The organism is Bradyrhizobium sp. SZCCHNR1051, assembly GCF_032489615.1.
In the GTDB taxonomy this organism is placed as follows: domain Bacteria; phylum Pseudomonadota; class Alphaproteobacteria; order Rhizobiales; family Xanthobacteraceae; genus Bradyrhizobium.
In genome coordinates, this window is record NZ_JAUEYJ010000003.1 from 230,263 (window position 1) to 286,838 (window position 56,576).

Here is a 56,576-nt window from a genome sequence, read left to right on the forward strand (position 1 = left end):
GCACACGATCGGCGGCCTTGGCGAGCGGAAGGACGAAGGCACCGGATGCCATCATGGCCTTGGCGGCAGCGAGGGCCAACAGGGTCAACTCAGCTCTCCCTTCATCTTGAACGTACGACGAACATGGCGGAGCGCCGTGCCCACCACGGCCGGCAGCAGGATGCCGATCGCGAAGGCCAGGCAGAGCATATAGGCCAATCCGCCGGCGAACAGGCGCGGCAGCAGGCCCGGCACGGAGGTCTGAATCATCAGGCCGAGCACGGCCATCAGTGCGGTCGGCAGCAGGGCCAAGCCGATCACGAGCAGGAGCTTTCGCGCATCGCCGAGCACGAACACCACGCCCGACAGCAGCACGAGGCTGCGGATCGCTTCGCCAACTCCGAGCAACTGCATGCCGGCCGCCGGCGACGGATCGAACAGCGGCATCAGCAGGTTGAAGCCCATGTTGGCGAGATAGGCCGAGACGATGATGACCGCAGCGACGCCGTTGCGCCCCGCGCTATTGAGCAGACGGATCAGGATCCAGCCGAGGGTCGCGGCCCAGACGCCGCAGGCGATGCCCTTGAGCGCATGCGAGGTCAGCAGCAGGGCCTCGTCGCCGAACGCGCCGCGGAAATAGATCAGGCGGACGATGTCGGTCGAGAAGACCAGCAGGAACGCCGAGGCCGGCAAGGTCAGCGCGAGCAGCGGCCGCAGCAGCGCCTCGGTCTGCGCACGCGGATCGCGTGGGGCATGCTGCGACAGCACCGCCATGCCGAGCGGCTGGCTGATCAGCAGCAGCGCGCTCTCGGTCAGCGAGCGCGCGTAGTCCAGCGAGGCGACGGCGCCCGTCGTCAGCCGCGACGCCGTGAAGCGCTCGATCCAGACATTGCCCTGCTCGGCCAGCGGCAACGCAAGCAGGACGCGCAGCCGGCGGAAGAATTCGACACCCTTGTCGATCACCATGCCGGCGGTCAGGCCGGAGACGCTCAGCGCGCCCTCGCGCCACAGCGTGAACAGACCCCAGGCGGCGAGGCCATTGAAAGCAACGGTGAAGGCGCAGGCGAGCATGTAGGCGTCGCCGGTCAGCACAAGCAGGCCGATTCCGCCGATCACTGCGACGTTGAGCAGGCTGGCGCGGACATTGGTCAGCCGCGTGCGCCCGAGCGCGATCTCGCCGGCCGCCAGCACGTTGAGGACCGCGGACGCCGGCATGCCGAACGCCATCATGCGCACGAAATGCAAAGTGAGCTCACGCCCCTCCGCCGAGAAGCCGCCGACGACGGCGTTCACCCAGAGCTCGCCCAGCAGCAGGATGATCGCGGTCACCGCGCTCGACACGATGGCAATGACGATCGTCAGCGCACCGAGGCTGCGCGCGGCATCCGGCCGCTGCAGCGCCTCGCGATGCATCGGGATCATGATCGCCGGCACGCTCTCGTTCTGCAGGAATGCGAGCGGGATGAGCACGGCCGCCATCGCGGCGCGAAAGCCGTCGGCGATGAGCGAGGCACCCAACACATGCGCCATCAGCACCTCGCGGCCGAAGCCGAGCATCTTGCTCGCCAGCGCACCGCTGATCAGCAGCGCACTGAAGCGCTTGAGCGAAGGGCCGGAGGCGCTCATGCGGCTTCCTCCGACACGGCCGGCGGCCCTTTCCATCGCGCAGAGACTTGTCCGTCCTCGAGCAGTTTCGGCCACGACAGCACCGGCGCGAGAATGGCGAACATCGGGCCGAGCGGATCGTAGTCCGCGACGAGATTGACCATACACCGCTCGGAGGACGGGGCAGGTGTGACGATCGTGCTCACACCGCCGCTCCCGCACCGACATTGCGGATCAGAAGCCCGATCGAGTCCAGCATGCGGGCAAGACTGTAATGGGTGCGCGCGCGGCGCGACGCGTAGTCGAGCTGTGGCGCGAGGATCTCGGGTTGAGCCAGCACCGCGTCCAAAGCCTCGGACAGCGCACGCGCATCACCAGGCGGCACGAGCAGGCCGGCCCGGCCATGGTCGAGGATGTCCGGCGCAGCGCCAGCGTCAGTGGCAATCACCGGCACGCCGGCGAGCATGGCTTCGACGAGGGTGCGGCCGAACGGCTCGGGATCGATCGACGGATGCACCATCGCGTCCACCGCCTGCATCAGCAGCGGCACGTCGCTGCGATGTCCAAGGAAGTGAACGCGATCACCGAGGCCCAGCTCCGCGACCAGCCGTCTCAGCTCAGCCGCGTAGTCCTGCTCGCCGAACAGGGCATCTCCGACGATGATGCCGTGAACACCCGGCAGTTTGGCCAGCGCTTCGATCAGGACGTGCTGGCCCTTCCACTGGGCGAGCCGGCTGAAGACGCCGACCAGAGGTGCGGACGGCAGGCCGAGTCGCTGCCGCAGCTCCTGCCGCGATGCGGGCACGGGTTCGACGGCGAGGCCATTGGGCACGATCTCGACGAGAGAGCGTCGACCTCCGGCCTCGATGAAGGCGGCTGCGGCGGCTTCGGAGGGGACGACGACCTTCGCCGCGAAGCGGTTGGCGAGAAAGATCTGCATGCGACGCTGCAGCGCGCCGAAATGAGCCGGGCTGATGATGTCGTGCAGATGCCAGATCAACAGCCGCCGTGCCGCGATGTTGGCGATGGCCGACAGGACAAAGGCCTTCTGCGAATTGGCATAGAAGACGTCATGCTTACGTGCGACATGCGCGAGCTCCGCGGTGATCGCCGCGAGTCTGCCGAACAGCGGCAGCGCCTCGAACCACGAACTGTCGCGTCTGAACTGCCCCAGGCCGCGGCCCCAGCGCGACGTGATGACCGACATGCCGCGCTCAGCCAGCACTTGGCCGAGCGGGCCCGGCTCGAACAGGAACACCGATGAATTCTTGCGGCCCTGGACGACATCGAGCAGGATCAACTCGGCGCCGCCGATCTGCCCGGTGTGATCGACGAACAGGACACGCTCGGTCGACATCACCCGGCTCCGGCGTAGGCTGCCACGGGCGCGGTCTGGACCACAGGCGTGCTGCGGTGCTCGACGTCGGTCATGGTGACGACGATGCCGACATCACGGGCTCCGAGTGCCCTGCTCCTGTTCACCGTCACGACCGCCGGCTCGATCAACGACCGGTCACTGCGCACACAGACGATCGCCCAGTCCGTACCGGCAAGGAAGTCGTTCCGTTGCGACGGCAATGGTGTGTCGACGATCACGGCATCATAGCCATCGAGACCAGCGAGGAGACGGTCGAGGCTGATCGCGTCGAGAATGTCGCCGACCGGACCGGTCGCCTCGCCAGCCGGCAGCACGTCGAGCGAGGGATGCGCGGTCGGCAGAATCATGTCCCGGAGCGGCGTCCCGCGCTCCAGCGCACCGAGCCATCCGGGGCTTGCCGGCAGGGCCATGATCTCGGCAAAGGCGGGATGCGAGACGTCGCACTCGACGACCAGCACGCGCCGGCCTGCGGCCGCGAGGTGCTCTGCCAGCGCACAGGCCGTGGTCGTCTTGCCATCTCCTGCATCGGGAGAGGTCACGACGATGCGCTGCGATCGCGCGGACCGCTTCAAGCCGAGTTCGTGGACGAGATCATGCAGCGCATGCTGAAAATCGGTGTCCTCGGAGGCGAGGCGCAAGACGCGCGGGATCGCCAGCGGTTGATGGCCTTGCAGGATCGCGCCGAGCGCCGACATCTCGCGCAGGCTCTTCAGGCGCGGCAAGCAGGCCAGGATCGAAACGTCGGCGACGCTCGGGAGATGAGAGCTTCGTTCGGGCGCGGCCGGTGGCGTCGCCGTCTCCGGTGCGGTCACACCCTCGGCCAATTCAGGGACGATGGCCGGAGCTTCGTCGACAGCGGGCGCCTCGACCTGCTGGGCCGGCGCTTCCGGAGTGACGGGCACGGGCGGGCTGATCAGGCGCGCGCCGAGCTTGTCGGCGAGCAGCGCAGCGCCGACGCCGAAGATCAACGCGAGCGTCATGCCGGCGGCGAGGAACGGGATCTTCTTCGGGAAAAACGGCTTGCTCGGCAGCTCGGCGAGGCTGACGAGCCGCGTGCTGCCGCGCAGGACGCGCCGCTCGGTTTCGAGCTCGCTCGCCTTCTTGTAGAGCTCGGCATATTGCTGGCGCTTGATCTCGGTGTCGCGCACCATGCTCTCGATGGAGGCCTCATCCAGCGTGGCCGAGCCGGCCTCGGCCTTGGCGGTCTCCATCTGCTTCTTGAGCGAATTGACCAGCGCGGTGTTGGCATCGAACGCCTTCTGCGCGCTGGCCGCGATCGACTGCATCTCCTCGACGAGACGCTGCTGGATGCTCGCCTGCTCGCGGGTCAGCGCCAGGATCGACGGGTGTTTCGGACCGAGCACGCCGGCGGCGCTCGCGAGCTGCGCGCTCACTGTCGTGAGCTGCTGCTTGAGGTCGGCGATGGTCCGACTCTGCAGCACCGAAGGCGCATCGGTCGGGCCGCGCTCCTGCTCCGACTTGATCTCCTGCAGCCGCGCCGCAGCCTCGGCCCGCGCGGCCTCCGCCTGCGACAATTGCTGGCCGATGCTCGTCAGCCGCTCCGAGGAGATCGGCGCGTTGGCGCCGCGCATCAGCCCCTTGGTGCGGCGGAACTTCTGGATCTTGTCATCGGCCTCGCGCAGCTGCTGATCGAGCTGCTTCAGCTCCTGCCACAGCCAGGAGCTCGCGACCTCGCGGCTGTTGGCGCCTTCGGTACGCTGATCCTCGAGAAACGTCTGCGTCAGTGCGTTGGCGAGCGTCTGCGCGACGTCGGGGAGACCCGACTGATAGGAGATGTTGATGACGCGCGAGCGGCCGGCGGAGGCGACGCTGAAACGGCTCTCGACGTGGTCGATGAACGCGCCGACATCCGTCTTGAGACGCTGGCACGCATCCGTCGAGCCGAGCAGGCGGCCGCGCTCGCATTCGCTGACGACCGCGTCGGCAACACCCGGCGACGAGATGATCTGCCGCAGCAGGCGCGGCGAGCGGATCACGAGCAGCTGGCTTTCCATGTCGGCGGGGTCGCCGACCTTCTGCGCCCACGCCGCCGAGGTGTTGGCGCCGGGCTCCTGCTCGGCGATGATCACCGAGGCGGTGGCGAGATAGCGCACCGGCAATACGACGAGGGCGATCACCGCAATCGCGAGGACGGCGCCGGCCACGATGGCGAACACGCCGCGACGGCGCCAGATCCGCCCCAACGCGTCGAGGCCGGACAAGGCTTCCGTAAGACCCGCCTGCCTCATGATCTGCACCCGCACCACATCCGAACGTTACGCAATCAGCCGTGTCGCGCGGCCCTGATGGCCGGCGCGGAAATGCTCGAGCTCCTCGTTGACCGCCGCGACGAACTGGCTGCGGAAGCGCTCGGCCGAGAAGAAGCCGGCGCGCTGGCGGCAATCGAGACGCGAGATCGACTTCTCCTTGGCCACGAACGATCGCACGCAGGCCGCGATCGCCGCGGGCTCGGGCGAGCCGAAGAACATGCCGGTCGGCCGCGGCCCCGTGGTGAGGATCGACTCGCGTGCACCGCCGCGGCCGAGCGCCAGCACCGGCGCGCCTTCGGACTGCGCCTCGACCGGGATGATGCCGAAATCCTCTTCCGCGGCGAACACGAAGGCGCGGGCGGTGGTCATCAGATCGCGCAATTGCTTGTCCGGCACGAAGCCGGCGAATTTAACGTTGGGTCCTGCGATCGACTTCAGACGCGCCGCCTCCGGGCCGTCGCCGGCCACGACCAGCTCGAGGTCCGGCATGGTATTGAAGGCGCGCACGATCGGCTCGATGCGCTTGTAGGGCACGAGCCGGCTGGCGGCGAGAAAGTGGTTGCCGACCGGCAGGATCGCATCGCGCTGCGCGATGGTCACCGGCGGATAGATCACCTTGGCGTCGCGGCCGTAGATCTTCTTGATGCGGCGGGCGACGAACTGCGAATTGGTGAAGATGGCGTCGGGGCCGTGCGCGGTGCGGGCGTCCCAGATCCGCATCTTGTGCAGCAACGTGCGGGCGATGAGGCCCTTGACGCCGGTGGCGTAGCCGCTCTCCTGAAGATACTGGTGCTGCAGGTCCCAGGCATAGCGCATCGGCGAATGCACATAGGCGACGTGGACCTGCTCCGGCCCGGTCAGCACGCCCTTCGCCACCGCGCAGCTCGAGGAGATCACGAGATCATAGCTCGACAAGTCGAGCTGCTCGATCGCGAGCGGCATCAGCGGCAGGTAGGAGCGGTGATACTTTCGCAAAAGCGGCATCTTCTGCAGGAAGGTGGTGTGCGACTTTTCGAATCCCAGCTTGGCGCGGTCCTCGGGACGCAGCAGGTCGAACAGCGTGAAGACGTCGGCGCCGGGATAGCAGCGCAAGATCTCCTGCAGGACCTTCTCGGCGCCGCCGAGAACGTAAAGCCAATCGTGGACGATCGCGACGCGCATCGCACTCTCCCAATTCCCGGGGTATTTAATAAAACCCTTAAGGGAGGTATCGACGCGCACAACCAATTCCTAAACTTCTAGTTAATCGCCCTTGTCCTCCGACCCGTCGAATAAGCCATGATCAGGTAGGGATCGGTTAAGGATTTGCCAGCCGCTCCGCGTCTCATGTCGCGACAGGATCGTGCCGGACGCGAACGCCTGATGCGCGGCGGTCCCGCTTCGGCACACTCCGACACCCTAGGCCGTCTTGCTTAACAGGCCCTTGCCGTAGCGGACGCTCACCCGGTCCAGCCTCGCCGCACACGATCGTGATCGCGCGTCCCGATCAGCCGGCGATGACGAGCTGCTCGATCGCATAACCATGGCGGATCACGCGGTTCAGCACGGGATCGACCAGCTCGAAGTCGAAACGGTCGGCGGGGCGGATGCCGCCCCTGGCGGCAAAGGTGCCGCCGAACATCGCGGTGCCCTCGGGCAGGTCGGCGTCACCATAGCGGCGCGCGATCAGGTCGAAAGCCGCCAGCATGCCGCTCAGCGCGCCCTCCTGATACAGCACGCGCTCGCCGCCGATGGTCGCGTAGGCGCGCAGCATCAGCTGGTCCCAATGCGCGGCGACGTCGTCGACCAGCCACAGCTCCGGCGCCACCGGCTTGTCGCACATCTGCTTGGAGACGGTGATGTTGTAGGTCTCGACCTTGCGGTCGGTATGGTCGGAGCCGACGCCGACGAACAGCCGCCCGCCGGACTTCACCAGCACGAACTCGACCTCGCCGGAGGACTCCCCGCCGCTGACCTCGATGCTGTCGGATGTGGTCAGCCGGCTGGCCGCGGCCTCGTAATAGATCGGCGTCGTCGCCGGCCGGGGAATGCCGAGCTCTTCCAATTCGGCGATGTGCTTGTCGCGCGCGACCGGATCGCGCCCGGTCCAGCCGGCGATGACAAGGCGGCTCAGCGTGATCTGCTGCCGCGTCGCCCCGCCGCCTGCGTGAACCAGGAATTCGATTGTCGTGCCGCTCATCGTCTCATCGCCTCTGTCCCGTCAGACCGCCGCTTAGCCGCCTCGCCGCGCGCTGGCAAGCGCCGCGCGTCACTCGTGCTCGGTCTTCTCCGCCTCGTGGTCCTCCTTCAGATGCCGCTTGCGAATCTGGTGGGTCGTGAACCAGATCAGCGCGATGGCGACCGGCACGAAGGCGGCGGTGGCGAGCGTCGGCTCGACCGGCAGGCCGCTGTCATGCGCGCCCTTGGCGAGATAGCCGAACAGGCTGACGACGTAATAGCCGATCGCGGCCACCGACAGGCCTTCGACCGTGCTCTGCAGGCGCAACTGCAGCTTGGTGCGCTCGTTCATCGAGCGCAGGAGATCGCGGTTCTGCTGCTCCAGCTCGACATTGACGCGGGTGCGCAACAGATCGGCGGCGCGCGCCAGCTTGAGCGATAGGTTCGACTGCCGCCCCTCCAGCGCGTTGCAGGTGCGCATCGCCGGCGCGGTGCGCCGCGCCAGGAACGACGACCAGCTCGAATACGGCGCGATCGGCTCGCCCTCGATCACCGCTAGGCGCGCCTGCACCAGGTCGTAATAGGCGCGGCTGGCGCCGAACCGGAACAGGCTGCCGGTGGCGCCGCGCTCCAGCAGCGCCTCGAGCTCGGTCAGCTCGCGCAGCAAATGGTTGTTGAGCTTGAACGATTGCGCGCCCTGCATCTCCGCGAGCACCTCGACCAGCCGCCGCTCGATGCGGTCGACGTCCGGCGCCAGCGCCAGCGCGGCCGGCAGGCCGAGCAGCGCCAGGGTGCGGTAGGTCTCGAGCTCCAGCACGCGCTGCACCAGCGCGCCAAGCCGCTCCGGCGTCGGGCCATCGGCGCAGACCAGGATGCGGGTGAAGCCGTCGTCGTCGAGGCGGAAGTCGGAGGCGACCGCGCCGGCGCTGCCCTTGATCGCAACGATGGCGAGGCTGCTCTTGTCGAAGATCTCCTCGGCGCGCGCCACCGGATCGGCGGCGTTCTCGACCTCGAGCTTGACCGCCACCAGCAGCTCGCCGGCCTGCGGCAGCGCCGCGATCAGCGCCTGCAGCTCGGGCGCGATGGCGCCGAAGCGGCGCGGGCCGGCGCCGGCCGGCGGGCTCCAGATCCAGGTGAGGGTGGCGAATTCCGAATGCTGCTCGAAGCGCAGCCTGACCGGGCCGAGATCGACCTGGTGATGCTTCACGCCCGGCTCCGGCGGCAGCGCACCATGCTGCGCGCAGAACGCGGTGAGGCTGGCGCGGTCGACCGCCGGACTGTCGCCCTTCGCCATGAAGGCGAAGCGGATCACCAGCACCGGCTGCGTCAGCGGCGTGAACGGCCGCGCATGCACCTCGTTCAGCACGCTCTCGCGCAGCGCGTGCGGCGTGAAGGCGGACTTGTCGAGCGACGTCATCGGGAGAGTCCGCGCGTGAGAGCGACACCTGACGCAGACGATTGCGCTGCGCCTGAATTGATCACCCCCATCATGCCGTGCATCCTCCTGACTTCCGTTGTCGCCCGCAGCCGACGCGCCGGCAGCATGTGACACCACTGTAGTGCAATTCAATGACGGCGCCACGGCTGCGGCGATGTCGTGCGTGTTGGCGGCTTTCTCAGCGCGCCCCCTCCGCCGCAATCACCGATGCGATGTTGCACGATGAAGAGCGAGCATTCATTCGATCGATCATGACCAGCGCACGGCTGGGCTACCCCCACCCCCGACCCCTCCCCGCAAGGGGGAGGGGGCGCATCGGCTTCGCGGTGAGAGGTCGAATCCGACGGCGGATGTCCGGGTGCGACCGGCGGTGGGCAGCGTGAGCAACACGCCCGTCGCCAGTCGCCGTCACCATCGCGCTTGAATGTAGTAACGTCTCTACATATGCTCTGCCGTCAGAGGGATAACGACCACTGCCAGGAGGCCGGCCATGACCACGCTGACCAGCCGCGAGTTCAACCAGGACACTGGCCGCGCTAAGAAAGAAGCGGCCAACGGGCCGGTGTTCATCACCGACCGCGGGCGGCCGGCGCATGTGCTGCTGACCATCGAAGACTATCTCCGCCTGGCCGGCGGCGGCATGAGCCTCGCCGACGCGCTGGCGCAGCCGGGAGCCGATTTCGATTTCGAGCCACCGCGCATCGCCGGGCCGATCGGCCGGCCCGCCGACCTCGACTGATGTTCCTGCTCGACACCAACGTCGTCTCCGAGCTCAGGCGCCGCGACAGGGCGGACCGCAACGTCGTCGCCTGGGCCGCAGCGCGGCCCGCCGCGAGCGTCTTCCTCTCGGCGATCTCGATCCTCGAGATCGAGTTGGGCGCGCAGCGCATCGCGCGCCGAGATGCGGCCCAAGGCGCTGCGCTGCGGACCTGGATCGACCAGCACATCCTGACGCATTTCGACGGCCGTATTCTCGCCGTCGACACCGCGGTGGCGCAGCACTGCGCGCGCCTGCACGTGCCCGACCCGCGGCCCGAGCGCGACGCGCTGATCGCCGCGACGGCGCTGGTCCACGGGCTGACCGTCGTCACCTGCAACACCGCCGATTTCGCCGCCACTGGCGTCCCGCTCCTCAACCCCTGGAGCGATGGCGCGCCCTGAGCCATGTCCGTTCCGCCGCGCATGCAGGCCACGCAGGCCAAGCACGTCCGCTCCGCAGAATCGTCACATCAGCCGCGACGGCGAGATGTATTATGGACCTCGACCATCACACCCTGCCTCTGTCTCATCCCACAGGACGTTTCATGACCCTCTCCTCCATCGTCGCGCGCGGTGTCGCGCTGGTTGGCAATGCGGCGCTGCAGTGGCGCAAGCTGCAGGGCGAGACGCCGCAGCCGGCGTGGGGGGCGCAGCCGCAGATCCCGGTGGCGAAGCCGCAGGGTCTGCTGCCGACCCTGAAGATGCCGACGGCGCGGGGCTGGCGCGACGGCGAGAAGCCGGTGGCGGCGGCGGGGCTGAAGGTGAATGCGTTTGCCACCGGGCTCGATCATCCGCGGTGGATCTATGTGATGCCGGACAAGTCGGTGCTGATCGCCGAGGCGACGCAGATTCCGAGCCCGGTGCGCAACATGTTCGGCTATGCGATGCAGGCCACGATGCGCCGCGCCGCAGCGCTCGGCGTCAGCGCCAACCGCATCACCCGGCTGGTCGATGCCGACGGCGACGGCACAGCCGAGCGCCGCAATGCTTTCATGGAGAATCTCAGCCAGCCGTTCGGCATGGCGCTGGTCGGCGACACCTTCTATGTCGGCAACACCGACGGCATCGTCGCCTTCCCCTATGCCGCGGGCGCGGAGCGCATCACGGCGCAGGGCAAGCGCCTCACCACGTTCAAGCCCGGCGGCCATTGGACGCGCAGTCTTTTGGTCAGCCCCGACGGCACCAAGCTCTATGCCGGTGTCGGCTCGCTCACCAACATCGCCGAACTGGGGTTCGAGGTCGAACAGGGCCGCGCCTGCATCTATGAGCTGGACATCGCGAGCGGCGCGAGCCGCATCTTCGCAGGTGGCCTGCGCAATACGGTCGGGCTGGCGTTCGAGCCACAGACGCGGGTGCTGTGGACCGTCGTCAACGAGCGCGACGGGCTCGGCGACGAGACGCCGCCGGACTATCTGACATCGGTGCGCGAGGGCGGCTTCTATGGCTGGCCCTATTGCTACTGGGGCAGGACGGTCGACGACCGCGTGCCGCAGGACGCAGGCCTGGTCGCGACCGCGCTGACGCCGGACTACGCGCTCGGCGGCCACACCGCCTCGCTCGGCCTGTGCTGGCTGCCGGCGGGCACCTTGCCCGGCTTCCCCGAGGGCATGGTGATCGGCCAGCACGGCTCGTGGAATCGCAGCAAGCTGTCCGGCTACAAGGTCGTGTTCATTCCGTTCGAGAACGGCAAGCCGTCGGGTCCGGCGCGCGACATTCTCTCCGGCTTCCTGGCGCCGGACGAGAGCTTCTCCTATGGCCGCCCGGTCGGCGTCGTCATCGGCCCGGACGGATCGTTGCTGGTGGCCGACGACGTCGGCAACTGCATCTGGCGCGTAACGGGGGCGTGAGCCTCGCAAGCGAAGGCCGAGGCCGCGATCGGCCTCGGCCTTGCGCATGTGCCGCCATGCTCAGTCGTGGCCGTAGTACTGGCGATTGCAGTAGCGGCGGCCCGCTTCGTGCTTGGCCGCGCGCTGGGCCGGGGTGGCGTTTGCCGGGATCAGGAAGTTGCCGCTCGCAAACAGCTGCAGGCAGTTGATGTAGTTCTTGTTGCCCAGCCATTCCCAGCCGGCAGACGCCGGCGATGTCGATGCGGATGCGAGCAGGCCCGCGCCGGCGACGATGGCGGCGGCGAAAAGACGAATGCTGGACGTCATGACCTTGTCCCTCGTTGCTTGAGGCTGCCCCTGCAGCCCATGCGAGGATCATGACGGTCAGGGCGCGCTGCTTCCGTGACGGTCCGCACAGAGAGATGATGCCGCATGGACGGGGCCGCGGCGCTCAGCCGCGGAACAAGCATCACGCCCGCGACGTTGTCCGGCACAGCGACAGGAGAGTTCCATGGCCGACAATGTCAATCCCGATCGGAAGCAGCCGGGCGAGCATCGCGAAGGCAAGTTCCACTACAATCCAGGCAACCAGGCCGGCAAGACGGTCGAGGTCGGCAAGCCCGAGAGCGAGCAGGTCAACAACAAGGACCGCATCCAGAACCGCGAGAAGCCGCAGTCGCGGTGAGGCGGCCCCCTGGACTTGATTTCTCGTCATGCCCGGGCTTGACCCGGGCATCCATCGCTACCGCGACAAAGCAGCTGGATGGCCGGGTCAAGCCCGGCCATGACGGCGGAGAGAGGACCGCCGACCCTATCCCTCAAGCAGAAACGCCAGCGCTGCATCACACGGCGCCTCGACCTTCAGCGACAACAGCTCATCTGCGCGGGTGCGGCCGAGATTGACGGCGGCGATGGGGATGGCGCGGTCGGCGGCAGCGCGGACGAAGCGGAAGCCGGAATAGACCATGAGCGAGGTGCCGACCACGAGCATGGCGTCGGCCTGATCGACATGCCCGCGCGCCGTGGCGACGACGTCGCGCGGCACGGTCTCGCCGAAGAACACGACGTCGGGCTTGAGGACGCCGCCGCAGGCGTGACAGGCCGGCACGGTGAACTCAGCGAAATCGACACCGTCGAGATCGGCGTCGCCATCGGGCGCATCGGCGGCATCATGCGCCAGCCAGCGCGGATTGGCGTCCGCCAGCTCGTCCTGAAACTGGGCCCGCAACAGCGTCGCGCCGCAGCCCATGCAGCGGACGCGGTCCAGCCGGCCGTGCAGGTCGATGACATTGCTGGTGCCCGCGGCCTGGTGCAGCCGGTCGACGTTCTGCGTCACCAGGAGCGAGCAGCGGCCCTGCGCCTCCAGCCGCGCCAGCGCATGGTGCGCGCCGTTCGGCTGGGCGCGGCCGAAGCGCCGCCAGCCGACCATGCTGCGCGCCCAGTAGCGCCGGCGCGTCTCCTCACTGCCCATGAAGGCCTGATAGGTCACCGGCGGCGTGCGCTTCCACTGCCCGTCATTGTCGCGATAATCGGGAATGCCGGAATTTGTGCTGCAGCCGGCGCCGGTGAGCACGACGATCCGGTGGTGGCTGTCGATGAAGGATTTTAGCGCGAGAGGATCGATCATGGCGCAGATGTAGGCGGCCAGGCCGGGCCGCGCCAGTCCGTCACCAGGCCAAGGTCCGTCAGGTCGTGCCGGGTGGCGGCACGGTCGCCAGCCAGTGCCGGGCGATGTCGGCGCGCGGCGCGATCCAGGCCACGCCGCTGCCGGTGACGTGGGACAGGATGCGGTCGAGCGCGCCGATCCGGCCGGGGCGGCCGATCATGCGCAAATGAAGCCCAATCGAGAGCATCTTCGGCGCCGTCTCGCCCTCGCGGGCGAGCCAGTCGAAGGCGTCGATGACGTAGTCGGCGAAGTCGGCGCCGCGGAAGCGCGAGCCGTTGTAGAATTGCATGTCGTTGCTGTCGAAGGCATAGGGCAGCACCAGATGCGGGCGGCCGGCGACATCGACGTAGTACGGCAGGTCGTCATTGTAGGCATCGCTGTCGTAGAGGAAGCCGCCCTGCTCGACCAGCAGCCGCCGCGTGTTCGCGGACGCCGCCGAGCGCGTATGCCAGCCGAGCGGATGCTGGCCGGTGACGCGCTGGATCGTCTCGACCGTGCGCGCGATCACCCGGCGCTCCTCCGTCTCGCCCATGCCGGCATGGCTCTGCCAGCGCCAGCCATGCGCCGACACCTCGTGGCCGCGCGCGACGGCATCGCGGGCGAGCTCCGGCGAGCGCTCGACGGCGCGGCCGCAGGCGCTGACGGTGACCTTGACGCCGTGGGCGTCGAACAGGTCCATGATACGCCACCACGCCGCGCGCGTGCCGTATTCGAAATGGCTGTCGATACAGGGATCGGGGCCGTCCAGCCGATGCACGACCTCGTAGATCGCCTCGTTGCTCGGATCGCCGTCGCACACCGAGAATTCCGAGCCCTCCTCGAAATTCACCACCAGCGACACCGCGACGCGGGCGCCATTCGGCCAGCGGGGATGCGGCGGACGGCCGGCATAGCCCCGGAGATCGCGACGAAAGGCAGGCTGAGCGCTCATCATGTCAATCCGCGGTTCCGGCCATGCGATGCAGGCCCACGACGCGATCGCTGATCAGCAGCAGCACCAAGGTGCCGGCGAGGATCAGGGTGGAGAGCGCGGCGAGCGTCGGATCAGGCGCTTCCTCGATATATTGCAGCATGCGGATCGGCAGCGTCTTGGAGCGCACATCGGTGAGGAAGATCGAGACCGGATAATTGTCGAACGAGGCCAGCAGGCTGAACAGGCCGGCGATCAGGAACGACGGCGCCAGCGCCGGCACCATCACGCGCAGGATGCTGCCGGCATAGGTGCAGCCGAGCGTGCGCGCGGCCTCGATCAGGGTGAAGTCGAAGCGCGACAGGCCGGCGATCATGGTGCGCGCGACATAAGGCAAGGTCACCACGAGATGCGCCACCAGCAGCGCGCTCCAGGTCGCGGTGAAGCCGATCATGCGGAAATATTGCAGCAGCGCGATGCCGAGCACCAGGCCGGGCATCATCAGCGGCGACACCAGCAGCGTCCCCAGCGCCGTCGCACCCGGCAGCCTGCCGCGGGCGATGGCGATCGCGGCGAGCGTGCCGGCGACCAGCGACAGCGCCGTCGACAGCAGTGCGATCTGCAGCGACAGCAACAACGACGGCCAGAAGCCGTCGAGCCGGCCGATGCGGCCGTACCAGCGCAGCGATGCCCCCGTCAGCGGCAGATCGAACACCGGGGTCGGCGAGAACGACGCGGCGGCGATGACGACGAGCGGCAGCAGCAGGAACAGCGCCAGGCCGATCGCGAGCAGCCAGCAGATGATGATGGCGATGCGCGTCATCATTTCGGCTCCTGCGACAGCCGTGCGCTGAGCGCGACGACGATGACGGCAATCGCGAGCAGCACGACACCGGCAGCGGCGCCGAAGCCGGGCTCGCGGGCCAGCAAATACGCCTTGGCGATCGTGGTCGCGAGCGTCGGGTACTTCTCGCCGATCAACAGCGTCGGCACCACATAGGCCGACACCGACAGCGAGAACACCAGCGCGACCCCGGCGACGATACCGGGCAAGGTCAGCGGCAGGATGACGCGAAAGAACACCACGAGCGGAGAAGCGCCGAGCGTCGCCGCCGCCTCGGCATAGCGGCCATCGAGCTGCGCCACCACGGCGTAGATCGGCAGCACCATGAATGGCAGGAAGATGTTGACTGCGCCCACGATCAGCGCCGTCTGGGTGAAGATCATGCGAATCGGATCCTCGATGATGTGGAGCGCGATCAGCGTTTCGTTGATGAGGCCGTCGCTGCGTAGCAGGATGGTCCAGGCAAAGGCCTTGACGATGACGGAAGCCGCCAGCGGCAGGAACAGCGTGGCGAGCAGGATCGAGCGCAGCGCGCCGCGGGCGCGGGCCAGTGCAAACGCGGCCGGGTAGGAGACGAGGAAGGCGATCAGCGTCGTCAGCAGGCCGAGCCGCAGCGAATTCCAGATGACGCCAAGATAATAGGGCGTGCCGAGCAGCCGGACGTAGTGCGCCGATGTGACGCCGCCTTTGCCATCGAGCACGCTGACGCCGAGCAGCAGCGCCAAGGGCAGCACGAACACCAGCGCGATGATCAGCGCCGATGGCGCGACGAAGCCGAACGCGGCGAGCCGCTCGCGATCCGGCGCGGGCTTGACGATGGGCGCTGATAACACGGCATCGGTCATGGTCAGGCCTCGGCGGCGAAGGCGAAGGTTTCGGTCACCGGCCATGCGAAGCGGACCTCGTCGTGCACGCGCGGCAGCTCGGCCTCGCGCCCCGACAGCTCGGCGAGCAGATTGGCGCCGGCACCGGCATCGACGTCGACCAGCGTCCGCGAGCCCTGGAACACGACCGAGCGCACCCGTCCGGCCGCCGAGTTGGCACCGTCTCCGGCGCCGAGACGCAATTGCTCCGGCCGCGTCGCGACGATCACCGAGGCGCCGGGCTGAAACGCGCCGCGCGCCGACAGACGGCCGACCGGCGTCACGACGTCCACCGTGCCGTCATGCGCGCCGACCACCTGGCCCGCGATGCGCGTCGACAGTCCGACGAAGTTGAGCGCGAACAAGCTCGCAGGCCGGGCATAGAGCTCGCGCGGCGCGGCGAGCTGCTCGATGCGGCCCCTGTTCATGACCGCGACGCGGTCCGACATGGTCAGCGCCTCGTCCTGGTCGTGGGTGACGAAGATCGCGGTCGCCTTGACCTCCTGCAGCAGCCGGCGCAGCTCGACCTGCATCTCCTCGCGCAGCTTGCGATCGAGCGCCGACAGCGCCTCATCGAACAGCAGCACGTCGGGCTCGACCGCGATCGCGCGCGCCAGCGCCACGCGCTGCTGCTGGCCGCCCGACAGCGCCGAGATGCGGCGGCCGCCGAGATGGCCGAGCTTGACCAGCGAAAGCGTGCGCTCCACCGCGCGGTCGGTCTCGGCCTTGGGCGTGCCGCGCACCTTCAGTCCGAAAGCAACGTTGCCCGCGACGGTGAGATGCGGGAACAACGCGTAGCTCTGGAACACGACGCCGACATTGCGTCGATGGGGCGGCACATGGGTGACGTCGCGGCCCGCAAGCGCGATCGTGCCGGTGTCGGGCGGCGCGAGCCCTGCGATCGCGCGCAACAGCGTAGTCTTGCCGCAGCCGGATGGGCCGAGCAGGGTGACCAGCTCGCCGCGCCGGATGGTGAGATCGACGCGATCGAGCACGGTCGCCGCACCGAAGCGCTTGGAGACTCCGCTGATGACGAGATGCGGCGCGGCGGTCATGTCATCTCCTTGCTCCAGCGATCGACCCAGCCGGCGCGGTTCTTGGCGATGAAGGCCCAGTCGGGCGCGAACAGCGAGGCCGGATCCGGATAGCCGGCCGGCAGCGGCGTCGCCTTGCTGGTCGGTGCGATGAAGGCCGTCTTGGCCAGGATGGTCTGCGCCTCCGGGCTGAGATAGAAGTCGATCACGGCGTCGGCGAGATCGCCGGCCGGCGCGCCGCTCACCTTGGCGATGCCCGACGGCATCGAGAAGCCGCCATCCCTGGGAATCGCGAGATCGACCGGCGAGCCGTCGGCCTTGCGGATCAAGGTATAGGCCGAGAACTGGCCGCCGATCATCCAGGCCTCGCCCTGCTCCAGCAGATTGATCGCCTGCGGTGCGTTCGTATAGACGTTCAGCAGATTGGCCTTCAGGCTCTTGATCTTCTTGAAGCCGGCGTCGATCTCGTATTGCGCTTCCTTGTAGGGCTTGCCGGTCTCGAGATGCGCGGCGGCGAGCAGCGTCCAGAATCCTTCGGTGTTGGACAACGACGGCACGACGATCTTGGACTCGTATTTCGCATCCCACAGCTCGGCCCAGCTGCCAGGTGCCGTCTTCATGCGCCTGGTGGAATAGGCGATGCCGACCCACGGCTTCTGGTAGTTGGCCCACATCCCGTCCTGGTGCACGGCGTCGTCGACCAGCTTGCCGAGATTGGGAATCGCCGACGATGACATCCTGGTGATCAGCCCTTCGGCCGCGGCCGGCAGCATCACCGGGTCGTCCATGATCACGACGGAGATCTTCGGGCTGGCCTTGTCGGCCTGCATCTTCTGCAGATTGGTCAGCGAGTTCGTCCCCTCGTAGAGCACCTTGCAGTCGAGCTTCTTCTCCAGCACCGGAAACAGATCGGCGTTGAAATATTTGGCGGCACCGGCGGGGCCGCCGATCACGATCTCTTTGGGGGCGGCGCGCACCAGCGCGGGCGCGGCAAGGGTGGCGGCGAAGGCCGCACCGGTTTTCAGGAGGCTGCGGCGGGAGAAGGGGTGCATGAGAGGATCCCGTGTGAGCTGTCGCGTGACGTGTCACGAGGATCAGCAAGCGCCGTGCCAAATGTGCACATTTTTGGATTCATCAACGAGATCATTGCTCTGAGCTCTTCCTCGATCCGCTTCTCGACCGACCTCCTCCCCGGCCGCGAGCATAATGTGCACATTTTTTGGAGGTGACCTGCCGCGGCTTTGGGCCTAGCTACGGAGCATGGCGATGCGAGCGCAGCGAATCGGGAAGGCCAATCCCGCCGAGGACGAGGCGGTGTATCAGGCCATTCTGCGCGCGCTGCTGGAAGGCAAGCTCAAGGCCGGCACCAAACTCGCCGAGACGCCGCTGGCCGCGGTCTTCGGCGTGTCGCGCGAGCGCATCCGCAAGGTGCTGCACCGGCTCGGCGCCGAGCGGCGGCTGGAGATGATTCCGAACCGCGGCGCGCGGGTGCCGCGGCCGACGCTTGATGATATCAGACGGGTCTATGAGGCGCATCGCGTGCTCGAGGCCGGCGTGCTCAGCCAGCTGGTGCTGCGGGTCGATGATCTCCTGCTCGCCCGGCTCGATGCGCATCTGGCAGAGGAGCACGCGGCGGCGCGGCGCGGTGATCGCGCGACCTCGGTGCGGCTGTCCGGCGCCTTTCATGTCCACCTGGTCGACGCGCTCGGCAATCCGGAATTGTCGCGCATGCTCGGCGACCTGCTCAGCCGCTCCTCGGTGATGGTGTCGGTGTACGAGCCGGCGGCGCAGTCGATCTGCGCGGTCGACGAGCACGGCGCGATCGTCGCGGCGCTACGCGACCGCGACCTGATGCGCGCGATCGCGGTGTCGCGCGAGCACTTCCTGCATGTCGAGGGCCGGCTGCGGCTCGACGAGTGCCCGGCGCCCGACGGCGCGGATCTCGCGGCGATCTTTGCGCCGGTCAAGCCACGCCGCAGGGTGCGATCAGGATTGTCTTGACGCTCCTGAGCGTCGGCCGTCACGTCCTCGGCGGGCTGTTCGGCGGCGCGCACCAGGGCAGCGCCATCCGTGGCATGTAGTGGCCGCTCCACGCGCAGACCTCCTCAGGCCCCCTGCGCTTGAGGGCCATCTTGACCGGCTCGGCCTGGCTGATGCCGACATGGAGCGCGAGCAGCGCCGCGCCGATCGGATAGGCGAAGCGGGAGAAGCGCAGGTCCGCCAGATGATCGAGCAGGACCATGCCGGCAATGATGATCAGGGGATCGGTGAAGACGAAGTACTCGACCTTCAGCCCGCGGCGGACACCGAGCGTATCGATGCCGATAGCAGCGAGCATCAGGAGAATGGCCTGGATAGCCGCCTGCCGCTCACCGCGGCGCCAGGCCATGACGACGCCGGGGATGATCAGCCAGGTCAGGAACACCGTGGGCCGCGCCGAAGTTTGCAGCACGAAGGTGTAGCGCCTGATGACCCCGAACAGCCCGGACAACAACAGCCCGATCGCACCGCTCAGGCTACCGGCGGCATCTGGCGCGTCGACAAAGGTGATCATCTTCTCCAGCGGATTGAGCACGACGACGACATCGTTGACGTCGTAGCTCAGATCCAGCGCGAGCAGGCCGATGGCGGCGCCGGCGACCATCGCCAGTAGCGCCGCAACAGTTTCGGCCGCGCTCACGCGCCACAGCCACGCGAAGACGACCATGCAGGCCGCGATCAGGCCGAGCAGCGCGAGCTGATAGACGCCGAAGCGGCCCAACAGCATGGGTTTGAGGCCGGCAGCCGTTGCGTTGACAGGATCGAAGCCGGCGACGATCAGGGGCCAGGCAGCGCTCATGGCGAGCAGCGCAGCGATCCCGGCGACCAGCACGGCCGCCCAGGCGCGCGGCGATTGCCAGAACGCAACGCTTCGGCTCGTCGCCGTGCCGAACGGCAGCACCAGCACGGGGATCGCGGCGATCAACAGGATCGCATGGACCTTGTTCTCCAGACCGAGCGTGCAGAGCGTGGCGGCGAGCCCGATCGCAAGCGGACGCGCGAGGCTGGCGCGGCGCGCCGCCACGATCAGGATCATCAGCGCGAGAATGCAGAACGACGCCGCCATCATCTCGCTGCGCAGGATGCGCAGATGCATCTGCACGCCGCCGGAGAATACGAAGGCCGTGACGGCGAGCATGGCGATGCGCCAATCGGACACCAGCCGGCGCGCCAGCCAGGCAAAGGCCAGGATGAGGCCCGCCGCCATCAGCAGCGCGGCGACGCGTCCGGCATGGACGGCGCCGGTCATCGCGACATCGAAGGCAGCGTGATCGGCGGGAATCGCCGACAATGTCCAGGCGTCGAGCAGGCCGAGCCGATGCAGCAACGCGAACCAGGTCTCGACCGACAGGATGGTGAGATAGGCTGGGTGATCGAAGAAGGCCTGCGCGCCGCCATCATTGATGGCGAGCGCGTTGTAGATCATCATGAAGTCCATGTCGGCATTGCGCCAATAGACGGTGAAATAGCCGACGGCCAGGAACGACACGAGCGACAGCAGCAGCGCGACCGCGACGCCGCCGTGCCAGCCGAAGCGCGTCAGGCGATCGAAGGCGTCACGAGGCGGATTCGATGTTTTCGTAATCGTTTTCTTCATCATGCGCGGGCTTGTCCCGCGCATCCACGTCGTCCTTCCTCGGCGAACGAAAGCGTGGAAGGCCGGGTCAAGCCCGGCCTTGACGACGTAGGTCGATTGGCGAACGATCGGCGCAGCCTCCTCTGAGGCTGGACACCGCGAACTCCCGTCATCCTCAGATCGCCTTGATCTTGAAGAACGCGAACACGACCATCTTGAGCAGCATCCAGCCGTGGCGGAAGCGGGAGATCTGGGTCTCGCCATAGCTGCGCGCGGCGTAGCGGATCGGCAGGTCGATCGATTTCAGGTTCAGCTTGGAGGCGCCGAAGATCAGGTCGAAATCGCCGAACGGATCGAAATCGCCGAAATAGGCCTTACCGGCCTTGAGCCTGACATAGTCGCTGCGGCGGAGCACCTTGGTGCCGCAGAGCGTATCGGTGTAGCGCTGGTTCAAGAGCCACGAGAACAGATAGGAGAAGGTCTTGTTGGCGATGAGGTTGAGGAAGCGCATCGCGCCCTCGTCCATCGGATAGACCAGGCGCGAGCCGTTGATGAACTCGCCCTTGCCCGAGCGCAGCGCCTCGAAGAACTTCGGCAACTGCTCCGGCGGCATGGTGAGGTCGGCGTCCAGAATCATCAGCACGTCGCCGCGTGCCGCGTCGAAGGCCGTGAACACCGCGTCGGCCTTGCCCTTGCCGGGCTGCCGCATCAGCTTGATGTCGTGGTCCGGGAACGCCTGGCGCACCCGCTCCATCTCCTCATAGGTGCCGTCCCTGCTGTGGCCCTCGATGAAGATGATCTCGATGTCCGGGCAGAACGCGGCGATGCGCTGCACCGCGGGCTCGATGTTGCCGCGCTCGTTGCGCGCGGGGATCACGACGGTCGCCGAGCGGACGTCGTCGCTCACGCAGCGGAGCGAGCGCGACACCAGATAGTGCCGCAGCGACAAGGCGCGTAGAATCGGGAGCACGCTGAGGAAGCGGTTGGCGAAACGGCCGAGGCCGTAGAGCCGCAGCGGCGACAGCACGCGCTGCTCGGACTTCACCGGATCGAAATCGGCAAGCTCCGCGAGATTGCGCAGGTCGGCCGGCGACAGCACGTTCTGCTCCGGCTGCGGCATCCGCAGGCCCAGTGCCTCCGCAGCCTTCAGCAGCGGATACCAGAGGTGCGAGAAGTAGCCGATGACGAGGCGCGTCTCGCGCGTGCACAAGGGGTGCAACTGCTCGATGAACTGCTGGCAGTCATCGAGCGAACCAATGGTGTCGAGCACCAGAATGACGTCGAACGGGCCGGTGGCGGCGGCGAGCGTGGCCGGATCCTCCGCGTCGCCCAGAATGAAGGTCAGCTCAGGATGCCGGCTGCGGGCGATCTTGATCTGCTTTTCGCTGAAGTCGATGCCGACGCCGTAGGACGGCGCGAGCGATGCCAGGGTGTCGCCGAGGCCGCAGCCGATCTCGAGCACGCTGCTGCCCGGCGGGATCAGGAAGCGCAGATAGCACGCGTCCTCGCTGTGAAAGAACGCCGCCTTGTCGCGCCAGCTGGCGCGCGCATCGGCGAAATCGTTGGCATGGTCGAGGATGGCCGCCTTGCGCGGTGACAGCGCCTTCGTTGCCGGCGACAGGGTTGCGGCAACCTGCGACCGCTCGCGTTCGTCCTGCCGGACCTGCTCGTCCAACTCCGCCACCTGATACCACCCCTGTTAGGAACTACGTCCTTCTAGGCCAGCCCGGTTGGGCGGAGTCAAGGCGGCGGCAGAGAAGTCCTGCGCTCTGTTGGCATCGTGGCGCCCCCGCTCTGACGCGCGACGGAAACGAGCAGACATCGGCCAGCCACATTGAGGCCGCCGCGATCGTTCGCGCCGCATACCTCCGATCTTTGCATCTCATTCGCGCTCGCAACTAAGCGGGCGCGGGAAGACCGGTGACGCTGGACCGTCGTTGCCAGGTTGGCGCCGGCACCAACGGCTTGAGCGCCCGCGCGCCTGCCTTCGCGGGGCACGGAAGCACCTGACGAGCCCGCAGTCGCGCCCCCTCCTATCAACAGCTGCGCTCACCGTCCGCAGCAGAATTTGTATTTCTTGCCGCTACCGCACGGGCATGGATCATTGCGGCCGACCTTCGCGGTGGCGGCCGCCCGCTTCGGCTGCGTGACGACGGCTCGCGCGTCACCCTCGACGAAGCGCCAGGCGCCGTCGTCGTCGCGGCGAAACTGTGAGACCTCGTGGTGCTCGATGGTCTTGCCGGCCTCGCGATAGGTTGCGACGAAGCTGACGACGCCGTCGGCGTCGCCGGGTTGGCCGCGGACCGACGAGACGATGCGCAGGCCGAGCCATGTCGCGCGCGTCGCCCAGGTTCTCGCCGCGGCGGCATCGAACGCGCTGCGACGGTCGGCGGCGAGCGTCGATTCGATGTAGCCGATGTCGCCGCGCGTATAGGCCGTATAGCGCGAGCGCATCAGAGCTTCGGCCGTCGGCGGGCGATCATCACCTTGGAGATAGCGACCGCAACAACGATCGTAGGGAAAGCCTGAGCCGCAGGGACATTGCATGAGACGACGACGGAGCTCCACATTCGAGGTCCTACCATAGCGCGCCGCGAGGCCGAGGCACCCGCGCGTTCGTCCATTGAACAAGAAGGGCGTCACTTGCGGTTGTGACCGCAAAGACGCAGTTCTCGGTTGGCGATCATCCGATATGTGAACGAGGACCTGGCACCGTTTCGAAACCGGCGAATCCGTGTTAACCATTGGTTAAGAACAAGGGTGTTGGGCGCACGGCTGACCGGCCCGGCCCCGCGCGGACCAGAACCTTCCGGGCGCCGCCTCATTACGTGGCGCTTGTGACCGCAAGCCCTCCGCATCATCGGCGGATCAGGGCGCGTGAGACGCCAACGATTTCTTCGCGCGACGCCAGCCCGGCCGCAACAACGAAAGCCCGCTTCGAGGCGGGCCGCTGCTCGATTCCCGATCAAACGTGCACCCGATGCCGGCGCGAGACGCGCTGCGTGCAAACGCAGAGTCGCGCCCATCACCACCGATTGGAGCAGCCCCGATGGCTGATGAGTCCGTAGTCGCATCCATCATTCCCTGGCAGCAGCCGAAGACGGCCAAGCCGCGTCCGAAGCGGGCAAAGGTGGTCAAGCCGCGTCCGCGTCCCCGAGCCGACAAGGCGGAGAAGGCCAAGACGGCGGCGCTCGACGACGAGATGCTGGCCTCCGAGACGCTGATCATGCCGGACTTCCTGGAGTTCGTGAACGAGCCGGCGAAGAGCCGGGCGGCGGCCGAGCCGGCACGGACGGAGGCCGCCGCGAGCGCGGCCGCCGCGGCGATCCCCGCAGCAACCGCGCCGACGACAATGACACCGCGGGAAGCGGTGATCGAGGGCGAGGTCGTTCCGGCCGCCGCGCCGGTCACTCCGGCCAAGGTCGCACGCGGGCGCCTCACCGCTTCGTCGATCCTGCTGCAACTCGCCGCGCTGGCGCTGGCCGCGGTCGGCATGGCCATGAACGGCTGGTTCGCGCATTCGCTCGGCTCGAACAGCACGGCCGGCTGGATGTTTCTCGCGGTCGGCGTGACCGCCGACCTCGTCGCGCTGGTGATGCCGACCTGCGCCGCGCGGCTATGGCAGGGGCGCCATCGCGCCTCGGCCCTGACCGGCTGGACGGTGTGGCTGATGACCTTCGTGTTCGCGGTCACCGCCGGCATCGGCTTCGCCTCGACCAACATCAGCGACGTCACCTTGGCGCGCGCCTCCCGGGTCACGCCCGCGGTGCAGGCCGCACAGACGGCGCTTGCGGATGCAATGACTGCGCGCGACCGCGAGTGCAAGGGCGGCGTCGGCAAGTTCTGTCGGGAGCGCGAGGCCGCCGTCGCCGAGCGCCGGCTGGCGCTGGACGCGGCGATGTCCACGGTGAGCCAGACCGCCGATCCGCAAACGGAGGCCGCGATCAAGCTGGTGGCCTGGGTGTCGCGCGGCGTGGTCAAGCCCTCCGCCGAGGACTTCATCATGCTCCGCCTGATCCTGCTGGCGCTGCTGCCGCAGATCGGCGGCATCCTGCTGATGGTCGGGCGGAGGGTGTGAGAACCCTTTTCGCCGCCTGCGAATTTCGTTGCGGGGGCGGCTCAGCGCCTGTTGCGGCCGCGTGACCCCTGCGCACGATGCGCGGCGCGCCACGCGCTCTCGAGCACGGGGCGCAGGCAAGCGGCGTCGACATCGGCCAGCGACACGGTGGTCCAGCCCTGATCACCCCATTTGTTCGGGACCCGGCGAAACACGCCGGGCAGCAGACCGGCATAGTGCTCCTGCTCGTCGGGGGTGAGCAGGACGTTGGCGGATGCGCCATCAGCGGCCAAGGTCGCAAATGTCCGGTGCAGCTTGAACGCAGTGCGATCGAAGTGAGGCGCCTCGGTCGTTCCGGCGAGCGACAAAGCGAGCGTACGAAATTCGTCACCGGTCATCTCGACGCGCCTCGTGCGATCATATTCGAACCATATGACTAGCACCGGCCATGGCGGTCCGCCATGCGGGGCGCACTGCCACCCTGCACGCGAACGTGATGCCCGGCACCCCGGGGCCTTGATGCATGTCAAAACTATACGACGCCGTTTCTATATGGCTTGCCGCAGGATGGATCAGAGGAGAGCAGCCATGCCGGCACAGAGCACGATGCAGGTCTACCTGAACTGGGCCAGGGAGCGCCTCCACGAGATGGATGCCGCGCTGGCTTCGCTCGAAATCAAGGCGACCGAGGCCGAAGCGGCATCGAAGGCCAAGGCGCAGGAGATCATGGCGGACCTGAAGAAGCGCCGTGGCGATCTCGAGGCCCTGCTCAAGACGCAAGCCGAAGCCGGCGAAGCCGCGATGGCCAGCGCGAAGACCGAGCTGGACGCGCACTGGGCCGGATTCGAGGCGCAGATGAAGGCCTATTTCGACGCCGCCGGCAAGCAGGCCGCGCAGCAGCAGGCGACCTTCAAGGACATCGCCGCTGCGCAGGCAAAGGCGTGGCGGGAGTCGGCCGACAGGTTTCGCGAGGCGGCGGCCAAGGTGACGACGGTCGGCACCACCGATCTCGACGCCGTGCTGAAGCAGCTCAAATCCGACGCGGCGGAGGCCGGCGCCCATCTCGAGAAGCTGAAGCAGACCGGCAGCGAATCCTGGTCGGTGTTCAGCGCCGCCCTGAACGAATCCCGCAAGGCGTTCGACCAGGCCAACCAGGCGGCCTGGAATGCGTTGAAGGGGCCGGGCGCGAAGAGCTGAGGGCATGCGCTACCGACGATTGCTGCAGCCAACGCTGGTGGCCTGCCCCATCAGCGGCCGATCGGGTCGGACATGCCAGCGATAAGGGCAACGACCGTTAGGGACTGAGTTCAGCTCCCTTTCGGTCCATTTCGTTGCGGCGCTCCGCTGACGCCCGGACTGATCGCGAGCGTGGTGCCCGCGGCACCTCCCGCTTCATAGGCCGCCGTCGACACCATCCGGCTCGTGCTGCGCGCCGACCGCAGCTTCAGATCGAGCTTGCCGAATTCGGCATCGACCACCGAGGTCTTGAGCACGACCAGGCCGCGACCGCTGCTCTGGTTGACCTGGTCCCGGGCCGCCTTCATCGCCACCAGGCGGTCGGCGATCGACACCACCATGCCGAGCGCGAAGGAGGCGTTGGCGAGATGCCGGTCCTGGTGCCGGAACCGGCGGTACTCGGCCGAGGCCTTGTAGCGGCCGAGCTCCGCGCGCACTGCGTTGTCGATCAATTCCGCCAGATAATGCGCAACCTCGACATCCGCGGGGAGACCGAAGAACACATAGCTCGCCTCGCCGGCCGGGTTCTTCTCGCGCCAAACCCGGCAATCGCAGAAATGCGCGATCGCGCCGATGCAGTCGTCGAGCGGAATGCGCTTCTTGCGATGGGTCTCGTAGACCTTGCGCTCGCACGCCGACGCCCGCAGCTCGAGGTCCGACAGCGACAGGTCGTGGCGATCGAGCAGCTCGGCGACTTTGGCGGCCGCGGACAGCGCCTCGTCCTCGGTGCAGCCATTGGCGATTGTCTTCGCGCGCAAAGCCTGAATGCGGGATTTCAGCTTGTCGAGCGCAACAGGATCGGAGGCGGCAGGATCGAACGTCTGGCTCACCGCTCAAGGCCCATGACAAGCCCCGCCGGGAGGTGGCCGAGGGAGGAACTGGCGGAGAGGGAGGGATTCGAACCCCCGATAGGCTTGCACCTATGCCGCATTTCGAGTGCGGTGCATTCAACCACTCTGCCACCTCTCCAGGCGCAAATCAGGGGCGAGCCCCCGGGTCGGGCGTCGTTCTAGGGCACGATGCAGGGGGTGACAAGGCAGCCGGCCGAATTTTTCCCCGGACCGTCGCGCGGCGCGCGCAGGCCGGTTGCGGTCCGCTCGGGGAAGCGAACCGCTCGCGCGGGTCGGTCGGCTATACCGCCCGACCCGCGCGTCCCGAAGGCCCGAGACTGACGCGTGGGCCCTTCGAACGCCGTCGACACTGGTGCGCTCCGGTCAGCGGAACAGGTCGAAATGGTAGTTCACGCCGGCCCGCACCGTGTGGATCTTGGCTGCCCGCCAGTCCGGCAGACCGTCGTGCTTGAGGTCGGTGTAGAGATATTCGAGCTTGGCCGACCATTTCGGCAGGAACGCCCATTCGGCACCGCCGCCCGCGGTCCATCCCATCTTCACCTTGTGGATCGGACCGTCCTTCAGCTCGCCGGCCGCGAGGCCCGCAGTGCCGTACAGAAACAGCCGCTGGTCGAGCAGCGTGACGCCGGCGCGGGCGCGGCCGGAGGTCAGCCAGGGCGCACTGATGGCGGGATTGACCAGGTCGCCCTTGCGCGACAGGCCGGTGAAGCCGAGGTCGTTCTCGATGCCGACCACGACGAGCGGCGAGAGCTGGTAGTTGTAGCCGGCCTGCAGACCGCCAATGACCCCGGACAGCTTGCCGCCATTGCCGCTCGCAGCATTGGCGAACCCATCATTGCCGGTGAAGGCACCGCCGACATTGGCGCCGGCATAGAAGCCGGTCCAGGAGAACGGCGCCGGCGCAGCCGCATAGGCCGGCGCCTTGTACGCGGTCGCCGGCAGGTCCGCCGCCTGCGCCCCGCCGCAGGCCAGCGCGGTCACCGCCAGGGCGGCCAGCCAAGATCTCGCGCCTCTGATCGTCATCTGCTCATACTCCGTTGGGCGCGAGCGCGCCGTCAAAACCCCACCCCATTTGGGATGCCTTCTTATAAACCGACTAGACGGTTTGTAAATATGAACTGGCATCGTGCCGAGGATTTTTGGTCGTTGCAGGCCGCTATGGCTGGCGGAGGTCGGAAAGGACAAAGGACTGAAGCAAGGGTGGGACCGCCGTACGCTGACACATACCGGCGGTCCCGTGTCGCTACATCTTGGGGAAACCGACGGAAGAGACGGGGGTCAATCCGGCCGGCCTGAGCGACGCCGGCGACCCTGGGCCATCTGCGCGTGCATCGCAATGTGAACCGTTCCTTAACCTAACCAGTCAAGGTTACCGGGTTTCAAGCCATCTGATTGGTTGCACGGCGGTTTTCCGCACGTCTTGGACCGGGGAGGCGCCCCGCTGCAACGCAGCATCGCTCCCTCCGGGCCGCCGAGAGACACAGTGGTGCGGCCGCGCCGACGCTCAATCCTTCTTCTTGGCCGCCTTCTTGTCGTCGCCCTTCTCGTCCTTCGACTTGTCATCCTTGTCCTTGCGACCGTTCTCCTTGCGACGGTTGGTGAAGCGGGCATTACCCAGCCCGGTGCCGATGGTCAGCACGCCCCAGCGCTCGAACTCCTGCATGAACGGCACCTCGGACAGGCCCTGGACGACGCCGTCATTGTGCATCAGCACCGCGGTGTCGTGATCGCCGATCATCGGGATCGCCTCGACCAGGCTGGCCGGAAGGTTGAACTTGCTGCTCTCCCAATTGCCCGGCAGGTTCTGCGCACCCTTCTCGATCGAGCCGTCCTCGCTGATCACGCCGGGACAGGCAATGCCGATGAACGGCGCGAGCCTGAGCCCCTCGGTATCGGCCTCCTCGATTAGGCCCTTCAGCATCTTGGCGAGCCGCTTGACGGCGCCTTCCCGCGTCGGCTCGTCATCGGCATGGCGCCACAGATCGGACTTCCAGACCGACGCCTTGGACAGGTCCGGCGCCTTCTTCCGGGCGGTCTCGACGACGCCGCAGCGGATGTTGGTGCCGCCGATGTCGACCGCGAGGATGCTGTCATGGGCCTCGAAGATCCACGACGGCGCCAGATGCAGCGCGCCGATCAGCCCGGCATCGTCGGGATGGTAGCGGATCGGCTCCAACTCGACGCCGAAGCCCTCGTCCTTGAGGATGATCTCGGTGCGCGCGATGGCGAGCTCGCCGAGCCGGGAATCCCGAAAGCCGCCGCCGACCACGATGCATTCGGTCTTGGCCCAGGCCTTGGTGCGCAGGAAGCGCCGGGTGACATAAGCAAGCTCCTGGGCGAACTCCTCGATCGCGGAGTGCACCACGGCAGAGGCCTCGGTGTCGTCGCCGACCAGGATCGCATCCAGTGCCTTCTTGCTGATGGTGTCGCTGTCCTCGTCACCGAACGGGTCCTTGTCGGATTTGCGCAACGGCTTGCGCCAGCGCTCGAGGATCTTGCGGAACGCGCCCTTGGAGGCGCGATCGCCGAGGAAGCCATCTTCGTCCTTGAGTTCGATGTTGAAGCTGTCGATCTCGACCGACGGCAGCCGCGCCGCGCCGTGGCGGGCGATGCCCGTGGTGGTCATGACGTCGTCGGCCATCGGATCCCTGCCGTGCTGTGCGTTGGCCCGGACAACGGCGCAGGCGACAGTTTGGTTGCGGCGGGAGAAGCGAATGGCGAATAGGGAGAAGCGAATAGGGGTCGAGGTTGGTCGCCACCTGCCTTCCCTACTCGCTACTCCCTATTCGCCCCTTTCCCTTGACTCGTCAGCCGACCCGGCTATAAGCACCCGATCGACCGGCGCGGGTGTTCTCGCGCCGTTTGTCGTTGCGCGTATCCGGCGGGTGTTGAGCCCAAGGGCGCGACGCCGGTCCCGATCGGGCCGGACTTCATGAACCATAACGACTGAACAAGAAGCCGACCCGGGGCCATGGTGCTTCGAGGCCGGGATCGAACACGAAGGATGAGAACGATGTTCGCAGTCATCAAGACCGGCGGCAAGCAATACCGCGTCGCCCCGGATGATGTGCTCGAGATTGGCAAGATCGACGGTGAGCCCGGTACGATCGTGCAGCTGAACGAAGTGCTGGTGGTCGGTGGCGACACCCCGGTGCTGGGCGTGCCCGCCGTGGCCGGTGCGTCCGTGGCCGTCGAGGTGCTCGACCACAAGCGCGGCCCCAAGGTCATCGCGTTCAAGAAGCGCCGCCGCAAGAATTCGCGCCGCAAGCGCGGCTACCGGGACGAGCTGACGCTGATCCGCGTCAGCGAAATCCTGACCGGCAACGCCAAGCCGACCAAGGGCCCGCGGCCGAAGAAGGCCAAGGCGGAAGCCCCGGCGGCCGACGCCGCCGAGTAAGCGTGCCGGCGCGATTGCCGCGCCGCATTGGCTTGAACCCTCATCGCGCGGATTTTTCGTCCGCGCCCAGCAAATGTGAATGATCCCTTGGCGGAATCGCGCTAAAGGTGATCGCGAGATCGGAGACGAGCGATGGCTCATAAAAAGGCAGGCGGTTCATCCCGCAACGGACGCGACTCCAAGGGCAAGCGCCTCGGCATCAAGGCGTTCGGCGGCGAGCGCGTGATTCCCGGCAACATCATTGCGCGTCAGCGCGGCACGACCTGGCACCCCGGCCTCAACGTCGGCATGGGCACGGACCACACCCTGTTCGCCAAGATCGAGGGCGTCGTCGAGTTCCATGACCGGGCCAACCGCACGTTCATTTCGGTGCGGCCGGTAGCCGCCCAGGCTGCCGAATAGAATAACGGTGGAACAACATGCGTCCGCCGGGTCCTGATGAACCGGCGGAGCGCCAGATGGCTCCAGGGGAGGCGGGACAACCGGCCTCCCCTTTTCTTTTTCGCTGATCAGTTGATCCCGAAGCGTCGATGGAGCCCGACATGCTGCAGGACATCACGACTCCCACCTTGCGCGAGGCGAGACCTTGCGTCCTCGAGACCCCCCGGCTGACGCTGCGTGCGCCGGTGCTCGCGGACGTGACTGCCATCGCCCGGCTCGCCGACGACCGTGTTATCGCCGAGAACACCCGCCGCCTGCCGCACCCGTATTCAGAGGTCGATGCCGCCCGTTTCGTGCGCGCGCTGGCGGAGCAGGCAGGCGAGACCGCCTTCCTGATCGAACACCTGGACACGCCGATCGGCATGGTTGGCATTAACCGTCCTGCGCAAGGGCGGGCCGAGCTCGGCTACTGGCTCGGCGTCGATCATTGGGGCCGCGGCTTCGGCACCGAGGCGGCGCGCGCCACGATCGACTATTTCTTCGAGGAGGGCGATGAGGACGTGCTGATCGGGCACGCCCGCGTCAGCAACCCAGCCTCGCGCAACATCCTGGAAAAGTGCGGCTTCCAATGGACCGGCGTCGAGCTGCACCGCTTCGAGGTGATCGGCTCCTCCGCCCCGGTCGACGCCTTCCGCCTCACCCGCGGTGTCTGGGGGTCGCTGAAGGCCTGGGCCAACGCGGGACGGCGGAACTAGGCCGGGCCACCCTCCCCTGGAGGGGGAGGGTGGCACCTCAGGCCGGCGGATTCACCGCACCCTGTCCCTGCCCCAGGCTTCGTTCCCGCAAGTAGATGTACAGCCCCGCGCCGATGATGATGGTGGCGCCGACGATCGTCGCGGGATGCGGCACGTCGCCGAACACGACGAAGCCGAACAGCACGGCCCAGACGATCATCGTGTACTGATAGGGCACGACCACTGAGGCCGGCGCGAGCTTCAGCGAGCGGTTGACGCAGAACAGCGCGGTCACCGAGATGATGCCGGCGGCCGCGAACATCACCAGGCTGCCGGGCGTCGGCGTCACCCAGCCGAACGAGGACATCGCCGCGCCGAGCAGGAAGGTCCCGACGAATTGCGACGACGCCATCACGATGTCCGGCGTTGCGCGCAGGCTGCGCGTGATCAGCATCAGCACCGCGAACGACAGACTGCCGCCGAGCGCGATCAGCGCCGGCAGGCTGAAGGTCTGCGCCGAGGGCCTGAGCGCGATCAGCACGCCGCAGAAGCCGATCAGGATCGCGGTCCAGCGTCGCCAGCCGACATGCTCGCGCAGCACCAGCGCAGACAGCGCGGTGACGAAGATGGGACCTGCGAGATAGTAGGTGATGACGTCGGCAAGCGGCAGATAGACGGTGGCGAGAAAGAACGCCGCGACCTCGAGCGTCGACAGGATCACGCGCACCAGCTGTAGCCAGGGACGCTCGAGCTGCAGAAAGGCGGCTCGGTTGCGCCAGATGAACGGCGCGAGCAGCAGCAGCGCCGCGCAGGCACGCAGCCACAGCAGCTGGCCGACGGCGTAGGTCGACACCAGGAACTTGCCCAGGGCATCGCCGAACGAGAACATCGCGATTGACAGCAGCATCAGGCCGATGCCGGCCAGCCGCGCCGATCGTACATCGTTTTGGACGGAGATCCGGGAGAGGAGGGTCATTGCGCAATGGGCTGGTTGTTCTGGCTGAAGCCCGGGTGCGATATGGTCGCGGTATCCCGGCCTTCACTTCTTCATCGGCTCGTTTAGGAGTCGTGAGCGCGCGCGACAAGCCCTTGGCGGGAAGATGCGCAAACACAGGCGCCGATCACAAGATCACGATTAAGCGAGCCGGGGTTCCGGCGCACCACACTCGCCCGGGCCTCATACTGCAGCTTCTTTTCGATCCGGTTCTTCAACCTGCGATTTTGCTGAACCATTCGGGCGCTCGGCAAAACCCATCATATGCAGTTGCATTTGGGACGAGGCGCTCCGAATCTGACGCGCGATGGCGGCTCTAGAAGCGGTTCGAGTATCTGGTCATGCCAACGCAGCATATCCCCATACCCACATTCGTCGGCAGCAGGGCAGCGCCGGCACCGCATCGCTTGCACCCGCGCGACATCTCGGCTGGCCGCCGCGTCATGAAACAGGGCGTGCGCCCGTTTCGAGTCCGATATGAGCAGTGATGCAGAGGGCAAGAACGAGCTGGATCTCCGGGCGGAACCGCCCGCGATGGGGAATGCTGCGGCAAGTCTGGTGCTGCAGCAGACCGTGGTGCTGTTGGTCGATGTGGTCGAATCCGTGCGCCTGATGAGCGCGCATGAGGCTGCTACCGTTCAGCGCTGGACCGAACTCATCCGCCTGATCGCGTCGGAAATATTGCCCCGGCATCAGGGCACTCTTGTGAAAAGCCTTGGCGACGGCTTGCTTGCTCGTTTCGAGACCGTCAGGGATGCCGTGAATGCCGTTGCCGAGATGCATCGAGCGGCGGCTGCGCAGAACGCCGGGCTCCCGGAGGATCGACATCTTCACTTGCGTGCGGGCATCAACGCCGCAATGGCTTGGAGCGATGGCGTCGACATCTACGGGACCGGCGTCAACCTTGCGGCACGGCTGGCAACTCTGGCCGGACCCGGCGAGACGATCGCAAGCGCATCGGCGCAGGAGGAGCTGGCTGCCGCTCTGGCTAGCCTCGCCAGCCCAGGCGAGACGATCGGGAGCGCCGCCGCGCGTGACGAATTGACGCACGGCGTCGACGCGGTCTGCGAAGATCTCGGCAACTGCGTTTTGAAGCACTTTGACAGGCCGGTTCGAGCATACCGCGTCGGTCCGCCGGGGCCGCAGCCGACCATCGCCGGGAGGCGCGACTACGGAGCGGCGATGCAGCCGAGCATTGCCGTGATTCCATTCGCAGCCCGAACCGAGGCGCCTGGGCTCGTGGACGTCGGCAACCTGATCGCCGACGGCGTGATCTGGCGCCTGTCGAAGTCTGCGAATCTCAAGGTGATCTCGCGGCTTTCGACCGCCGTGTTCCGCGGTCGGACCAGCGACCTTGGCCAGGTCTCGGCGCATCTGGGTGCGGCCTACGTCCTCAGTGGAGCCTATGTGGCCAACGGCAGCCAGATCATGGTGACTGCTGAGCTCTCCGCCGCCCGCGACGATCAGGTGATCTGGACGGATCGGCTCAGCGGATCCGTCGAGGATTTGCTTCGGCCCGAAAGCGAGATGGCCGATCGCATCGCACGAGCCGTACACTTCGCCGTGTTCGACGCCGAGGTCGACCATATCCTGACCCAGCCGCTGCCGACGCTCGAGAGCTACTCGCTCCTGCTCGGCGCAATCAAGCTCATGCACAGGTCCACCAGGGAAGAGTTTCTCCAGACACGCAATATCCTCGAGGAGCTGATCAACCGGCACGGCCGTATTGCGGCCCCGCGCGCCTGGCTCGGCCACTGGTACATCCTGCGACTGACACGAGGCTGGTCCGAGGACCGCACCCGCGACGCAGCCGAGGCCCTGGCGACGACCCATGCCGCGCTTGATCGCGACCCGTCCGACGCGCTCGCGCTCGCAGCCGAGGGGTTCGTCTACTGTCATCTGTTCAAGGACCTCGACATGGCGCGCAGGCGTTGCGAGGCGGCCGTCCTCGCAAACCCCAGCCACGCGCTCGGCTGGCTGTTCCTTGGGACGGTCGACGCATTCAAGGGTGACGGTGCCGCTGCAGTGCACGAGACCCAGCGCGCCATGGAGCTCTCGCCGCTTGATCCGATGCGCTATTACTTCGAGTCGCTCAGCGCGACGGCTGCACTTTCCGCTCATGACTATGCCACCGCTGAAAGACTTGCGCGCTCATCGCTGGCACTCAACCGCATGCACCCCTCGACGTGGCGAGCCTTGACCATTGCGCTCGTGCTGCAGGGCCGAATGGAGGAGGCCCGATCGACACTAGCGAAGGTGCGGGAGGTCGACCCGACGCTGACGGTCGAAACCTATCTTGCCCGCATGCCGAACGCTCAGCTCGAAACCGGTCGGGAATGGGCGCGCTGTCTGGCGTTAGCCGGCCTGCCATCCGGTAACGGCAACTCCAAGCGGCATTGAGGACGAAAAGGATCCGGGCGTGTGAACTGGTCGACAGCTGAGTGAGTATCGCCCGGCGAACTGCAACTGAAAGGACGACCCTACCATTGTGAGCTGACTCAATCATAGGAGGCGGACATGGGCCAACTGGGCGGCGCAGGTGGTGCCGGCGGAGCGGGCGGAGCAGGCGGCGCGGGTGGTGCTGGAGGCGCCGGCGGAGCAGGCGGCGCGGGTGGCGTCGGCGGCGCTGGCGGTGCCGTACTCGGCACGCTTGGCGATGTCTATGCCAATCCGGTGATGGTCGATGCATTGATCCATGTGCGCGAGGGCAGCATCGTCACCGAAAAACCGCTCGTGCTTTATGAGCCGGCGCTCCCGGTCATCGATGACCCCGCCCAAATGGAGCGCTGGGAGGCGTGGGTTCGCGCCTATGTTGCTATCGGAGAGATGCTGCAAGGCATCACCTTCCAGGGCATCACGGCAAACTCTCAACCGTCAAGCTCTGACGCCTTCCAGATATGGTCGTCCGTATCCGGACAGAGATCGCTGATCGCCGAAATTCAGCGGCCGGCACAAACCACTTTCGAACAGCAGATCCCCCTGGTCCTCAGTTGGGCCGAACTGCGCAACGAGCGCGCCACGGAAATCCTGGCGCAGATCGATCCGCAGTTCGCTTTCTGGGCATCGATCGTCTACCTCCATGCCGAGCGGACGCGGCGCACATTCGAACTCATCAACATGGTGCTGCAATTTTGCGTCTACGTGGAGATGCGCGTCAAGCACGCGCTGGGCTGCTACCGTCCGGTCGAATACAACGCCGAGGTCCAGCCGATGATCACGACCCCGGGGCATGGAAGCTTCCCGATGGGGCACGCGACGCAGACCTATGCGGTCACCTACGTGTTGAAGCAGTTGCTGAAGCTTGATCCGACGCGGCACAAATGGGTCATCGATCAGCTCGATCGCGTGTGTGCCCGGATCACGACCAACCGCGTCATCGCCGGCGTCCACTTTCCGGCTGACAGCATGGCGGGACGCATGCTGGGCGTCGCCCTGGGCGAGTACTTTGTCGGGCGTTGCAATGGGAACGAGACGAGCCAGCCCTTCATGAAGCGGACCTTCCTTGCGGCAGGAATCGACCAATACCCGACGACGGATTTCAATCCGTTCAACACCACGATCGTCCCGGCCCAGGATCTCGACCAGGGTCCGTTCTACTTCTCGCAATCTGCCGGCGTGAACGTCACCCAGTCCCCTCTGATGCATCACGTCTGGTGTGAGGCTCAAGCGGAGTGGAAGGGCAGATTTGGCGTTCCGAGCTACCCATAATTCATGCGGAGAGCGAGCCATGGCCGAGCCCGGGGCGCCCAAGAACTATCCGAGATGCTTCGATCCCTATCTCCGATACGCGATCTCGACGGAATTCAAGAACTTCGAGGAAAACCTCCAGGAAAAATGGGATCGTTTCGACGATGACAAATACAGGCTCCTGCTCCTGATCGAGCTGAAAGAGGCTGGAACGGCCGCAGATTTCGCGAAAGTGGCGGGCCAGCTGGAACCAACCCAGCCCGAGTTCGCCACGACAAAGTACGGCATCGAACTCGCGCCTTATGCGGCAGACTCGCGGTACCTGACGATGCGCTGCCGCGCGAGTGCGGTGCTGGATAGCGCATTGCACGAGTCCGTCTGGGGCAATTATGTCAACCGGGTCGCGTTATCCTTGCCGGTCAAACCGTCATCTCCCAAGTCATTCCAAAAGAGTGCGCCCATCCGCCACCGCTTCAAGGAAGGTAAGGAGGCGCCAGGACCGCTTCTGATCGGCATGCTGGACGATGGCTGCCCGTTTTCTGCGGCGCGCTTCCTAAGAACCAGCGGCCCACTGAGCACGCGGGTCCGAGCCATCTGGGATCAGAACCAGAATAAGCAGCCGGTCGCGATCGGAACGCGCAAGTTCGGAATGGAGCTCACCGACTTTGCCTACGGTCTCGAGTACCGACGCGATTTCGCCGCCGGCATAGAGCCGCAGCAGATCGGACTCGACGATTGGATCTCGCTGCACGCGACAGCTACCGATGGCGTCGACGAGGATGGCTGTTACGCAGCCGCCGGGTTCACGACCCTCGCACGCCGGGACTCGCATGGGGGCCATGTCATGGACGTCCTGGCGGGGCCTGTTCCGATTTCCTCTCGTATCGGCCCGTCGAAACCAGGCAAGGACCGCCGCGATCCGCCGAGTTGGACACCTGGTCGCCCCTCGACTGATCCTGCGTGCGACGCTGACGTCGTGTTCGTGCAATTCTCCGATGAATGTATCCGGGATGCGACTGGCGTGTGGCTGAAGACCTATGTCGTCCAGGGCATCCAGTACATTCTGTCGTTTGCAGACCCGGTCAAGACCAGGAACGTGATCATCAGCCTCAGCTACGGTCCGACCACCGGACCGCATGACGGCACGGCAGAACTCGAGAGCGCCTTGTCGGCTCTGGTTGCTGAATACAACGGCAAGAACAACAAGCCGAAGCTCGACATCGTGCTCTCCGCCGGCAACGCCTATCTCAGCGACGGTCACGTCGTCTTCACCAGCGACAGCGAGCAGCCCGAGCACGTCGAATGGATCTGGCGTTTGCCGCCGGACAATACCGTGCTGGTCTTTGCAGAGATCTGGATGGAGGACGATGAGGCCCAGGGAGTCACCGTCACCTTGACGTCGCCGAGCGGCAAAGTTCAGCTGACATCAGGCTGTGCTGTCATCGGAACAACGCTTCCGAAGCCGGGCGGCACCACCCCTCAGCTGATCGGCCCGATCGTCTGGGGCAAAGACAGGATGTGGCTGCTCGAAGTCGGCCCGACCGTGGTGAGGCCAGAAGATCAGGCCAGCAACGAGCACGGCGACTGGACCATCAAGGTCGACGGCATTCCCGAAAACGCCGAAATGCACGCCTATGTGGCGCGCACCGATCCGAACATGGGCGCGCGCACGGGGGCCAAGCGCTCGCATTTTGTCGATTCCAACTGGGAGCAAACCCGGTCGGCTGGGGCCAGTTGCACGCGCATCGACGGGGAGTTCGATCGGACCGGATCGCTGTTGGATCGGTTTGGGACGCTGAACGGGATCGCAACCGGCAAGAAGCACCGGGTCCATGTTGCAGGCGGGTACGTGGTGGCGGATGGCCGCAAGACGCCTTATTCATCGGCGGGCCGGCCCCGCGGCGGCCACCGCATCGGTCCGGATTACGTGCTGCCCTGTGACGAAGACAACGCCCTCACCGGAATCCGTGCCGGGGGTAACCGGAGCGGCGCCGTCCTGCGCCTGATCGGGACGAGCACTGCGGCTCCGCAACTCGCGCGCCAATTTGCGAGATTGCGCGGCGGCTTGGCTTTGCCTCAGCCCACCGCCGTCCCGTCCCCGAACGACATCGCGGAGATCGCAAAGAGGGGCGGCGGCGATCTCGAGCCGCCGTAGCGGCAGGTCGTCGCGGTGCTGCGCGAGCGGCCTTCGGCCCTGACCGGGGCGGGAATCTTGAGCTTTTCCGCGCGATCCGCGGCGGTTTGAGTTGCCCCGGAGGCCCGCCTCGCCTACCTAGAGCCCTATGAAATTTCTCGATGAAGCCAAGGTCTATGTGCGCTCCGGCGACGGCGGCAACGGTTGCGTTGCGTTCCGGCGCGAGAAGTTCATCGAGTTCGGCGGCCCGAACGGCGGCAATGGCGGCCGCGGCGGCGACGTCGTCATCGAGGCCGTCGACGGCCTCAACACCCTGATCGACTACCGCTACCAGCAGCATTTCAAGGCCCAGAGGGGCGGAAACGGGTCCGGCAAGGACTGTCATGGCGCCGGCGGCAAGTCGGTGGTGCTCAAGGTTCCAGTCGGCACCCAGATCTTCGACGAGGACCGGGAGACGCTGATCCACGACTTTACCGCGGTCGGCGAGCGCTTCGTGCTGGCCCAGGGCGGCAATGGCGGCTTTGGCAACGCGCATTTCAAGTCGCCGACCAACCGGGCGCCGCGCAACGCCAATCCCGGCCAGCCCGGCGAGGAGCGCTGGATCTGGCTGCGCATGAAGCTGATCGCCGATGCCGGCCTGGTCGGCCTGCCCAATGCCGGCAAGTCGACCTTCCTGTCCAAGGTCTCGGCCGCCAAGCCGAAGATCGCCGACTATCCGTTCACCACGCTCCATCCACAGCTCGGCGTCGTGAACGCCGACGGCCGCGAGTTCGTGCTGGCCGACATTCCCGGCCTGATCGAGGGCGCGCATGAGGGCGCCGGCCTCGGCGACCGTTTCCTCGGCCATGTCGAGCGCTGCCGTGTGCTGCTGCACTTGGTCGACGCCACCTGCGAGCATGCCGGCAAGGCCTACAAGACGGTGCGGCACGAGCTGGAAGCCTATGGCGGCGAGCTGACCGACAAGGTGGAGATCGTCGCGCTGAACAAGATCGATGCGGTCGACCCGGACGAGCTGAAGAAGCAGAGGGACCGGCTGAAGCGCGCCGCCAAGAAGACGCCGCTGTTGATCTCCGGCGCCACCGGCGAGGGCGTCAAGGAAGCGCTGCGCAAGCTCGCCGACGTGGTCGGCGAACAGCCGGTGTCCCTCAAGGCCAAGAGCACGACCGAGAGCGCGGCGACCGAGGAGCCATGGGCCGCGCCGCTGCCACCGCAGGGCTGACGCTCACGCCGAACCTTGCGTCACAGGCTGCGGCCGGCGCATATGTCGCAGCAACGTTTCGCTATCTCGTCTCTCCCTTTGAAGGCGGCCGGCGGGCATTCAATCGAGGATTTTGGAAGCTCTCACCCGCGCATTCCGGTGCGCTCCCTCCCCCCTTGTGGGGGAGGGTTGGGGAGGGGGTACCCCAACGGCGGTCTTGCCGTGTGGACCCCCACCCCCGCCCCCTCCCCGCAAGGGGGAGGGGAGGACACCGGCCTCGCGGCGACGGCATGCCTTGATCTTCCGACGTCTGTCCGATGCTGCTGACCCCAGACCGAACCACCACCATGGCACCCCGTCTCGAAAATTTCCGCCGCATCGTCGTCAAGGTCGGCTCGTCGCTGCTGGTCGATTCCGAGGCCGGCGAGGTGCGCGCCTCCTGGCTCACAGCGCTGGCCGCCGACATTGCCAGGCTGCACAGCCGCGGCTGCGAGCTGCTGGTCGTGTCCTCAGGCTCGATCGCGCTCGGCCGCAGCCGGTTGAAACTGCCGCGCGGACCGCTGAAGCTGGAGGAAAGCCAGGCGGCCGCCGCGGTCGGCCAGATCGCGCTGGCGCGGACCTGGTCGGAGGTGCTCGGTGCTCATGGCGTCAGTGCCGGCCAGATCCTGGTGACGCTGCAGGACACCGAGGAGCGCCGGCGCTATCTCAACGCCCGTTCGACCATCGCCAAGCTCCTGGAATGGCGCGCAGTGCCGGTCATCAATGAGAACGACACGGTCGCGACCGCCGAGATCCGCTATGGCGACAATGACCGCCTCGCCGCTCGCGTGGCCACCATGGCGAGCGCCGATCTGCTGGTGCTGCTGTCGGATATCGACGGCCTCTACACCGCGCCGCCCGCGCAGGATCCGAACGCACGGCTGATCCCCGTGGTCGAGAGCATCACTGCCGACATCGAGGCGATGGCCGGCAGCGCCGCCTCGGAGTTCTCACGCGGCGGCATGCGCACCAAGATCGAGGCCGCCAAGATCGCCACCACCGGCGGCACCCACATGCTGATTGCGTCCGGCAAGATCGAGCACCCGCTGCGGGCGATCGCCGATGGCGGCCGCTGCACCTGGTTCCTGACGCCAGCGAACCCGGTCACCGCGCGAAAACGCTGGATCGCGGGCTCGCTGGAGCCGAAGGGCACGCTGACGATCGATGCCGGCGCAGTGACCGCACTGCGCGCCGGAAAGAGCCTGCTGCCGGCCGGCGTCATCCGTATCGACGGCCAGTTCGCCCGCGGCGATGCCGTCGTGGTGCGCGGCCCCGACACCCATGAGATCGGCCGCGGCCTCGTCGCCTACGACGCCGATGATGCCGAGCGGATCAAGGGTCGCTCGTCGCCGGACGTGGCCATCATCCTCGGCGTCTCCGGCCGCGCCGAGATGATCCATCGCGACGACCTGGTCATCGGCCCGGCGGGCGCCGGCCCAGCCTGAGGCCAAGGCACCGGCGTTCGCAAACGGCCTCGTTCCGTGCTACTGGAGAGCCTTAGTTCAAGGTTGAAAAGCCCATGACCGCGCCTTTGAAAGCCATCGACGGCAGCGCCGATCTGCCCGCCCTGATGAACGACCTCGCCAAGCGCGCCCGTGGGGCCGCCCGCGTGCTGTCGCTGGCGCCGGCCGAGCAGAAGAACCGCGCGCTGGAGGCGATGGAGCGGCGGATCCGCGCCCGCACTGAAGCGATCATCGCCGCCAATGCCGAGGACGTTGCCGAGGCCAAGGCGGCCGGCATGACCTCGTCCTTCCTCGATCGCCTGACATTGACCCCGGCCCGCGTCGCCGCGATGGCCGACGGCATCGCCGTGGTACGCGGCGTCGCCGACCCGGTTGGCGTCGTGACCGAGAGCTGGCAGCGGCCGAACGGGATGACCATCGAGCGCGTGCGGGTGCCGCTCGGCGTCATCGCCGTGATCTTCGAAAGTCGTCCCAATGTGGCGGCTGATGCCGGCGTGCTGTGCCTGAAGTCCGGCAATGCGGTGATCCTGCGCGGCGGCTCGGACTCGTTCCGCTCCTGCCGCGCGATCCATGAATGTCTCGTCGATGGCCTGCGCGAAGCCGGCCTGCCGGAGGCCGCGATCACGCTGGTGCCGACGCGCGATCGCGCCGCGGTCGGGCTGCTGCTGTCGGGCCTGAACGGCGGCGTCGACGTCATCGTGCCGCGCGGCGGCAAGAGCCTGGTTGCGCGCGTCGAGGCGGAGGCGCGCGTGCCGGTGTTCGCCCATCTCGAAGGTGTCAATCACGTCTATGTCGATGGCGCCGCCGATCTCGAGATGGCCAAGTCGATCGTGCTGAACGCGAAGATGCGACGCACCGGCGTCTGCGGCGCCGCAGAGACGCTGCTGGTCGATCGCGCGAGCGCCGACAAGATCAAGCCGCTGGTCGACATGCTGATTGGCGCCGGCTGCGAGGTGCGGGGCGACGATGCGGTGCGGGCGGCCGATGCGCGGGTGAAGCCGGCCAGCAACGAGGATTGGGACACCGAATATCTCGACGCGATCATCGCCGCCAAGGTCGTCGACGGCGTGGAGGGTGCGATCGCCCACATTCACGCGCACGGCTCGCACCACACCGATGCGATCGTCACCGACGACAACGCAGCGGCCGACAAGTTCCTTAACGAGGTCGACTCGGCCATCGTCTTGCACAATGCCTCGACCCAGTTCGCCGACGGCGGCGAGTTCGGTTTTGGCGCCGAGATCGGCATCGCCACGGGCAAGTTCCATGCGCGCGGGCCGGTCGGGGTCGAGCAGCTGACGAGCTTCAAATACCGCATTCACGGCAGTGGTCAGACGCGGCCATGACCGCCGCATCCTGTGGTTGAGTTACACGAGCAGCAGGCGGGGGCCGCCGTGACCGACGCCACAGCCATGCGGCCTGCGATCCGCCAGGCGCTGCCGCCCTACAGCGACGGCATGCGCATCGGCCTGCTCGGCGGCTCGTTCAACCCGCCGCACCAGGCGCATCGCGCGATCAGCCTGTTCGCGCTGAAGCGGCTGCAGCTCGACCGTGTCTGGTGGCTGGTGACACCGGGCAATCCGCTCAAGAACAATGGCGGGCTGCATGCGCTGGCCGAGCGCGCTGAGGCGGCACGCAAAGTCGCCGCCGATCCGCGCATCGAGATCAGCTGTCTCGAATCCGTCATTGGCACCCGCTACACTGCCGACACGATCGATTATCTGCGCCGGCGCGCCTCCCGCCTGCGCTTCGTGTGGATCATGGGCGCCGACAATCTCGCGCAGTTCCATCGCTGGCAAAAGTGGCAGCACATCGCTGCCCAGGTTCCCATGGCCGTGGTCGACCGCCCGCCGCGCAGCTTCCGCGCCCTGAACGCACCCGCCGCACGCGCCCTCGCGCGGTACCGCATTCCCGAAGCGCAGGCCAGCCGTCTCGCCGACAGCGCCGCGCCAGCCTGGGTCTACCTCACCGGCCTCAAGCTCAGCCTGTCGTCGACGGGCCTGAGGAACCCGGACGGCAGTTGGAAGTCGTTCTGAACAGCCGCGCTCGCTGTCGCGCGGCATCGGATGTGCATGGAACTTGCCGTCCCGTTACGGTCCGAAGCGGGGCGGCCGGTCGAGAATGTCGGGCCGGGCAGTCGGGGCACTGGATTGTTGAAACCGTTAACCCCACATGCCTAGTATGGTCAGCAGGCCGGGTTGGATTCGGCCTGCGATACAGTGAAAGGAATGGTCCCTGACCACATCTGTATTGTCCCAGTCGGCCTTACCCAAGACGAAGGCAACGACGACCAAGTCGGCCACTGCCAAGTCAGCGCGTAAGACGTCGACCCGAGATGCGGCCTTGCAGGCGCAACCCGACGCCGACAAGACCCTGCGCACCATCCTCTCCCGCCTCGAAGACATGAAGGCGGAGGAGACGGTCACGATCAATCTTCACGGCAAATCGGCGTATTCCGACTACATGGTCATCACCACGGGCCGCTCGAACCGGCACGTCGGGTCGATCGCGGAAAACGTCGCCAAGGGCCTGAAGGAAGCCGGCACCAAGAAACTCCACATCGAGGGCCTGCCCAATTGCGATTGGGTGCTGATCGATTCCGGCGACGTGATCGTGCACGTGTTCAGACCCGAGGTTCGCGAGTTCTACAATCTCGAGCGATTGTGGACTCAAGGGCCGAACCCGGCGAAGACGGTCTAGGCGGTCCCACGCCGCGCCGGATGCGAATCGTGCGGCGCACGTGCTAGTCCGTGCGCATGCGCCTGATCGTGGTCGCCATCGGCCGGTTGAAGCAGGGTCCCGAGCGGGAGCTCGCGGAGCGCTACCGCGGGCGTTTTGATGACATCGGCCGCAAGCTCGGCTTTCGCGGCCTCGACATTCATGAGATTCCGGAAAGCCGCGCCCGCGACGCGGCAACGCGCATCGCCGAGGAGGCCGCCGCGATGTCGGCGGCAATCCCGGACAAGTCCGTACTGGTGTGTCTCGACGAGCGTGGCCAGAACGTCGACAGCACAACCTTTGCGGGTTATCTTGGACGCTGGCGGGACGAAGGCATTCCGGCAGCCGTCTTCGCAATCGGCGGCGCCGACGGACTTTCGCCCGATTTGCGGCGCAGAGCCAAGCTTGGGGTTGCGTTCGGCGCTGCGACCTGGCCGCACCAGATCGTCCGCGTCCTGCTGCTCGAGCAGATTTACCGTACTGCTACGATCCTGGCCGGTCACCCCTATCACCGCGCTTGAATAGGGGACGATGGGAGCACAATAAGGACCTCGATGTTCGCTGCGCGGCCCCTCTCCCGTTCCTCAAGAACCGTCCGCAGCGGCCGGTCGTGCCGCGCGTCGCTGGTCGCGCTGCTGATCGTCGTTCCCGGTCTGCCGGCGACGGCGCAGACCGGACTTCGGCCTTCCCTCGCCGGTACCGCCTCGCCGACACCGGCGACACCCGAGCAGTTGAAGCAGCGCGAGCAGGAGCTCGAGGCCGCCCGCGCGGCCCAGAAGGCCGCCGCCGAGGCCCAGGAGCGCCTGAAGGCCGACATCGCCGCGCTGGGCGAGGATCGCGGCAAGCTCAATCAGCAGCTGATCGACGTCGCCGCGCAGGTGCGCAGCGTCGAGACGAGAGTCGGTGAGGCCGAAACGCGACTGCGCGGGCTCGACGGCCGCGAGCAGGATCTGCGCACCTCGCTGGAGGCGCGGCGCACCGAGATCATCGAGGTTCTGGCTGCGCTGCAGCGCGCCGGCCGCCGCACGCCGCCGGCCCTGCTCGTCCGTCCCGAGGATGCGCTGCAGTCGCTGCGGACCGCGATGCTGCTGGGCGCTGTGATCCCGGAGATGCGTGGCCGCGCCGAAAAGCTCTCGACCGATCTCGGCGAGCTCGTCGCCATCCGCAAGACGATCGCCAGCGAACGCGACAAGCTCGCCGGCGACCGCGACAGGCTGCGGACCGATCAGACCCGTCTCGCGGCCCTGGTAGAGGAACGCCAGCGCAAGCAGAGCTCGGCCGAGAAGGACATGGAAGCCGAAAGCGCGCGCGCCGCTGTGCTGGCCCAGCAGATCGACTCGCTGCAAGGGCTGATCACGACGATGGAGCTCGATCTCAAGAGCGCCGCCAAGGCCGCGTCGACGGCGAGCCTGCAGGGCGTGCCGGTCAACAGCAAGCCGGACGCGAATGCGCTGCGCAACCCGGGCCGCAAGGCGCCCGCGATCGCGTTCGCCTCGACCAAGGGCATGCTGACGTTTCCCGTCAACGGCACCAAGATTCGCGAATTTGGCGCGTCGGACGGCGCCGGAGGCTCCGATAAAGGCATTTCTTTGGCAACCCGGCCGGGCGCCCAGGTCACAACCCCGTGTGATGGCTGGGTTGTGTATGCGGGTCCCTTCCGCAGCTACGGACAACTCTTGATCCTCAACGCCGGTGGCGGGTATCATGTCCTCATCGCCGGGATGGAGCGCATTTCCGTCAACATCGGGCAGTTTGTTCAGACGGGAGAACCGGTCGCGACCATGGGTAACTCGTCCCAGGTCGCCTCCATTCTCGCTACCAACGCGAGTCAACCAGTGCTCTATGTCGAGTTCCGTAAGGACGGCACTCCAATCGATCCAGGCCCATGGTGGGCCGCAAATGAAGGCGAAAAGGTACGCGGATGATGCGTAAGACTTCGGTAATTCTCCTGAGCGCGGCCACCGGTGCGGCATTGACCCTGTTCGTCTCGCAACCGCGCGCGGTGTTGATGGGATCGACGGCGCGCGCCGCGACCGCCGATACCTATCGCCAGCTCAATCTGTTCGGCGACGTGTTCGAGCGCGTGCGCAGCGATTATGTCGAGAAGCCCGACGATTCGAAGCTGGTCGAGTCCGCGATCAGCGGCATGCTCTCGGGCCTTGATCCGCATTCGAGCTACATGGATGCGAAGAGCTTCCGCGACATGCAGGTGCAGACCCGCGGCGAGTTCGGCGGCCTCGGCATCGAGGTGACGATGGAAGACGGCCTGATCAAGGTGGTGTCGCCGATCGACGATACGCCGGCCTCGAAGGCGGGCATCCAGGCCAACGACATCATCACCAATCTCGACGACGAAGCCGTGCAGGGCCTGACCCTCAACCAGGCGGTCGAGAAGATGCGCGGCCCGGTCGGCACCAAGATCAAGCTGAAGGTCGTGCGCAAGGGCGCCGACAATCCGCTCGACGTGACGCTGACCCGCGACAACATCCGCGTCCGCTCGGTGCGCTCGCGCACCGAGAGCGACGACATCGCCTATGTCCGCATCACCACCTTCAACGAGCAGACCACCGAGGGCCTGAAGAAGAGCATCGCCGACCTGCAGAACCAGATCGGTGACAAGCTGAAGGGCTACATCATCGACCTGCGCAACAATCCGGGCGGCCTGCTCGAGGAGGCGGTCACCGTCTCCGACGCGTTCCTGGAGCGCGGCGAGATCGTCTCGACCCGCGGCCGCAATGCCGAGGAGACGCAGCGCCGTGCGGCGCATGCCGGCGACCTCACCAAGGGCAAGCCGGTCATCGTGCTGATCAATGGCGGCTCGGCTTCGGCGTCGGAGATCGTGGCCGGCGCGCTGCAGGACCACAAGCGCGCGACCCTGGTCGGCACCCGCTCGTTCGGCAAGGGCTCGGTGCAGACCATCATCCCGCTCGGCGCCGGCAATGGCGCGCTGCGGCTGACCACCGCGCGCTACTACACGCCGTCGGGCAAGTCGATCCAGGCCAAGGGCATCGTGCCCGACATCGAGGTGCTGCAGGACGTGCCGGATGAGCTGAAGTCGCGCACCGACACCAAGGGCGAGGCTTCGCTGCGCGGCCATCTGAAGAACGACGGCGACGAGAAGACCGGCTCGCAATCCTACGTGCCGCCGGACGCCAAGGACGACAAGGCGCTCAAAATGGCCGCCGACCTCCTCCACGGCATCAAGAACAGCGCCAACACGCCGGCGCCGACCGAGAAGGCCGCGGCCGACAAGCCGGCCAAGGCTGCGAACTGAGAGGCTGCGAACTAGGCGGCAGCCGACAGACGCGCATCGGGTTTGAAGGGCGGCCTCCGGGCCGCCCTTTCCTTTTCTCTTTGGCTTCTTGCTTTCCCGCTCCGCCGATCTACGGGCTTTGGGAGACTGGCCCTGCGTCCGAATCCTCGCCGTGGTATCGTCGACCCGATTGATTCGGGAATTTCGATGACAGAGACGGCCGACGAGCTGAGCGCCCCGCTCGGACAGACGGAAAAGCGTCGCAGGCGCCGCATTCGGCTTCCCTTCACGGCCCTGCAGGCCCTTGCGATGCTGCTCGGCCTGTTCCTGGTCGTCTTCGCCGGCTTTGCGATGTTCAACGACAATCCGCTCGGTGGCGAGCCGGTCGCCCGCGTCGCGATCAACGAAGGCGCAAGGCCTGCCGACGACAAGGCCGCCAAGCCGGATGGCAAGTCTGACGCAAAGGTCGATCACGGCGCGGCCCCCGCGGCCAAGCAGGAGGGCGGCGAGCGCAAGACGGTCACCATCATCGACGGCTCCAGCGGCACCCGCCAGGAGGTCGCGATCGGTGCCGGTGGCGAGACGGCGGAGCCTGGATCGGCCGCTCCGGCGATCCAGATGCCCGGCGTGGACCCGCGGCTGCTGGAGAAGTCGCGCTACGGCATGATCCCGGTGATGGCCGACGGGCTGAAGCCGTTCACCGCCTATGCGGCCGAGGCTGACCGCGCCAAGGCGGCGCGCATGCCGGCCGTCGCGATCGTGATCGGTGGTCTCGGCGTCGGCGCCGCGAAGACGGTGGACGCGATCATGAAGCTGCCGCCGGCGGTCACGCTGGCCTTCACGCCCTATGGCTCCGATCCGACCAAACTCGCCGAGCGCGCCCGGGCGCAGCGCCACGAGATCCTGCTCCAGGTCCCGATGGAGCCCTACGACTATCCCGACAACGATCCGGGTCCGCAGACGCTGCTCGCTACACTCGCACCGGACCAGAACATCGACCGGTTGTTCTGGCACATGAGCCGGCTGCAGGGTTACGTCGGCATCGGCAACTTCATGGGCGCGCGCTTCGTCGCAACGGAAGCGGCGATGCAGCCGATCGTGAACGAGGCCGCCAAGCGCGGTCTGGCCTTGTTCGACGATGGCGCAGCCCCGCGCAGCGTGGCGGCCTCGCTGGCCACGGGACGCGCGATGCCGTTCGCGAAGGGCGACGTCGCCATCGACGCGGTGCCGACCCCGGTCGAGATCGACAATGCCCTCGCCAAGCTCGAAAGCCTGGCCAAGGAGCGTGGCGTCGCCGTCGGGACCGCCTCGGCACTGCCGGTCTCGATCGACCGCATCGGCACCTGGATCAAGGGGCTCGACCGCAAGGGCATTCTGCTGGTGCCATTGACAACCGCGATGCTGAAATCAAAATCGAACTGAACGAACGTGCGCCGGCCCGACTGGCGACGTGACAGCGTGAGGCCTGCGCAGCGAGGCGCAGGGTCCCGCAGGAAGGCCGAGACCGGAATGACGCGCTACGAGGACCTGCCTTACCGCACCTGCGTCGGCATCATGCTGATCAATTCGGAGGGGCTGGTTTTCATCGGTCGCCGCGCCGGCGGGATCGAGCATGTCGACGACACCCATGTCTGGCAGATGCCGCAGGGCGGCGTTGATCCCGGCGAGGATGCCTGGGAGGCGGCCAAACGCGAGCTGTACGAAGAGACCAGCGTGCGCTCCGTCGAGAAGCTGGCCGAGGTCGGGGACTGGCTGACCTACGACATCCCGCGCACGGTCGCGGGTCGCGCCTGGAAGGGCCGCTATCGCGGCCAGCGCCAGAAATGGTTCGCGCTGCGTCTCACCGGGCCCGATGCCGAGATCAACGTCGAGCGGCCCGGCGGCGGCCACCACAAGGCGGAATTCGTCAGCTGGCGCTGGGAGCCGATGAAGAACCTGCCGGGGCTGATCGTGCCGTTCAAGCGGCCGGTCTATGAGCGGGTGGTGAAGGAATTCGCCACGCTGGCTGGCGGCTGACTCGCGATCGCGGGCCGACCGCGACGCGTGGCCGAAACCGTGTCATACGCTCGCACTGCAAAGAATCTCTGCAGATCCGTCGCGACAACGCCGTCACGATGCGTTGCCATGCGAGACGAAGCCCCACGGATATGAGCATGACCGAAACCAGACCCTACCGGCCGAATGTCGGCATCGCCCTGCTCAATGCCGAAGGCCTCGTCTTCCTCGGGCGCCGCTTCCGCGACGACGGGCCGGAGATCGTCCTGCCCGGCCTCGAATGGCAGATGCCGCAAGGCGGCGTCGACCCCGGCGAGGATCTGCAGGCGGCGGCGCGGCGCGAGCTTTGGGAGGAGACGGGCATTCGCGACGCCGACATCCTCGGCGAGACCGACTGGCTGACTTACGAATTTCCCCCATTCGAGGATCCGAACCACCGGCTCGCGCGCTTTCGCGGCCAGCGCCAGAAATGGTTCGCGATGCGTTTCACCGGACGCGAGGGCGACATCGATCCGGTGACGCCGCGCAACGACCAGCCGGCCGAGTTCGACGCCTGGCGCTGGGAGCGGCTCGCGCGCATTCCGGATCTGGTGGTGCCGTTCCGCCGAGAGGTCTACCGCGCGGTGGCGCAGGCCTTTGCGCATCTCGCCAAAGCTGGCGACTGATCAACGAAGAGTGAGGCTCACCGTCATTCCGGCCTCGCGCTCCGCGCGCCTCGGAAAGACGAGGTCGAGAGAGTTCGCCAGCTTAATTGTCCTCGACCGTGAACGGGCCGATCGCGATCACCCGGCAATCGCTGTCGCGCGTGGCGCAATCGGCCAGCGCGCCGCCAATCGCGGTCTCCTCGCGATCGCCGTTGAGGCCGAAGCCGGGACGGCCAGCCGTTCCGACCGCGACTGCATTCCAGCCCGACGGCGCGGCCTCGAGGCGCCGCGCCACCTCCTCGCGCGCCTCCGGGGCGATCGCCTGATGGTTGACCGCGCGGAAGAAGCCGGTGGCTTTCATCACCGTCGGCACCGGCACCACGAAGGCATCGTCGAGCGCAACGATGATGCAGGCGGTCCCCGCCTGGGCACCGCAGGCTTCGAGATTGCGGCGAACCACGTCGTCGACGAGGTCGCCGCCGACGCTATAGAAGAACTGCCCGCCGGGCCCGAGCGCGATGGCCTTGGTCCGTCGCGCCGTGCCGTAGTTCGCCTCGAGCCGGGCTCGGCCTGTATCGCGCACCAGCGGCATCTCTGCAGCGCTGAAGGCGCGCTCGGTCATCGGGTCGTGGCGCACCCAGGGCTGCGGCGGCAACGGTGGCTTGCTGTGCACGTAGACGACGCTGTCGCCGACGGCATAGAGCTCGCATTTGCGCGGTCCGTTCGCGTTTTCCGCGCGCTGCTGGCACTGCTCCAGCGCAGCCGATTTCGCGGCCTCATCGCTCGCCTGTCCGGTGACATAGGCGCTGACGCCGTTGATCGTGGTCGCGAACGCCTTGTGATCCGGTGCCAGCACGTAGTCGCGCGCCAGCGCAATGCGGGTCCGCTCGCTCACGAACGGCACGGCTTCAGGTGCGAACTTCTCGGCGGCGACAACGGACGAAGGTTGCGGTGACGGCTGCGGCGAGGCAGCGGGCTGCACGGCGACGGATGACTGCGTCGCCGCGGGGGACGGAGATGAAGACGGGGCCGAGGAAGGCGAAGCCGGCGTGGCCGACAGCCGGGCCAGCGCCTCCGCCGCCGCCTTGGCGGCATCGCGCTGCACAGGATGCGGATCGCGGTAGTCCAGATAGAGCTCAGTCCCGACCCCGACGGCTCCGAGCGCAACCAGGGCGGCCGCAATTCGCCAGATCAGGCGGAGCCCGCCGCCGCGGGCGACTTTCTTTTCTTCCGGCGGCGCGTAGGTGCCGTCCTCGCGGCGCATCGCGACCCGATAGGCGTGCACCGGGGTCGGGATGTTCTTGACCTCCCGCGCACCCATGTCGGCAAACTGCACCGACAGCTTATTGGCGACCTGCTCGTGCACCGCGCGCGAGATGCAGATGCCGCCGACATCGGCGAGCCCCTCCAGCCTGGCTGCGATGTTGACGCCGTCACCGAGCAGATCGCCGTCGCGCTCGACGACGTCGCCGATGGTGATGCCGATGCGGTAGCTCATCTGCCGGTTCGGCGGATAGGCCATGTTGCGCGTGCGCAGGCTCTCCTGAATGTCGATCGCGCAGCGCACCGCTTCGACCGCGCTGGGAAACTCCGCGAGGACGGCATCGCCCGCGGTGTTGAAGATGCGGCCACCGGCGCGCGCGATGAAGTCGTCGACCACTTCGCGATAGGCCGCCAGACGCCGCAGCGTCTCCTCTTCATCCTCGGCGACGAGGCGGGAATAGCCGGCAATATCGGCGGCAAAAATCGCCGCGATCTTGCGCTTCAACACGATCTGCCCTGCCATGTCACCACGCCCAGTCGAACGGCCGGGAGCATGCCGTCAGATCGGCGAGCACGCAACCGGCATCCCTTGCTAGTAGTCATCCGCCGGCCCCGGACGTTCGAGCCGGAAAACGAAAATGGCCGGGCAGAGCCCGGCCATGAACGTTCATTCATACGTCGTGCTGTTGGATCAATGCAGCGCGGTCGTGTTGAGCTGCTGCTGGATCGTCTTGAAGTGATCGAGCCGCTCGATCGCACGATCGAGCTCGTTGCCCTGCTTCTCGTTCAGCTTGGATTCCATGCCGGCGATCTCGGCCGCGAAAGCGGTCTGGTCGAGCTCCTCCAGCGACGTCGCGACGTCGGCCAGAACCGTCAGACCCTTGTCCGAGATCTCGGCGAGGCCGCCGAGCACGATGATCTTCTGCTGCGAGCCGCCAGCGGTCACCGTCAGGATACCCGGCCGCAGCGTCGCCACGAATGGCGCATGGCCGGCGAGCACGCCGAAATCACCCTCCTGGCCGGGCACGTCGACCTGGTCGACCTCGCCCGAGAAGGCGATCTTTTCCGGCGAGACGAGATCGAAATGGAAAGTAGCCATTGGGAAACCTGCGAATAGCGAATAGCGAATGGCGAGTAGTGAAGGAGGAAGCAGCGAACAGTTCGTCTATTCGCTACTCCCTATTCGCTATTCGCCCTTAGGCCGCCTCGGCGGCCAGCTTCTTGCCCTTCTCGACCGCCTCGTCGATGTTGCCGACCATGTAGAAGGCGGCCTCCGGCAGGTGGTCGTACTTGCCTTCACACAGGCCCTTGAAGCCCTTGATGGTGTCGGCGAGGTCGACGAACTTGCCCGGCGATCCCGTGAAGATTTCGGCGACGTGAAACGGCTGCGACAGGAAGCGCTCGATCTTGCGGGCGCGGGCCACGGTCAGCTTGTCCTCTTCCGACAGTTCGTCCATGCCCAGGATGGCGATGATGTCCTGCAGCGACTTGTAGCGCTGCAGGATCTGCTGGACCTGACGCGCGGTCTGATAGTGCTCCTCGCCGACGACCAGCGGGGAGAGCATGCGCGAGGTCGAGTCGAGCGGGTCCACCGCCGGGTAGATGCCCTTTTCCGAGATCGCGCGGTTCAGCACGGTGGTGGCGTCCAAGTGGGCGAAGGAGGTCGCCGGCGCCGGGTCGGTCAAGTCGTCGGCCGGCACGTAGATCGCCTGCACCGAGGTGATCGAGCCCTTGTTGGTGGTGGTGATGCGCTCCTGCAGCGCGCCCATGTCGGTGGCGAGCGTCGGCTGATAGCCCACCGCCGACGGGATGCGGCCGAGCAGCGCCGACACTTCCGAGCCCGCCTGGGTGAAGCGGAAGATGTTGTCGACGAAGAACAGCACGTCCTGGCCCTGGTCGCGGAAGTGCTCGGCGACGGTCAGGCCGGTGAGGCCGACGCGGGCACGGGCGCCCGGCGGCTCGTTCATCTGGCCGAACACCAGCGCGCACTTCGACTTCACGCTCGGATCCGGATTGTGCGGATCGGCGTTGACCTTGGACTCGATGAACTCGTGATAGAGGTCGTTGCCTTCACGGGTCCGCTCGCCGACGCCGGCGAATACCGAGTAGCCACCATGCGCCTTGGCGACGTTGTTGATCAGCTCCTGAATCAGCACGGTCTTGCCGACGCCGGCGCCGCCGAACAGGCCGATCTTGCCGCCCTTCGCGTAGGGCGCCAGCAGGTCGACGACCTTGATGCCGGTGACGAGGATTTCCGCTTCGGTCGACTGGTCGGTGTAGCTCGGCGCGTCCGCGTGGATCGGGCGCAGGCCCTCGGCCTCGACCGGGCCGGCCTCGTCGATCGGCTCGCCGATCACGTTCATGATGCGGCCGAGCGTGCCGACGCCGACCGGCACCCGGATCGGCGACCCGGTGTCGCTGACTTCCTGGCCACGAACCAGGCCCTCGGTGGTGTCCATCGCGATGGTGCGCACGGTGGACTCGCCGAGATGCTGGGCGACCTCAAGCACGAGGCGGTTGCCGCCGTTCTTGGTTTCGAGCGAATTGAGAATGGCCGGCAGGTGACCTTCGAACTGCACGTCGACGACGGCGCCGATGACCTGGGTGATGCGACCGATCTGGTTGGCTGCGGTAGCCATTGGATTTCTCTCCTTACGATCCGTATACGAAACCACGGTCGGCTCGACCGGGATATGTCCTTGGGTTGCGCTTCAACGGGGCGCGACGCGATCCGGTTAGACCGCCTCGGCGCCCGAAATGATTTCGATCAGTTCCTTGGTGATCATCGCCTGACGCGTGCGGTTGTAGATCAGCGTCTGCTTGCGGATCATCTCGCCGGCGTTGCGGGTGGCGTTGTCCATGGCCGACATCTGCGCCCCGTAGAACGAGGCGTTGTTTTCGAGCAGCGCGCGGAAGATCTGCACCGCGAGATTGCGCGGCAGCAGTCCGGCCAGGATCTCGTCCTCCTCCGGCTCATACTCGTAAGGCGCCAGCGGCGCCGCATTCGCCGGGCGCGCCTCGACCACCAGCGGAATGATCTGCTGAGCGGTCGGAATCTGCGCGATCACCGAGCGGAAGCGCGAGTAGAACAGGGTGCAGACGTCGAACTCGCCGGCCTCGAAGCGGGCGATCACCTTCTTGGCGATGTCGTCGGCATTGGCGAAGCCGATCTGGCGCACCGAGCGCAGGTCGAGATGCTCCACGATCTGCTTGTCGAACTGACGGCGCAGCTGCTCATAACCCTTGCGGCCGACGCAGAAGAACTTCACGTCCTTGCCCTGGTTCATCAGGGCGAGAGCGCGCTCGCGCGCCAGGCGAACGATCGAGGAGTTGAACGCGCCGGACAGGCCGCGCTCGCCGGTGCAGACCAGCAGCAGGTGCACCTGATCGCGACCGGTGCCCGCAAGCAGCTTCGGCCCGCCGGCAGAAGCGATGGTGGCGCTCGCGATATTGGAGATCACCGCGTCCATCTTCTCGGCATAGGGACGCGCCGCCTCGGCCGCGAGCTGCGCGCGGCGCAGCTTGGAGGCGGCGACCATCTGCATGGCCTTGGTGATCTTCTGCGTCGCCTTGGTCGAGGCGATGCGGACCCGCATGTCTTTCAGTGACGCCATTGTTCGTCTAGCTCACCCCGGCGGTCGATCCCTAGAAGACCCGACCGCTCAACCCTGAGATTGGTCATGCCCGGCCTGGCGCCGGGCATGAGATGTCACGTTGTTCCACCCCGAGGGGGTGGATGGCCGGCGAGAGCCGGCCATGGCCTTGCGATCAGGCAAAGGTCTTGGCGAAACCTTCGACCACTGCCTTCAGCTTGGCGGCGCTGTCGTCGGACAGATCCTTGCTGTCGCGGATCGCGTCGAGCAGGTCGGCGTTCTTGCCGCGCAGCAGCGACAGCAGACCGTCCTCGAAGGCGCGCACCTTGTTCAGCGGCAGCGGATCGAGATAGCCGTTGGTGCCGGCCCAGATCACGCAGACCTGCTCTTCCATCTTCAGCGGCGAGAACTGCGGCTGCTTCAGGAGCTCGGTCAGGCGCGAGCCACGGTTCAGCAGGCGCTGCGTCGAGGCGTCGAGGTCGGAGCCGAACTGCGCGAACGCCGCCATTTCGCGGTACTGCGCGAGCTCGCCCTTGATCTTGCCGGCGACCTTCTTCATGGCCTTGGTCTGCGCCGAGGAGCCGACGCGCGACACCGACAGACCGACGTTCACGGCAGGACGGATGCCCTGGAAGAACAGATCGGTCTCCAGGAAGATCTGGCCGTCGGTGATCGAGATGACGTTGGTCGGGATGTAGGCCGACACGTCGTTGGCCTGGGTCTCGATGACGGGCAGCGCGGTGAGCGACCCCAGACCGTGGTCCTTGCTGAGCTTGGCGGCGCGCTCGAGCAGGCGGGAATGCAGGTAGAACACGTCGCCCGGATAGGCCTCGCGGCCCGGCGGACGGCGCAGCAGCAGCGACATCTGGCGATAGGCGACGGCCTGCTTGGACAGATCGTCATAGATGATGACGGCGTGCATGCCGTTGTCGCGGAAGTACTCGCCCATGGTGCAGCCGGTGAACGGCGCGAGATACTGCATCGGCGCCGGATCGGACGCGGTCGCGGCGACGACGATCGAATATTCCAGCGCGCCCTGCTCTTCGAGCACCTTGACGAACTGCGCGACGGTCGAACGCTTCTGGCCGATCGCGACATAAACGCAATACAGCTTCTGGCTCTCGGGCGCGCCGGCGACGTTGAGCGGCTTCTGGTTCAGGATCGTGTCGAGCGCGATCGCGGTCTTGCCGGTCTGACGGTCGCCGATGATCAGCTCGCGCTGGCCACGGCCGACCGGGATCAGGGCGTCGATCGCCTTGAGGCCGGTCGACATCGGCTCGTTGACCGACTTGCGCGGAATGATGCCGGGGGCCTTGACGTCGACGCGCTTGCGCTCGGTCGCCTGGATCGGGCCCTTGCCGTCGATCGGATTGCCAAGCGCGTCGACGACGCGGCCGAGCAGCCCCTTGCCGACCGGCGCGTCCACGATGGCGCGGGTGCGCTTGACGGTCTGGCCTTCCTTGATCTCGCGGTCGGCGCCGAAGATGACGATACCGACGTTGTCGGTCTCGAGATTCAGCGCCATGCCGCGGGTGCCGTTCTCGAACTCGACCATTTCACCGGCCTGGACGTTGTCGAGACCGTAGACGCGGGCAATACCGTCACCGACGGACAGCACCTGTCCGACTTCGGTGACTTCGGCTTCCTGCCCGAAATTCTTGATCTGGTCCTTGAGGATCGCGGAAATTTCCGCGGCGCGGATGTCCATCAGCCTGCCTCTTTCATCGCGTGCTTGATCGAGTTGAGTTTGGTGCGAAGCGAACTATCGATCATGCGGCTGCCGAGCTTGACGACGAGCCCGCCGATAATCGCTGGATCGACTTTCACGTTGAGCGCGACGTCCTTGCCGGTCACCGTTTTCAGTGAGGCCTTCAAGGCGTCGAGATTCTTGTCGGAGAGCGGCTCGGCGACGATGACGTCGGCCGTGGCCTCTCCCTTGTATTTGGCGACCAGCGCATTGAAGGCGCGGATCACGTCGGTCACCGCGAACAGGCGGCGGTTGGCGGTCAGCACGCGCAGCACGTTGGCGGCGACGCCGGTGATGCCGGCCTTGTTCAGCACCGCATTCAGCGCCTTGAGTTGCACGTCCGCACCGAACACCGGACTGCGGACGAGGCGCTTGAGATCGGCGCTCTCATCGAGGAGGGCATTGAACCTGTCGAGATCGGCCTTGACCGCATCGACGGACTTTTCGTCACGGGCCAGTTCAAACAGGGCCGTCGCGTAACGACCGGACACACCGGATACGGAGGGATCTTCAGCAGCCACAGACGTGCTCTTTTTATATGTGCCCAACCCACAAGAGGGACACCGGCGCGCCGCTGCGGCGCAAACCAGTTAAGCCCTTGGAATTCAAGCAGGACTTTGATTTTCGATCGCCGCGGGAGCAGCTTGATCACGAAAAGCGGCGCTTTGCTAACATAGCGTACGCGCAGCCGCAACAAGCGGTGGCCCGCTATTCGGCACCTTGTTGCCGCGCCGCGGTCGGAGCGTAAGCGCCCGTCCAACGGACTCGCTGATCGCGCCCAACACGCGACCCGACCCCAATACCAATCACTTTGGACAAGGTTCCAGCTGTTGCTGCATGGCCGCCA

General features: G+C 66.7%; 53 protein-coding genes and 1 tRNA gene (1 of these 54 running past the window's edge). 24 read left to right on the forward strand and 30 right to left on the reverse strand.

Annotation, left to right across the window (positions count from 1 at the left end; all coding sequences use genetic code 11):
* The 8 genes from QW868_RS04675 to QW868_RS04710 form a co-directional block, all read right to left on the reverse strand.
* Positions 1-88 carry the beginning of a polysaccharide deacetylase family protein gene (locus tag QW868_RS04675; protein ID WP_316230016.1) on the reverse strand. Its footprint begins 935 nt before the window's first position, so the window shows 88 of its 1,023 coding nt (coding positions 1-88); its start codon is at positions 86-88; the stop codon falls past the left edge of the window.
* On the reverse strand, positions 85-1,605 hold the full coding sequence (locus QW868_RS04680; protein ID WP_316230017.1) for a lipid II flippase MurJ: 1,521 nt from the start codon (positions 1,603-1,605) through the stop codon (positions 85-87). The genes QW868_RS04675 and QW868_RS04680 overlap by 4 nt, the downstream gene beginning before the upstream one ends.
* Positions 1,602-1,790 carry a hypothetical protein gene (locus QW868_RS04685; protein WP_316230018.1) on the reverse strand — a complete coding sequence of 63 codons (189 nt, stop codon included), beginning with the start codon at positions 1,788-1,790 and terminating at the stop codon, positions 1,602-1,604. Before QW868_RS04685 ends, QW868_RS04680 begins: the two co-directional genes overlap by 4 nt.
* A complete protein-coding gene (locus tag QW868_RS04690; RefSeq protein ID WP_316230019.1) occupies positions 1,787-2,944 on the reverse strand; it encodes a glycosyltransferase family 4 protein in 1,158 nt (385 codons plus the stop codon). Before QW868_RS04690 ends, QW868_RS04685 begins: the two co-directional genes overlap by 4 nt.
* Positions 2,941-5,211 carry an exopolysaccharide transport family protein gene (locus QW868_RS04695; protein WP_316230020.1) on the reverse strand — a complete coding sequence of 757 codons (2,271 nt, stop codon included), beginning with the start codon at positions 5,209-5,211 and terminating at the stop codon, positions 2,941-2,943. Before QW868_RS04695 ends, QW868_RS04690 begins: the two co-directional genes overlap by 4 nt.
* Positions 5,212-5,238: 27 nt before the next feature.
* Entirely contained in the window at positions 5,239-6,393 is a 1,155-nt protein-coding gene (locus tag QW868_RS04700; protein WP_316230021.1) for a glycosyltransferase, read from the reverse strand.
* A 325-nt stretch (positions 6,394-6,718) separates the two neighbouring features.
* Positions 6,719-7,411 (reverse strand): DUF2848 domain-containing protein, encoded by a 693-nt coding sequence (locus QW868_RS04705; protein ID WP_316230022.1) that lies wholly within the window; start codon positions 7,409-7,411, stop codon positions 6,719-6,721.
* Between the two features lie 69 nt (positions 7,412-7,480).
* Positions 7,481-8,806, reverse strand: coding sequence for a DUF3422 domain-containing protein (locus QW868_RS04710; RefSeq protein WP_316230023.1), 1,326 nt, complete (start codon positions 8,804-8,806; stop codon positions 7,481-7,483).
* A gap of 511 nt (positions 8,807-9,317) precedes the next feature.
* Between QW868_RS04710 and QW868_RS04715 the strand changes: the two genes are divergently transcribed.
* The 3 genes from QW868_RS04715 (at position 9,318) to QW868_RS04725 (ending at position 11,433) form a co-directional block, all read left to right on the forward strand.
* Positions 9,318-9,566, forward strand: coding sequence for a type II toxin-antitoxin system Phd/YefM family antitoxin (locus tag QW868_RS04715; protein ID WP_316230024.1), 249 nt, complete (start codon positions 9,318-9,320; stop codon positions 9,564-9,566).
* Entirely contained in the window at positions 9,566-9,988 is a 423-nt protein-coding gene (locus QW868_RS04720; RefSeq protein WP_316230025.1) for a type II toxin-antitoxin system VapC family toxin, read from the forward strand. The genes QW868_RS04715 and QW868_RS04720 overlap by 1 nt, the downstream gene beginning before the upstream one ends.
* A 143-nt stretch (positions 9,989-10,131) precedes the next feature.
* A complete protein-coding gene (locus QW868_RS04725) occupies positions 10,132-11,433 on the forward strand; it encodes a sorbosone dehydrogenase family protein (protein WP_316230026.1) in 1,302 nt (433 codons plus the stop codon).
* A 60-nt stretch (positions 11,434-11,493) separates the two neighbouring features.
* On the opposite strand, the gene QW868_RS04730 is transcribed toward QW868_RS04725, so the two are convergent.
* A complete protein-coding gene (locus QW868_RS04730) occupies positions 11,494-11,739 on the reverse strand; it encodes a hypothetical protein (protein ID WP_316230027.1) in 246 nt (81 codons plus the stop codon).
* Between the two features lie 184 nt (positions 11,740-11,923).
* Between QW868_RS04730 and QW868_RS04735 the strand changes: the two genes are divergently transcribed.
* A complete protein-coding gene (locus QW868_RS04735; protein WP_315811941.1) occupies positions 11,924-12,097 on the forward strand; it encodes a hypothetical protein in 174 nt (57 codons plus the stop codon).
* A gap of 126 nt (positions 12,098-12,223) precedes the next feature.
* Here the strand turns inward: QW868_RS04735 and QW868_RS04740 are convergent, their stop codons facing one another.
* The 6 genes from QW868_RS04740 to QW868_RS04765 are packed head-to-tail and all read right to left on the reverse strand — an operon-like array spanning position 12,224 to position 17,781.
* Positions 12,224-13,039 carry an NAD-dependent protein deacetylase gene (locus QW868_RS04740; protein ID WP_315811940.1) on the reverse strand — a complete coding sequence of 272 codons (816 nt, stop codon included), beginning with the start codon at positions 13,037-13,039 and terminating at the stop codon, positions 12,224-12,226.
* A 58-nt stretch (positions 13,040-13,097) separates the two neighbouring features.
* Positions 13,098-14,009 carry a polysaccharide deacetylase family protein gene (locus tag QW868_RS04745; RefSeq protein WP_316230028.1) on the reverse strand — a complete coding sequence of 304 codons (912 nt, stop codon included), beginning with the start codon at positions 14,007-14,009 and terminating at the stop codon, positions 13,098-13,100.
* Positions 14,010-14,013: 4 nt separating this feature from the next.
* A complete protein-coding gene (locus QW868_RS04750; protein WP_316230029.1) occupies positions 14,014-14,811 on the reverse strand; it encodes an ABC transporter permease in 798 nt (265 codons plus the stop codon).
* Positions 14,811-15,677 (reverse strand): ABC transporter permease, encoded by an 867-nt coding sequence (locus tag QW868_RS04755; protein WP_316230030.1) that lies wholly within the window; start codon positions 15,675-15,677, stop codon positions 14,811-14,813. Before QW868_RS04755 ends, QW868_RS04750 begins: the two co-directional genes overlap by 1 nt.
* 2 nt (positions 15,678-15,679) lie before the next feature.
* On the reverse strand, positions 15,680-16,750 hold the full coding sequence (locus QW868_RS04760; protein ID WP_316230031.1) for an ABC transporter ATP-binding protein: 1,071 nt from the start codon (positions 16,748-16,750) through the stop codon (positions 15,680-15,682).
* Positions 16,747-17,781 carry an extracellular solute-binding protein gene (locus QW868_RS04765; RefSeq protein ID WP_316230032.1) on the reverse strand — a complete coding sequence of 345 codons (1,035 nt, stop codon included), beginning with the start codon at positions 17,779-17,781 and terminating at the stop codon, positions 16,747-16,749. The genes QW868_RS04760 and QW868_RS04765 overlap by 4 nt, the downstream gene beginning before the upstream one ends.
* A gap of 208 nt (positions 17,782-17,989) precedes the next feature.
* On the opposite strand from QW868_RS04765, the gene QW868_RS04770 reads away from it, so the two are divergent.
* Positions 17,990-18,730: a GntR family transcriptional regulator gene (locus QW868_RS04770; RefSeq protein ID WP_316230033.1), complete on the forward strand. Its 741-nt coding sequence runs from the start codon at positions 17,990-17,992 to the stop codon at positions 18,728-18,730.
* Between the two features lie 19 nt (positions 18,731-18,749).
* On the opposite strand, the gene QW868_RS04775 is transcribed toward QW868_RS04770, so the two are convergent.
* The 3 genes from QW868_RS04775 to QW868_RS04785 form a co-directional block, all read right to left on the reverse strand.
* Positions 18,750-20,369 (reverse strand): hypothetical protein, encoded by a 1,620-nt coding sequence (locus QW868_RS04775; RefSeq protein WP_316230034.1) that lies wholly within the window; start codon positions 20,367-20,369, stop codon positions 18,750-18,752.
* Between the two features lie 151 nt (positions 20,370-20,520).
* Positions 20,521-22,029, reverse strand: a complete 1,509-nt coding sequence (locus QW868_RS04780; RefSeq protein WP_316230035.1) for a bifunctional class I SAM-dependent methyltransferase/glycosyltransferase family 2 protein — start codon at positions 22,027-22,029, stop codon at positions 20,521-20,523.
* A gap of 365 nt (positions 22,030-22,394) precedes the next feature.
* Positions 22,395-22,892 carry a YchJ family protein gene (locus QW868_RS04785; protein WP_315770675.1) on the reverse strand — a complete coding sequence of 166 codons (498 nt, stop codon included), beginning with the start codon at positions 22,890-22,892 and terminating at the stop codon, positions 22,395-22,397.
* A 502-nt stretch (positions 22,893-23,394) separates the two neighbouring features.
* Between QW868_RS04785 and QW868_RS04790 the strand changes: the two genes are divergently transcribed.
* Positions 23,395-24,423, forward strand: coding sequence for a hypothetical protein (locus QW868_RS04790; RefSeq protein WP_315797873.1), 1,029 nt, complete (start codon positions 23,395-23,397; stop codon positions 24,421-24,423).
* A 41-nt stretch (positions 24,424-24,464) separates the two neighbouring features.
* Here the strand turns inward: QW868_RS04790 and QW868_RS04795 are convergent, their stop codons facing one another.
* Positions 24,465-24,800, reverse strand: coding sequence for an MmcQ/YjbR family DNA-binding protein (locus QW868_RS04795; protein ID WP_315777266.1), 336 nt, complete (start codon positions 24,798-24,800; stop codon positions 24,465-24,467).
* Between the two features lie 190 nt (positions 24,801-24,990).
* Between QW868_RS04795 and QW868_RS04800 the strand changes: the two genes are divergently transcribed.
* Entirely contained in the window at positions 24,991-25,599 is a 609-nt protein-coding gene (locus tag QW868_RS04800; protein ID WP_315777267.1) for a hypothetical protein, read from the forward strand.
* Positions 25,600-25,709: 110 nt separating this feature from the next.
* Here the strand turns inward: QW868_RS04800 and QW868_RS04805 are convergent, their stop codons facing one another.
* From QW868_RS04805 to QW868_RS04820, 4 genes are all read right to left on the reverse strand, one after another.
* Positions 25,710-26,468, reverse strand: a complete 759-nt coding sequence (locus tag QW868_RS04805) for a DUF2786 domain-containing protein (protein WP_316230036.1) — start codon at positions 26,466-26,468, stop codon at positions 25,710-25,712.
* A 49-nt stretch (positions 26,469-26,517) separates the two neighbouring features.
* A tRNA-Ser gene (locus QW868_RS04810) sits at positions 26,518-26,607 on the reverse strand.
* A 245-nt stretch (positions 26,608-26,852) separates the two neighbouring features.
* Entirely contained in the window at positions 26,853-27,512 is a 660-nt protein-coding gene (locus QW868_RS04815) for an outer membrane protein (RefSeq protein ID WP_316230037.1), read from the reverse strand.
* 481 nt (positions 27,513-27,993) lie between these two features.
* Positions 27,994-29,130 carry an ROK family protein gene (locus tag QW868_RS04820; RefSeq protein WP_316230038.1) on the reverse strand — a complete coding sequence of 379 codons (1,137 nt, stop codon included), beginning with the start codon at positions 29,128-29,130 and terminating at the stop codon, positions 27,994-27,996.
* Positions 29,131-29,502: 372 nt separating this feature from the next.
* Between QW868_RS04820 and rplU the strand changes: the two genes are divergently transcribed.
* The 3 genes from rplU (at position 29,503) to QW868_RS04835 (ending at position 31,022) form a co-directional block, all read left to right on the forward strand.
* Positions 29,503-29,886 (forward strand): 50S ribosomal protein L21, encoded by a 384-nt coding sequence (gene rplU / locus QW868_RS04825; RefSeq protein WP_315757168.1) that lies wholly within the window; start codon positions 29,503-29,505, stop codon positions 29,884-29,886.
* A gap of 132 nt (positions 29,887-30,018) precedes the next feature.
* On the forward strand, positions 30,019-30,288 hold the full coding sequence (gene rpmA, locus QW868_RS04830) for a 50S ribosomal protein L27 (RefSeq protein WP_008961804.1): 270 nt from the start codon (positions 30,019-30,021) through the stop codon (positions 30,286-30,288).
* Positions 30,289-30,428: 140 nt separating this feature from the next.
* On the forward strand, positions 30,429-31,022 hold the full coding sequence (locus QW868_RS04835; protein WP_316230039.1) for a GNAT family N-acetyltransferase: 594 nt from the start codon (positions 30,429-30,431) through the stop codon (positions 31,020-31,022).
* Positions 31,023-31,059: 37 nt separating this feature from the next.
* Here the strand turns inward: QW868_RS04835 and QW868_RS04840 are convergent, their stop codons facing one another.
* Positions 31,060-31,977 carry a DMT family transporter gene (locus tag QW868_RS04840; protein ID WP_315740834.1) on the reverse strand — a complete coding sequence of 306 codons (918 nt, stop codon included), beginning with the start codon at positions 31,975-31,977 and terminating at the stop codon, positions 31,060-31,062.
* 576 nt (positions 31,978-32,553) lie between these two features.
* Here QW868_RS04840 and QW868_RS04845 point away from each other — a divergent pair.
* From QW868_RS04845 to QW868_RS04910, 14 genes are all read left to right on the forward strand, one after another.
* Positions 32,554-34,395 (forward strand): adenylate/guanylate cyclase domain-containing protein, encoded by a 1,842-nt coding sequence (locus QW868_RS04845; protein ID WP_316230040.1) that lies wholly within the window; start codon positions 32,554-32,556, stop codon positions 34,393-34,395.
* Positions 34,396-34,512: 117 nt separating this feature from the next.
* Entirely contained in the window at positions 34,513-35,703 is a 1,191-nt protein-coding gene (locus QW868_RS04850; RefSeq protein ID WP_315781602.1) for a phosphatase PAP2 family protein, read from the forward strand.
* Between the two features lie 19 nt (positions 35,704-35,722).
* On the forward strand, positions 35,723-37,837 hold the full coding sequence (locus QW868_RS04855; protein ID WP_315797876.1) for a hypothetical protein: 2,115 nt from the start codon (positions 35,723-35,725) through the stop codon (positions 37,835-37,837).
* Positions 37,838-37,964: 127 nt separating this feature from the next.
* Positions 37,965-39,035 (forward strand): GTPase ObgE, encoded by a 1,071-nt coding sequence (obgE, locus tag QW868_RS04860; protein ID WP_316230041.1) that lies wholly within the window; start codon positions 37,965-37,967, stop codon positions 39,033-39,035.
* A gap of 326 nt (positions 39,036-39,361) precedes the next feature.
* On the forward strand, positions 39,362-40,498 hold the full coding sequence (gene proB / locus QW868_RS04865; RefSeq protein WP_316230042.1) for a glutamate 5-kinase: 1,137 nt from the start codon (positions 39,362-39,364) through the stop codon (positions 40,496-40,498).
* A gap of 74 nt (positions 40,499-40,572) precedes the next feature.
* The gene (locus tag QW868_RS04870) at positions 40,573-41,862 is read left to right on the forward strand and encodes a glutamate-5-semialdehyde dehydrogenase (RefSeq protein ID WP_316230043.1); all 1,290 of its coding nucleotides are present in this window, start codon (positions 40,573-40,575) and stop codon (positions 41,860-41,862) included.
* Between the two features lie 66 nt (positions 41,863-41,928).
* Positions 41,929-42,552 carry a nicotinate-nucleotide adenylyltransferase gene (locus QW868_RS04875; RefSeq protein WP_315757270.1) on the forward strand — a complete coding sequence of 208 codons (624 nt, stop codon included), beginning with the start codon at positions 41,929-41,931 and terminating at the stop codon, positions 42,550-42,552.
* A gap of 307 nt (positions 42,553-42,859) precedes the next feature.
* Positions 42,860-43,216, forward strand: a complete 357-nt coding sequence (gene rsfS / locus QW868_RS04880; protein ID WP_315740729.1) for a ribosome silencing factor — start codon at positions 42,860-42,862, stop codon at positions 43,214-43,216.
* A 56-nt stretch (positions 43,217-43,272) separates the two neighbouring features.
* Positions 43,273-43,755 (forward strand): 23S rRNA (pseudouridine(1915)-N(3))-methyltransferase RlmH, encoded by a 483-nt coding sequence (gene rlmH, locus QW868_RS04885; RefSeq protein ID WP_316230044.1) that lies wholly within the window; start codon positions 43,273-43,275, stop codon positions 43,753-43,755.
* Positions 43,756-43,788: 33 nt separating this feature from the next.
* Positions 43,789-45,159, forward strand: a complete 1,371-nt coding sequence (locus QW868_RS04890) for a murein hydrolase activator EnvC family protein (protein WP_316230045.1) — start codon at positions 43,789-43,791, stop codon at positions 45,157-45,159.
* Positions 45,156-46,508, forward strand: a complete 1,353-nt coding sequence (locus QW868_RS04895) for a S41 family peptidase (RefSeq protein ID WP_315740726.1) — start codon at positions 45,156-45,158, stop codon at positions 46,506-46,508. Before QW868_RS04890 ends, QW868_RS04895 begins: the two co-directional genes overlap by 4 nt.
* 186 nt (positions 46,509-46,694) lie before the next feature.
* Positions 46,695-47,909, forward strand: a complete 1,215-nt coding sequence (locus QW868_RS04900; protein WP_316230046.1) for a divergent polysaccharide deacetylase family protein — start codon at positions 46,695-46,697, stop codon at positions 47,907-47,909.
* An 87-nt stretch (positions 47,910-47,996) separates the two neighbouring features.
* On the forward strand, positions 47,997-48,503 hold the full coding sequence (locus tag QW868_RS04905; RefSeq protein ID WP_316230047.1) for an RNA pyrophosphohydrolase: 507 nt from the start codon (positions 47,997-47,999) through the stop codon (positions 48,501-48,503).
* 137 nt (positions 48,504-48,640) lie between these two features.
* Positions 48,641-49,147 carry an RNA pyrophosphohydrolase gene (locus QW868_RS04910; protein WP_315740723.1) on the forward strand — a complete coding sequence of 169 codons (507 nt, stop codon included), beginning with the start codon at positions 48,641-48,643 and terminating at the stop codon, positions 49,145-49,147.
* A gap of 82 nt (positions 49,148-49,229) precedes the next feature.
* Here QW868_RS04910 and QW868_RS04915 read toward each other — a convergent pair whose 3' ends face one another.
* The 6 genes from QW868_RS04915 to QW868_RS04940 all read right to left on the reverse strand — a co-directional run bounded on the left by QW868_RS04915 (position 49,230) and on the right by QW868_RS04940 (position 56,250).
* Complete coding sequence (locus QW868_RS04915) at positions 49,230-50,912, reverse strand: adenylate/guanylate cyclase domain-containing protein (protein ID WP_316230048.1); 1,683 nt, start codon at positions 50,910-50,912, stop codon at positions 49,230-49,232.
* Positions 50,913-51,080: 168 nt separating this feature from the next.
* Entirely contained in the window at positions 51,081-51,488 is a 408-nt protein-coding gene (locus tag QW868_RS04920; protein ID WP_316230049.1) for a F0F1 ATP synthase subunit epsilon, read from the reverse strand.
* A 97-nt stretch (positions 51,489-51,585) separates the two neighbouring features.
* Positions 51,586-53,028, reverse strand: coding sequence for a F0F1 ATP synthase subunit beta (gene atpD / locus QW868_RS04925; protein WP_315740720.1), 1,443 nt, complete (start codon positions 53,026-53,028; stop codon positions 51,586-51,588).
* A gap of 96 nt (positions 53,029-53,124) precedes the next feature.
* Positions 53,125-54,003: a F0F1 ATP synthase subunit gamma gene (locus QW868_RS04930; RefSeq protein ID WP_315740719.1), complete on the reverse strand. Its 879-nt coding sequence runs from the start codon at positions 54,001-54,003 to the stop codon at positions 53,125-53,127.
* Positions 54,004-54,157: 154 nt separating this feature from the next.
* Entirely contained in the window at positions 54,158-55,690 is a 1,533-nt protein-coding gene (atpA, locus tag QW868_RS04935; RefSeq protein WP_316230050.1) for a F0F1 ATP synthase subunit alpha, read from the reverse strand.
* Positions 55,690-56,250, reverse strand: a complete 561-nt coding sequence (locus QW868_RS04940; RefSeq protein ID WP_316230051.1) for a F0F1 ATP synthase subunit delta — start codon at positions 56,248-56,250, stop codon at positions 55,690-55,692. Before QW868_RS04940 ends, atpA begins: the two co-directional genes overlap by 1 nt.
* Between the last annotated feature and the right edge of the window lie 326 nt (positions 56,251-56,576).

Coding starts and splice junctions, on each gene's coding strand:
- QW868_RS04680 (WP_316230017.1), bottom strand. CDS start 1,605: ATGAGCGCCTCCGGCCCTTCGCTCAAGCGCTTCAGTGCGCTGCTGATC.
- QW868_RS04695 (WP_316230020.1), bottom strand. CDS start 5,211: ATGAGGCAGGCGGGTCTTACGGAAGCCTTGTCCGGCCTCGACGCGTTG.
- QW868_RS04700 (WP_316230021.1), bottom strand. CDS start 6,393: ATGCGCGTCGCGATCGTCCACGATTGGCTTTACGTTCTCGGCGGCGCC.
- QW868_RS04705 (WP_316230022.1), bottom strand. CDS start 7,411: ATGAGCGGCACGACAATCGAATTCCTGGTTCACGCAGGCGGCGGGGCG.
- QW868_RS04710 (WP_316230023.1), bottom strand. CDS start 8,806: ATGACGTCGCTCGACAAGTCCGCCTTCACGCCGCACGCGCTGCGCGAG.
- QW868_RS04715 (WP_316230024.1), top strand. CDS start 9,318: ATGACCACGCTGACCAGCCGCGAGTTCAACCAGGACACTGGCCGCGCT.
- QW868_RS04720 (WP_316230025.1), top strand. CDS start 9,566: ATGTTCCTGCTCGACACCAACGTCGTCTCCGAGCTCAGGCGCCGCGAC.
- QW868_RS04725 (WP_316230026.1), top strand. CDS start 10,132: ATGACCCTCTCCTCCATCGTCGCGCGCGGTGTCGCGCTGGTTGGCAAT.
- QW868_RS04730 (WP_316230027.1), bottom strand. CDS start 11,739: ATGACGTCCAGCATTCGTCTTTTCGCCGCCGCCATCGTCGCCGGCGCG.
- QW868_RS04735 (WP_315811941.1), top strand. CDS start 11,924: ATGGCCGACAATGTCAATCCCGATCGGAAGCAGCCGGGCGAGCATCGC.
- QW868_RS04740 (WP_315811940.1), bottom strand. CDS start 13,039: ATGATCGATCCTCTCGCGCTAAAATCCTTCATCGACAGCCACCACCGG.
- QW868_RS04745 (WP_316230028.1), bottom strand. CDS start 14,009: ATGAGCGCTCAGCCTGCCTTTCGTCGCGATCTCCGGGGCTATGCCGGC.
- QW868_RS04750 (WP_316230029.1), bottom strand. CDS start 14,811: ATGACGCGCATCGCCATCATCATCTGCTGGCTGCTCGCGATCGGCCTG.
- QW868_RS04755 (WP_316230030.1), bottom strand. CDS start 15,677: ATGACCGATGCCGTGTTATCAGCGCCCATCGTCAAGCCCGCGCCGGAT.
- QW868_RS04760 (WP_316230031.1), bottom strand. CDS start 16,750: ATGACCGCCGCGCCGCATCTCGTCATCAGCGGAGTCTCCAAGCGCTTC.
- QW868_RS04765 (WP_316230032.1), bottom strand. CDS start 17,781: ATGCACCCCTTCTCCCGCCGCAGCCTCCTGAAAACCGGTGCGGCCTTC.
- QW868_RS04770 (WP_316230033.1), top strand. CDS start 17,990: ATGGCGATGCGAGCGCAGCGAATCGGGAAGGCCAATCCCGCCGAGGAC.
- QW868_RS04775 (WP_316230034.1), bottom strand. CDS start 20,369: ATGATGAAGAAAACGATTACGAAAACATCGAATCCGCCTCGTGACGCC.
- QW868_RS04785 (WP_315770675.1), bottom strand. CDS start 22,892: ATGCAATGTCCCTGCGGCTCAGGCTTTCCCTACGATCGTTGTTGCGGT.
- QW868_RS04790 (WP_315797873.1), top strand. CDS start 23,395: ATGGCTGATGAGTCCGTAGTCGCATCCATCATTCCCTGGCAGCAGCCG.
- QW868_RS04795 (WP_315777266.1), bottom strand. CDS start 24,800: ATGACCGGTGACGAATTTCGTACGCTCGCTTTGTCGCTCGCCGGAACG.
- QW868_RS04800 (WP_315777267.1), top strand. CDS start 24,991: ATGCCGGCACAGAGCACGATGCAGGTCTACCTGAACTGGGCCAGGGAG.
- QW868_RS04815 (WP_316230037.1), bottom strand. CDS start 27,512: ATGACGATCAGAGGCGCGAGATCTTGGCTGGCCGCCCTGGCGGTGACC.
- QW868_RS04820 (WP_316230038.1), bottom strand. CDS start 29,130: ATGGCCGACGACGTCATGACCACCACGGGCATCGCCCGCCACGGCGCG.
- rplU (WP_315757168.1), top strand. CDS start 29,503: ATGTTCGCAGTCATCAAGACCGGCGGCAAGCAATACCGCGTCGCCCCG.
- rpmA (WP_008961804.1), top strand. CDS start 30,019: ATGGCTCATAAAAAGGCAGGCGGTTCATCCCGCAACGGACGCGACTCC.
- QW868_RS04835 (WP_316230039.1), top strand. CDS start 30,429: ATGCTGCAGGACATCACGACTCCCACCTTGCGCGAGGCGAGACCTTGC.
- QW868_RS04840 (WP_315740834.1), bottom strand. CDS start 31,977: ATGACCCTCCTCTCCCGGATCTCCGTCCAAAACGATGTACGATCGGCG.
- QW868_RS04850 (WP_315781602.1), top strand. CDS start 34,513: ATGGGCCAACTGGGCGGCGCAGGTGGTGCCGGCGGAGCGGGCGGAGCA.
- QW868_RS04855 (WP_315797876.1), top strand. CDS start 35,723: ATGGCCGAGCCCGGGGCGCCCAAGAACTATCCGAGATGCTTCGATCCC.
- obgE (WP_316230041.1), top strand. CDS start 37,965: ATGAAATTTCTCGATGAAGCCAAGGTCTATGTGCGCTCCGGCGACGGC.
- proB (WP_316230042.1), top strand. CDS start 39,362: ATGGCACCCCGTCTCGAAAATTTCCGCCGCATCGTCGTCAAGGTCGGC.
- QW868_RS04870 (WP_316230043.1), top strand. CDS start 40,573: ATGACCGCGCCTTTGAAAGCCATCGACGGCAGCGCCGATCTGCCCGCC.
- QW868_RS04875 (WP_315757270.1), top strand. CDS start 41,929: ATGCGGCCTGCGATCCGCCAGGCGCTGCCGCCCTACAGCGACGGCATG.
- rlmH (WP_316230044.1), top strand. CDS start 43,273: ATGCGCCTGATCGTGGTCGCCATCGGCCGGTTGAAGCAGGGTCCCGAG.
- QW868_RS04890 (WP_316230045.1), top strand. CDS start 43,789: ATGTTCGCTGCGCGGCCCCTCTCCCGTTCCTCAAGAACCGTCCGCAGC.
- QW868_RS04895 (WP_315740726.1), top strand. CDS start 45,156: ATGATGCGTAAGACTTCGGTAATTCTCCTGAGCGCGGCCACCGGTGCG.
- QW868_RS04900 (WP_316230046.1), top strand. CDS start 46,695: ATGACAGAGACGGCCGACGAGCTGAGCGCCCCGCTCGGACAGACGGAA.
- QW868_RS04905 (WP_316230047.1), top strand. CDS start 47,997: ATGACGCGCTACGAGGACCTGCCTTACCGCACCTGCGTCGGCATCATG.
- QW868_RS04910 (WP_315740723.1), top strand. CDS start 48,641: ATGACCGAAACCAGACCCTACCGGCCGAATGTCGGCATCGCCCTGCTC.
- QW868_RS04915 (WP_316230048.1), bottom strand. CDS start 50,912: ATGGCAGGGCAGATCGTGTTGAAGCGCAAGATCGCGGCGATTTTTGCC.
- QW868_RS04920 (WP_316230049.1), bottom strand. CDS start 51,488: ATGGCTACTTTCCATTTCGATCTCGTCTCGCCGGAAAAGATCGCCTTC.
- atpD (WP_315740720.1), bottom strand. CDS start 53,028: ATGGCTACCGCAGCCAACCAGATCGGTCGCATCACCCAGGTCATCGGC.
- QW868_RS04930 (WP_315740719.1), bottom strand. CDS start 54,003: ATGGCGTCACTGAAAGACATGCGGGTCCGCATCGCCTCGACCAAGGCG.
- atpA (WP_316230050.1), bottom strand. CDS start 55,690: ATGGACATCCGCGCCGCGGAAATTTCCGCGATCCTCAAGGACCAGATC.